56 protein-coding genes and 2 tRNA genes (2 of these 58 running past the window's edge) are annotated in these 56,819 nt (G+C 45.0%); 15 read left to right on the forward strand and 43 right to left on the reverse strand.

What is annotated here, in order from left to right:
- From pyrF to ACSYSL_RS03655, 11 genes are all read right to left on the reverse strand, one after another.
- Positions 1-520 carry the 5' portion of an orotidine-5'-phosphate decarboxylase gene (pyrF, locus tag ACSYSL_RS03605; RefSeq protein WP_491708374.1) on the reverse strand. Its footprint begins 206 nt before the window's first position, so only the first 520 of its 726 coding nucleotides appear in the window; its start codon is at positions 518-520; its stop codon lies beyond the left edge, outside the window.
- Positions 521-531: 11 nt separating this feature from the next.
- A complete protein-coding gene (locus ACSYSL_RS03610; RefSeq protein ID WP_491708375.1) occupies positions 532-1,467 on the reverse strand; it encodes a dihydroorotate oxidase in 936 nt (311 codons plus the stop codon).
- 4 nt (positions 1,468-1,471) lie between these two features.
- Positions 1,472-4,651, reverse strand: a complete 3,180-nt coding sequence (gene carB / locus ACSYSL_RS03615) for a carbamoyl-phosphate synthase large subunit (RefSeq protein WP_491708376.1) — start codon at positions 4,649-4,651, stop codon at positions 1,472-1,474.
- On the reverse strand, positions 4,644-5,729 hold the full coding sequence (locus ACSYSL_RS03620; RefSeq protein WP_491708377.1) for a carbamoyl phosphate synthase small subunit: 1,086 nt from the start codon (positions 5,727-5,729) through the stop codon (positions 4,644-4,646). Before ACSYSL_RS03620 ends, carB begins: the two co-directional genes overlap by 8 nt.
- 10 nt (positions 5,730-5,739) lie before the next feature.
- The gene (locus ACSYSL_RS03625) at positions 5,740-7,002 is read right to left on the reverse strand and encodes a dihydroorotase (protein ID WP_491708378.1); all 1,263 of its coding nucleotides are present in this window, start codon (positions 7,000-7,002) and stop codon (positions 5,740-5,742) included.
- Positions 7,003-7,935 carry an aspartate carbamoyltransferase catalytic subunit gene (locus ACSYSL_RS03630; RefSeq protein WP_491708379.1) on the reverse strand — a complete coding sequence of 311 codons (933 nt, stop codon included), beginning with the start codon at positions 7,933-7,935 and terminating at the stop codon, positions 7,003-7,005.
- Positions 7,936-8,247: 312 nt separating this feature from the next.
- A complete protein-coding gene (locus ACSYSL_RS03635) occupies positions 8,248-8,976 on the reverse strand; it encodes a DUF975 family protein (protein WP_491708380.1) in 729 nt (242 codons plus the stop codon).
- A gap of 101 nt (positions 8,977-9,077) precedes the next feature.
- Complete coding sequence (locus ACSYSL_RS03640) at positions 9,078-10,448, reverse strand: amino acid permease (RefSeq protein WP_187753480.1); 1,371 nt, start codon at positions 10,446-10,448, stop codon at positions 9,078-9,080.
- A gap of 424 nt (positions 10,449-10,872) precedes the next feature.
- Positions 10,873-10,946 (reverse strand) — tRNA-Lys (locus ACSYSL_RS03645).
- Positions 10,947-11,027: 81 nt separating this feature from the next.
- Entirely contained in the window at positions 11,028-11,579 is a 552-nt protein-coding gene (rpoE, locus tag ACSYSL_RS03650) for a DNA-directed RNA polymerase subunit delta (protein ID WP_491708381.1), read from the reverse strand.
- Positions 11,580-11,622: 43 nt separating this feature from the next.
- The gene (locus ACSYSL_RS03655; protein ID WP_491708382.1) at positions 11,623-12,045 is read right to left on the reverse strand and encodes a YwiB family protein; all 423 of its coding nucleotides are present in this window, start codon (positions 12,043-12,045) and stop codon (positions 11,623-11,625) included.
- Between the two features lie 66 nt (positions 12,046-12,111).
- On the opposite strand from ACSYSL_RS03655, the gene ACSYSL_RS03660 reads away from it, so the two are divergent.
- A complete protein-coding gene (locus ACSYSL_RS03660; RefSeq protein ID WP_029489776.1) occupies positions 12,112-13,464 on the forward strand; it encodes an HD domain-containing protein in 1,353 nt (450 codons plus the stop codon).
- 237 nt (positions 13,465-13,701) lie between these two features.
- On the opposite strand, the gene ACSYSL_RS03665 is transcribed toward ACSYSL_RS03660, so the two are convergent.
- Positions 13,702-14,418 (reverse strand): hypothetical protein, encoded by a 717-nt coding sequence (locus tag ACSYSL_RS03665; RefSeq protein ID WP_491708383.1) that lies wholly within the window; start codon positions 14,416-14,418, stop codon positions 13,702-13,704.
- Positions 14,419-14,526: 108 nt separating this feature from the next.
- Here ACSYSL_RS03665 and ACSYSL_RS03670 point away from each other — a divergent pair, with 108 nt between their 5' ends.
- Complete coding sequence (locus tag ACSYSL_RS03670; protein WP_491708384.1) at positions 14,527-15,072, forward strand: TetR/AcrR family transcriptional regulator; 546 nt, start codon at positions 14,527-14,529, stop codon at positions 15,070-15,072.
- 27 nt (positions 15,073-15,099) lie between these two features.
- On the opposite strand, the gene ACSYSL_RS03675 is transcribed toward ACSYSL_RS03670, so the two are convergent.
- The gene (locus ACSYSL_RS03675; protein WP_491708385.1) at positions 15,100-17,634 is read right to left on the reverse strand and encodes a M1 family metallopeptidase; all 2,535 of its coding nucleotides are present in this window, start codon (positions 17,632-17,634) and stop codon (positions 15,100-15,102) included.
- 191 nt (positions 17,635-17,825) lie between these two features.
- On the opposite strand from ACSYSL_RS03675, the gene ACSYSL_RS03680 reads away from it, so the two are divergent.
- Positions 17,826-19,901, forward strand: a complete 2,076-nt coding sequence (locus ACSYSL_RS03680; RefSeq protein WP_491708386.1) for a cation:proton antiporter — start codon at positions 17,826-17,828, stop codon at positions 19,899-19,901.
- A 50-nt stretch (positions 19,902-19,951) separates the two neighbouring features.
- Here the strand turns inward: ACSYSL_RS03680 and ACSYSL_RS03685 are convergent, their stop codons facing one another.
- From ACSYSL_RS03685 to ACSYSL_RS03705, 5 genes are all read right to left on the reverse strand, one after another.
- Complete coding sequence (locus tag ACSYSL_RS03685) at positions 19,952-20,560, reverse strand: DUF1054 family protein (protein WP_491708387.1); 609 nt, start codon at positions 20,558-20,560, stop codon at positions 19,952-19,954.
- A complete protein-coding gene (locus tag ACSYSL_RS03690) occupies positions 20,544-21,407 on the reverse strand; it encodes a YihY/virulence factor BrkB family protein (protein WP_491708388.1) in 864 nt (287 codons plus the stop codon). The genes ACSYSL_RS03685 and ACSYSL_RS03690 overlap by 17 nt, the downstream gene beginning before the upstream one ends.
- Before the next feature lie 67 nt (positions 21,408-21,474).
- The gene (locus tag ACSYSL_RS03695; protein WP_491708389.1) at positions 21,475-22,836 is read right to left on the reverse strand and encodes an FAD-dependent oxidoreductase; all 1,362 of its coding nucleotides are present in this window, start codon (positions 22,834-22,836) and stop codon (positions 21,475-21,477) included.
- Positions 22,837-22,940: 104 nt separating this feature from the next.
- Positions 22,941-23,657 (reverse strand): VIT1/CCC1 transporter family protein, encoded by a 717-nt coding sequence (locus ACSYSL_RS03700; RefSeq protein WP_056995031.1) that lies wholly within the window; start codon positions 23,655-23,657, stop codon positions 22,941-22,943.
- 11 nt (positions 23,658-23,668) lie between these two features.
- Complete coding sequence (locus tag ACSYSL_RS03705; RefSeq protein WP_010690753.1) at positions 23,669-24,343, reverse strand: VIT1/CCC1 transporter family protein; 675 nt, start codon at positions 24,341-24,343, stop codon at positions 23,669-23,671.
- A gap of 130 nt (positions 24,344-24,473) precedes the next feature.
- Between ACSYSL_RS03705 and ACSYSL_RS03710 the strand changes: the two genes are divergently transcribed.
- Positions 24,474-24,881 carry a Fur family transcriptional regulator gene (locus ACSYSL_RS03710; protein ID WP_010690749.1) on the forward strand — a complete coding sequence of 136 codons (408 nt, stop codon included), beginning with the start codon at positions 24,474-24,476 and terminating at the stop codon, positions 24,879-24,881.
- A gap of 50 nt (positions 24,882-24,931) precedes the next feature.
- Here the strand turns inward: ACSYSL_RS03710 and ACSYSL_RS03715 are convergent, their stop codons facing one another.
- Positions 24,932-26,974, reverse strand: a complete 2,043-nt coding sequence (locus ACSYSL_RS03715) for a peptidoglycan D,D-transpeptidase FtsI family protein (RefSeq protein ID WP_491708390.1) — start codon at positions 26,972-26,974, stop codon at positions 24,932-24,934.
- Between the two features lie 140 nt (positions 26,975-27,114).
- On the opposite strand from ACSYSL_RS03715, the gene ACSYSL_RS03720 reads away from it, so the two are divergent.
- Positions 27,115-29,736 carry a YfhO family protein gene (locus tag ACSYSL_RS03720; RefSeq protein WP_491708391.1) on the forward strand — a complete coding sequence of 874 codons (2,622 nt, stop codon included), beginning with the start codon at positions 27,115-27,117 and terminating at the stop codon, positions 29,734-29,736.
- Positions 29,737-29,790: 54 nt separating this feature from the next.
- On the forward strand, positions 29,791-30,279 hold the full coding sequence (greA, locus tag ACSYSL_RS03725; RefSeq protein WP_010690745.1) for a transcription elongation factor GreA: 489 nt from the start codon (positions 29,791-29,793) through the stop codon (positions 30,277-30,279).
- Between the two features lie 52 nt (positions 30,280-30,331).
- Here greA and ACSYSL_RS03730 read toward each other — a convergent pair whose 3' ends face one another.
- The 13 genes from ACSYSL_RS03730 to ACSYSL_RS03790 form a co-directional block, all read right to left on the reverse strand.
- The gene (locus ACSYSL_RS03730; RefSeq protein WP_491708392.1) at positions 30,332-31,276 is read right to left on the reverse strand and encodes a GRP family sugar transporter; all 945 of its coding nucleotides are present in this window, start codon (positions 31,274-31,276) and stop codon (positions 30,332-30,334) included.
- Between the two features lie 127 nt (positions 31,277-31,403).
- Positions 31,404-32,348 carry a GRP family sugar transporter gene (locus tag ACSYSL_RS03735; protein ID WP_491708393.1) on the reverse strand — a complete coding sequence of 315 codons (945 nt, stop codon included), beginning with the start codon at positions 32,346-32,348 and terminating at the stop codon, positions 31,404-31,406.
- A gap of 166 nt (positions 32,349-32,514) precedes the next feature.
- A complete protein-coding gene (locus ACSYSL_RS03740; protein ID WP_491708394.1) occupies positions 32,515-33,720 on the reverse strand; it encodes an endolytic transglycosylase MltG in 1,206 nt (401 codons plus the stop codon).
- A gap of 95 nt (positions 33,721-33,815) precedes the next feature.
- Entirely contained in the window at positions 33,816-35,048 is a 1,233-nt protein-coding gene (locus tag ACSYSL_RS03745) for an acetate/propionate family kinase (RefSeq protein WP_010690742.1), read from the reverse strand.
- 23 nt (positions 35,049-35,071) lie between these two features.
- On the reverse strand, positions 35,072-36,100 hold the full coding sequence (locus ACSYSL_RS03750; protein ID WP_010690741.1) for a class I SAM-dependent methyltransferase: 1,029 nt from the start codon (positions 36,098-36,100) through the stop codon (positions 35,072-35,074).
- 42 nt (positions 36,101-36,142) lie between these two features.
- Positions 36,143-36,433, reverse strand: coding sequence for a hypothetical protein (locus tag ACSYSL_RS03755; protein ID WP_010690740.1), 291 nt, complete (start codon positions 36,431-36,433; stop codon positions 36,143-36,145).
- The gene (locus ACSYSL_RS03760; RefSeq protein ID WP_491708395.1) at positions 36,430-36,861 is read right to left on the reverse strand and encodes a hypothetical protein; all 432 of its coding nucleotides are present in this window, start codon (positions 36,859-36,861) and stop codon (positions 36,430-36,432) included. Before ACSYSL_RS03760 ends, ACSYSL_RS03755 begins: the two co-directional genes overlap by 4 nt.
- Positions 36,833-37,027 (reverse strand): hypothetical protein, encoded by a 195-nt coding sequence (locus ACSYSL_RS03765; protein ID WP_010690738.1) that lies wholly within the window; start codon positions 37,025-37,027, stop codon positions 36,833-36,835. Before ACSYSL_RS03765 ends, ACSYSL_RS03760 begins: the two co-directional genes overlap by 29 nt.
- A gap of 34 nt (positions 37,028-37,061) precedes the next feature.
- Entirely contained in the window at positions 37,062-37,415 is a 354-nt protein-coding gene (locus ACSYSL_RS03770) for a hypothetical protein (RefSeq protein ID WP_158534692.1), read from the reverse strand.
- A 34-nt stretch (positions 37,416-37,449) separates the two neighbouring features.
- The gene (locus ACSYSL_RS03775) at positions 37,450-37,770 is read right to left on the reverse strand and encodes a prepilin-type N-terminal cleavage/methylation domain-containing protein (RefSeq protein WP_029489774.1); all 321 of its coding nucleotides are present in this window, start codon (positions 37,768-37,770) and stop codon (positions 37,450-37,452) included.
- Between the two features lie 32 nt (positions 37,771-37,802).
- Positions 37,803-38,894: a type II secretion system F family protein gene (locus ACSYSL_RS03780; protein ID WP_491708396.1), complete on the reverse strand. Its 1,092-nt coding sequence runs from the start codon at positions 38,892-38,894 to the stop codon at positions 37,803-37,805.
- Entirely contained in the window at positions 38,872-39,762 is an 891-nt protein-coding gene (locus ACSYSL_RS03785) for an ATPase, T2SS/T4P/T4SS family (protein WP_491708397.1), read from the reverse strand. Before ACSYSL_RS03785 ends, ACSYSL_RS03780 begins: the two co-directional genes overlap by 23 nt.
- A gap of 114 nt (positions 39,763-39,876) precedes the next feature.
- Positions 39,877-40,734 (reverse strand): bifunctional 5,10-methylenetetrahydrofolate dehydrogenase/5,10-methenyltetrahydrofolate cyclohydrolase, encoded by an 858-nt coding sequence (locus tag ACSYSL_RS03790; RefSeq protein ID WP_491708398.1) that lies wholly within the window; start codon positions 40,732-40,734, stop codon positions 39,877-39,879.
- A 93-nt stretch (positions 40,735-40,827) separates the two neighbouring features.
- Here ACSYSL_RS03790 and ACSYSL_RS03795 point away from each other — a divergent pair, with 93 nt between their 5' ends.
- The 3 genes from ACSYSL_RS03795 to ACSYSL_RS03805 all read left to right on the forward strand — a co-directional run bounded on the left by ACSYSL_RS03795 (position 40,828) and on the right by ACSYSL_RS03805 (position 42,643).
- On the forward strand, positions 40,828-41,304 hold the full coding sequence (locus ACSYSL_RS03795; RefSeq protein WP_010690732.1) for a deoxycytidylate deaminase: 477 nt from the start codon (positions 40,828-40,830) through the stop codon (positions 41,302-41,304).
- 132 nt (positions 41,305-41,436) lie between these two features.
- Complete coding sequence (locus ACSYSL_RS03800) at positions 41,437-42,399, forward strand: thymidylate synthase (protein WP_010690731.1); 963 nt, start codon at positions 41,437-41,439, stop codon at positions 42,397-42,399.
- A 115-nt stretch (positions 42,400-42,514) separates the two neighbouring features.
- Complete coding sequence (locus ACSYSL_RS03805) at positions 42,515-42,643, forward strand: hypothetical protein (RefSeq protein WP_491708399.1); 129 nt, start codon at positions 42,515-42,517, stop codon at positions 42,641-42,643.
- Positions 42,644-42,711: 68 nt separating this feature from the next.
- Here the strand turns inward: ACSYSL_RS03805 and ACSYSL_RS03810 are convergent, their stop codons facing one another.
- Positions 42,712-42,903: a hypothetical protein gene (locus ACSYSL_RS03810; protein WP_010690729.1), complete on the reverse strand. Its 192-nt coding sequence runs from the start codon at positions 42,901-42,903 to the stop codon at positions 42,712-42,714.
- 115 nt (positions 42,904-43,018) lie between these two features.
- Between ACSYSL_RS03810 and ACSYSL_RS03815 the strand changes: the two genes are divergently transcribed.
- From ACSYSL_RS03815 to ACSYSL_RS03825, 3 genes are all read left to right on the forward strand, one after another.
- Positions 43,019-43,609: a hypothetical protein gene (locus ACSYSL_RS03815; RefSeq protein WP_491708400.1), complete on the forward strand. Its 591-nt coding sequence runs from the start codon at positions 43,019-43,021 to the stop codon at positions 43,607-43,609.
- Between the two features lie 10 nt (positions 43,610-43,619).
- Complete coding sequence (locus ACSYSL_RS03820; RefSeq protein WP_010690726.1) at positions 43,620-43,871, forward strand: hypothetical protein; 252 nt, start codon at positions 43,620-43,622, stop codon at positions 43,869-43,871.
- Positions 43,872-44,040: 169 nt separating this feature from the next.
- Complete coding sequence (locus tag ACSYSL_RS03825; protein WP_491708401.1) at positions 44,041-44,460, forward strand: hypothetical protein; 420 nt, start codon at positions 44,041-44,043, stop codon at positions 44,458-44,460.
- Positions 44,461-44,503: 43 nt separating this feature from the next.
- Here ACSYSL_RS03825 and ACSYSL_RS03830 read toward each other — a convergent pair whose 3' ends face one another.
- From ACSYSL_RS03830 to ACSYSL_RS03840, 3 genes are all read right to left on the reverse strand, one after another.
- Positions 44,504-45,742 (reverse strand): DNA/RNA non-specific endonuclease, encoded by a 1,239-nt coding sequence (locus ACSYSL_RS03830; RefSeq protein WP_491708402.1) that lies wholly within the window; start codon positions 45,740-45,742, stop codon positions 44,504-44,506.
- Between the two features lie 102 nt (positions 45,743-45,844).
- Positions 45,845-46,390, reverse strand: a complete 546-nt coding sequence (locus ACSYSL_RS03835; RefSeq protein ID WP_491708403.1) for a cadmium resistance transporter — start codon at positions 46,388-46,390, stop codon at positions 45,845-45,847.
- A gap of 109 nt (positions 46,391-46,499) precedes the next feature.
- Positions 46,500-46,571: transfer RNA gene (locus ACSYSL_RS03840), tRNA-Glu, on the reverse strand.
- 200 nt (positions 46,572-46,771) lie between these two features.
- Between ACSYSL_RS03840 and ACSYSL_RS03845 the strand changes: the two genes are divergently transcribed.
- On the forward strand, positions 46,772-47,668 hold the full coding sequence (locus ACSYSL_RS03845; protein WP_491708404.1) for an ABC transporter ATP-binding protein: 897 nt from the start codon (positions 46,772-46,774) through the stop codon (positions 47,666-47,668).
- Positions 47,661-48,899: an ABC transporter permease gene (locus ACSYSL_RS03850; protein WP_491708405.1), complete on the forward strand. Its 1,239-nt coding sequence runs from the start codon at positions 47,661-47,663 to the stop codon at positions 48,897-48,899. The genes ACSYSL_RS03845 and ACSYSL_RS03850 overlap by 8 nt, the downstream gene beginning before the upstream one ends.
- A 70-nt stretch (positions 48,900-48,969) precedes the next feature.
- Here the strand turns inward: ACSYSL_RS03850 and ACSYSL_RS03855 are convergent, their stop codons facing one another.
- Positions 48,970-50,685 carry an ABC transporter permease/substrate binding protein gene (locus tag ACSYSL_RS03855; protein ID WP_491708406.1) on the reverse strand — a complete coding sequence of 572 codons (1,716 nt, stop codon included), beginning with the start codon at positions 50,683-50,685 and terminating at the stop codon, positions 48,970-48,972.
- Positions 50,678-51,874: a quaternary amine ABC transporter ATP-binding protein gene (locus ACSYSL_RS03860; protein WP_010690719.1), complete on the reverse strand. Its 1,197-nt coding sequence runs from the start codon at positions 51,872-51,874 to the stop codon at positions 50,678-50,680. Before ACSYSL_RS03860 ends, ACSYSL_RS03855 begins: the two co-directional genes overlap by 8 nt.
- Before the next feature lie 166 nt (positions 51,875-52,040).
- Here ACSYSL_RS03860 and ACSYSL_RS03865 point away from each other — a divergent pair, with 166 nt between their 5' ends.
- Complete coding sequence (locus tag ACSYSL_RS03865; protein WP_491708407.1) at positions 52,041-52,676, forward strand: GntR family transcriptional regulator; 636 nt, start codon at positions 52,041-52,043, stop codon at positions 52,674-52,676.
- 25 nt (positions 52,677-52,701) lie between these two features.
- On the opposite strand, the gene ACSYSL_RS03870 is transcribed toward ACSYSL_RS03865, so the two are convergent.
- From ACSYSL_RS03870 to ychF, 5 genes are all read right to left on the reverse strand, one after another.
- Entirely contained in the window at positions 52,702-54,027 is a 1,326-nt protein-coding gene (locus ACSYSL_RS03870) for a D-alanyl-D-alanine carboxypeptidase family protein (protein ID WP_491708408.1), read from the reverse strand.
- Between the two features lie 3 nt (positions 54,028-54,030).
- A complete protein-coding gene (locus tag ACSYSL_RS03875; protein WP_491708409.1) occupies positions 54,031-54,891 on the reverse strand; it encodes a sensor histidine kinase in 861 nt (286 codons plus the stop codon).
- Between the two features lie 220 nt (positions 54,892-55,111).
- Positions 55,112-55,801 (reverse strand): response regulator transcription factor, encoded by a 690-nt coding sequence (locus tag ACSYSL_RS03880; protein ID WP_010690715.1) that lies wholly within the window; start codon positions 55,799-55,801, stop codon positions 55,112-55,114.
- Position 55,802: 1 nt separating this feature from the next.
- The gene (locus ACSYSL_RS03885; RefSeq protein ID WP_338342695.1) at positions 55,803-56,516 is read right to left on the reverse strand and encodes a DUF1129 domain-containing protein; all 714 of its coding nucleotides are present in this window, start codon (positions 56,514-56,516) and stop codon (positions 55,803-55,805) included.
- A 21-nt stretch (positions 56,517-56,537) separates the two neighbouring features.
- Positions 56,538-56,819, reverse strand: the 3' portion of a protein-coding gene (gene ychF, locus ACSYSL_RS03890; RefSeq protein WP_491708410.1) for a redox-regulated ATPase YchF. 819 nt of this gene lie beyond the right edge of the window; 282 of the gene's 1,101 nt are visible here — the last part of the coding sequence; the start codon falls outside the window, past its right edge; its stop codon occupies positions 56,538-56,540.

A 56,819-nucleotide genomic window follows, 5' to 3' on the forward strand; every position in this document is an offset into this window, starting at 1 on the left:
CCTGCTGGTGAAGGGCCTTTAATTCCAAAGCCGAACAAACAACGCCATCGCAACCAGCAGACTTTGCTAGCTGTGCCAATCGAACGACCTGTTCTTCTAATGGCAGACGGCAGTTTTGCTGATTGGCCAAGACATCTTCGGAGATGGACGTTAACTCCGTCACTGCCAACAGTTTTGGCAGTGGCAAGCCACTCTCGTTTGCCCCCCGCTCCAAACCACGGCGGGCTGCTTCCAGCATGGCTCGTCCTCCGAGTGCATGAACCGTGACGTAGTCAACGCCTAAGCGAGCCAATTGCAACATGGCCTGTTCAACCGTATGGGGGATGTCAAAGAGCTTCAAGTCTAAGAAAATGGCAAAACCACGTTCTTGCAAGGCCTGTAATACCGCAGCGCCCTCTTTGTAATAGAGCTCCATGCCGACTTTGGCCGCCTTACCGCGTCCCGGGGCTAGCGAGTCCGCAAGATCCAACGCCGCTCGTCGGTCGGACACATCAAAAGCAACCATCAACGACTGATTCATCTTCTCTCCTCTCACAGTTCACGCAACTGACCACGAAAGTCAGCGAGACGCTCATAACCCTTTTCGGTCATCAATGCTTCCAATTCTTGAGTCAACCGATCGTAGACGCCGAGTCCCTCTTTGATGACCTGTGTTCCAACGGAAACCATGTCGGCCCCGCAAAGAATGTGAGCAAAGACATCGGCCCCCGTGGTCACCCCACCAGTTCCAATAATGGCAATGTTATCGTTCAAACGTTGGCGGAGCGCCCGAACGTTTGCGAGGGCAGTTGGTAAAATCATGGCTCCACCAAGGCCACCAAAGCCACCCTTAGCCTTGGTCACGACCTGTTCCTTGCTCACGTCGACAACAAGGCCGTTTCCAACAGAATTCACCGTGTTGACGTGTGTGATGGGAAAGTCGTTTAAGACCGCCGCGATTTGGTCAAAGTGAACAAGGTCAAAGTATGGCGGCAGTTTCACTCCAATGGGCTTCGTGAAAAATTCAAAGACCCGTTCTAAGACTTTTCTCGTCGCGACAAAATCATAAGCCGTCTGTGGCTTACCTGGTACGTTAGGACAAGAAAGGTTCAATTCCGTGATTCCTTGGTATTTTGAATCCTGAATATCACTCAACACTTCAATCACGTCGTCCGCCGAAAGACCAGCGACCGATAGAATGGTTGGCTTTGCTTTTTCCTGTTGCACGTAATCTAAGTAGAAAGGATAGCCCAAGTTCGGCAAGCCCATCGAATTGATAGATCCGTATGGCAAGTCATGGTAACGTGGATTCTCATTACCCTTTCGCGGAAACAGTGTGGCGGATTTGGTCACAATGCCAGCAAGGTTCGAAGTGTTGGCCAAATCAGCCAATTCGGCACTCGTTTGGCAGTGAATTCCCGAGGCATTCAACAAAGGACCGTCAAAAGTCACGTTGGCAAGTTGCGTCGTCAAGTTCTTCTTTGTCATCGTTTCATTCTCCTAATGCTTGGCTATCGAGGTCAGCGCTTGAAATGGTCATGGCCTGGCAGTAGGCCATGAAGGTGTCGAGGGCGGTCAGAATGGCAAGGCCGTCGTTCATGGCGAGTTCCCGAACCCGCGCTTTGGCTGCGTTCTTTTGTTCAAGTAGTTCGTTCGTATCAACCACCAAATCCACTTTTCCAGAAGCAAAACAGTCAATCAACGCTTGTTCGTCTGCGATGCGTTCAACCGGCAGCTTTTCTTTAGCTAAAAAGTCAGTCATTGAGCCGGACGCTTGAAAGTGATTGCCCCTTTCAGCAAGTTGCCGTAGGGCGGGTAAGGCCTCCCGCCTTTCTTTTTCGGACAAGTCCAGATACAGACGTGCCCCTGAGGTTAAGTCCGGTAACTTTGCCGAGAGAAAGGCTTTTTTCAGGGCTTCTAAGTAGCTGTCCCCCGATCCAATGGCTTCCCCTGTCGATTTCATCTCAGGACCAAGCGTTTGGTTAATTTGTGGTAACTTCTCGAAAGAAAAGACTGGTGCTTTGACATGAACTAACTTGGATTCTTCAGCCAGTCCGGAAGTGTAGCCTAAACTCTTCAACGAATGACCAAGAGAAACCAGGGTAGCCAACTGTGCCATCGGCACCTTCGTGACCTTGGAGAGGAAGGGAACCGTTCGTGATGCCCGGGGGTTCACTTCAATGACGTAAGGTTCCTGGTTGTGAATCACAAACTGAACGTTCATCAACCCAACCACCTTCAAGCGCCGAGCCAATTTGGTTGCCGCTAGAATCATCTTCCCCTGAATCTCTGAGGATAGATGCTGGGGTGGATACACAGCCATTGAATCACCGGAATGGATCCCCGCTCGTTCAATGTGTTCCATGATGCCCGGAATTAACACGTCTTGCCCATCGGAAATCAAGTCAAGCTCTGCCTCCTCACCCGTCAAATAGGAATCAAGTAAGACCGGATGCGTGCGGGAGACTTTTACAGCTTCTTTCATGTAGCGCTTTAGTTCAGCATCGTTTTCAAGCACTTCCATTCCCCGACCACCAATCACGTAAGAAGGACGAATGAGCAACGGGTAGCCGATTTGTTCGGCAGCCTGCTCCGCTTCTTCGACCGTTGTAGCAGACGCCCCTTCTGCCTGGATTAAGCCCAGTTCGTCCATTACCTGATTAAATAAGTCACGGTCCTCGGCTTGGTCAATCATGCTAAGATCCGTTCCTAAAATTTTCACGCCAGCCTTGGCCAGCCCTTCAGCCAGGTTAATGGCCGTTTGTCCACCAAACTGAACCAGTACTCCGAGCGGCTTTTCAAGGTCAACAACGTTCAACACGTCTTCAATTGTCAATGGTTCAAAATAGAGCTTATCGGAAATGGCAAAGTCGGTCGAAACCGTTTCAGGATTTGAATTTTGGATGATGGCTTCAAAGCCGGCTGCCTGCAGAGCCTTCACGGCGTGGACGGTGGCGTAATCAAATTCCACTCCTTGACCAATTCGGATTGGTCCAGAACCAAGTACCAGCACCGATGGTCGATCAGTTTTCACTGATTCATTCTCCTCCTCATAGGTGGCATAGTAATAAGGCGTTTTCGATTCAAACTCACCAGCCGCCGTATCAACCATCTTATAGACTGGCCGAATCCCAGCCGCTAAACGCCGTTCACGTATGGCTGTTTCGCTGGTGTTAGCGAGCTTTGCCAAAGTCGCATCCGAAAAGCCATAGACTTTCGCCTCTTCCAACAAACGATTGTCTGCTGGCTGTTGCTGAAAAGCCCGTTCAACTTCAACAATGTGTGCCAACTTATCCAGGTAAAAGAAGTCAATCTTCGTGATGTCGTGCAGACTTTCAAGGGACTGCCCCCGCCGAATCAATTCGGTCAAAACGAAGAGGCGGTCTTCCTGAGCAGGCATCAAAACTGCCAGCAGCTCCTCCGTCGAACGATTCTGGTAGGCTTCCCCTAACAAATCTTTCTGGTCGACTTCTAAAGAACGAACGGCCTTTTGCAACGATTCTTCAAGAGTCCGGCCAATCGCCATGACTTCACCGGTGGCTTTCATCTGAGTCCCAAGGGTCCGGTCAGCGGCTGGAAACTTATCAAACGGAAAGCGCGGTATCTTCGTGACAACGTAATCCAAAGCCGGCTCGAAAACGGCCCAAGTGGTCTTCGTAATCGGATTTTTAATTTCATCCAAAGTCAACCCGGTGGCAATCTTAGCGGCCATTTTGGCAATCGGATAACCCGTGGCCTTGGAAGCTAAGGCAGATGAACGAGAAACGCGGGGATTGACTTCAATGATGTAGTAGCGGAATGATCCTGGATCTAGCGCCATTTGAATGTTCACGCCCCCCTCGATTTTCAAGGCGCGAATAATCTTCAAGGCGGCGTCCCGCATCATTTGGTACTCACGATCTGCCAGGGTTTGCGTTGGCGACACAACAATTGAATCACCGGTATGGATACCGACTGGGTCCACGTTTTCCATGCTAGCCACAATCAAAGCGTTGTCCGATCGGTCACGCATGACTTCAAATTCAATTTCCTTAAAGCCAGCAATGGACTGCTCAATCAACACTTGATTAACTGGTGACAAATCCAGACCATGGGTCGCAATGACCTTCAGTTCCGTTTCGTTGTGAACAAATCCACCCCCAGAACCTCCCAGCGTGTAAGCGGGGCGGACAACCAGCGGAAAACCAATTCTTTGACCAATCGTCATGGCTTCCTCAAGGTTTTCTGCAATGGCAGATTGCGGAACAGGTTCCTTTAATTCATCCATTAAGTCCTTAAACAGTTGGCGATCTTCGGCCTGTTCAATGGCCTTCAACTTAGTTCCCAGCAACTCAATGTGCATTTCTTCTAGTAGTTTCGAATCAGCCAGTTCCTTAGCAAGGTTTAAACCAGTTTGCCCCCCTAGCGTTGGCAGAATGGCATCAGGCTCTTCTTTTCGAATAATCTTCTTCAAAAAGTCTTTTGTCAGGGGTTCCATGTATACCCGATCAGCCACTTCTTCGTCCGTCATGATGGTAGCCGGATTTGAATTAACTAAAACAACTTCGTATCCCTCTTCCTTTAGGGCGAGACAGGCTTGGGAGCCGGAGTAATCAAATTCCGCCGCCTGCCCAATTACGATGGGCCCCGACCCAATTACTAGAATCTTATGCAAGTCGTTACGCTTAGGCATGCCCCACTCCCTCTTTCATCATGGTAATAAAATTGTCAAAAATATACTCGCTATCGTGTGGTCCAGGACAAGCATCCGGGTGGAACTGCACCGAAAAGGCCCGCTTGTTTTTCAAACGAACCCCCTCAACAGAACGGGCATTAATTTCCTCATGGGTAATCTCCAAATCAGTGTTGATTAAGGAGTCGGCTGCAACCGCATAGCCGTGGTTTTGGGAGGTGAAGTGCTTGGCCTGTTGGTCAATGTCCCAAACTGCATGGTTGAAACCGCGGTAGCCGAATTTCATTTTATAAGTGGTCGCCCCGTTTGCCAGTGCAAAGAGCTGGTGTCCCAAACAAATTCCAAGCAGCGGGTAGGCGTCTTGTAGTTTTCGAATTAACGGGTAGGCAAAGGCGTATTCCGTTGGGTTGCCCGGACCGTTTGAGAGCAGCACCCCGTCCGGATTCGAAGCGGCAACGGTTTCAAAGTCGGTATCAGCGTCAAAAAGGGTCACAGCAATCCCGCGTCTTTCTAAGGCTTTCAAAATCGAATTCTTCATGCCAAAGTCAATCAGTGCAACGTGCAACTGCGCGTCTTTCTTATCAAGTTGCGCCACTGCCCGTTGCTGTTCCGCACGACGAGTACGGAGAATATCTTCGTAATTTTGGGCAAACAATTCATCGATGCGCTGTTGGTTCAAGTCATCAACCAACACCGCCTTCATCGAACCCTGTTCGCGGATTTCTTTGGCCAACTTGCGCGTATCAATTCCCTGAATACCAACGACCCCGTTTTGTTCAGCATAGTCAGCCAGTGACATGACCGAACGAAAATTTGACGGGCGGCGGGCCAGTTCCTTGACGATGATGGCATCAACCGCCGGGTCGTCCGCTTCATTATCATCCAAATTGATGCCATAATTACCGATTAAGGGGTAGGTAAAAACCATGCTTTGGCCATAGTAGGATGGATCCGTCATGGTTTCTTGATAACCGGTCATGCCCGTTGAGAAAACCACTTCCGTCAACAGTTCCTTTTCTGCACCAAACCCCTGGCCCTGGTAGATTGAGCCGTTTTCCAAAACTAAATAGCGTGCCATCCGATTCTCCTTATTTCTCAGAAAAAACTTCTTCCCCGTTCACAAAAGTTCGCTTCACTCGCCCGTGGACTCGTTCACCCGCAAAGGGTGTGTTGCGCCCCTTCGAATGGAAGTCCGCAGGGTTAATTCGGAAAGCTTCTTTTTCATCAAAAATCACCAAGTCCGCTGGGTCGCCCACTTGCAACCGTCCAGCATTACTTAGCCCAAACGCTTCGATTGGCTTTTCATTCAACCAAGACACCGCCGTTTGCAAATCAACCAAGCCACTCGCCACGAAGTGTTCGTATACTAACGCAAAAGTCGTTTCTAACCCAACAATCCCGAAGGCGCAATCTGCCATGGACCCTGCCTTGTCCTCTTTCGTATGGGGCGCATGGTCCGAAGCAATCATATCGATGGTGCCGTCCAGCAAGCCAGCGATCAATGCGTAACGGTCTTCCTTTGTCCGAAGTGGTGGGTTCATCTTGAAGTTGCTATCGTCACCCTTAATCATGGATTCATCCAAGAAAAGGTGGTGCGGCGAAACTTCCGCTGTAATCGGAAGGCCGGCCAATTTAGCCTGTCGAATCAATTCAACCGAGTACCTACTTGAAACATGAGCAACGTGGTAACGAGCACCCGTTGCTCGGACCAGTTCGATGTCGCGAGCCAACTGCGTACTTTCAGATAGCGCCGTTAATCCCGGTAGATTTAACCATTTGCCAGCCTTCGGATCAACAACCCCACCGTTTGCTAATCCGTTATCCTCCAAATGGACAGTTAACACCCCACCGACTTTGCGGACATCCTCCATGGCCGAAAGCATCGTTTTGGCCTCCTGAATCCCATGCCCATCGTTTGAAAAGGCGGCGGCACCAATTGCCTTTAAGGCGGCCATTTTGGTTAAGCGGTTGGAAGTTAATTCTTCAGTAATGGCGGCGATTTGTCCGACTTTGACAAGGCCCTTCTCACTGTTTAAAGCCAACTGCTTCTTCAACTGCTCTTCTTGATCTACGACCGGCAAAACGTTGGGCATGGCCAAAACAGTGGTAAAACCACCGGCCGCCGCGGCCGAAGACCCAGTAGCAATCGTCTCCTTCTCCGTCAATCCCGGCTCACGAAAGTGAACATGAACATCGACAAGACCAGGGATGACCGTTAACCCTTCAGCATCAATAATTTCGGCCCCTGGACGAGCAGCGACAGCTGAACCAATTCCTGTAATCCGACCGTTCTCGATAACGATGGCTGACAATTCGCCATTTATACGGGCATTTTTGATAATTTTGTCCATTTATTTTTTCTCCAACAAATCGCGTTCTTCCAAAATTCGGGTTAGCATCGCCATGCGGGCATAAACCCCGTTGGCCATCTGATCAAAAATTCGAGATTGCTTACTCTCAACCAATTCATCATCCAATTCAATCCCGCGGTTAACCGGCGCCGGGTGCATGATGATGGCCGTTTTCTTCAACCGTTCAGCACGGGCCTTGGTTAACCCGTACTGCTGGTGGTAGTCATTAGCTGTGAAAGTCGCACGACCAGCCTGCCCGATTCGTTCCAATTGGACCCGTAGGCACATGCAAACATCCACATCCGCTAGTAAATCGTCTAATTTTTCGAAAGAACCGAATGGTACTAGCTCTTCCGACCACCATTCTTCTGGTCCCGCAAAGCGAACGGACATCCCCAACTTACGAAAAATTTTGGCGTCAGACTTAGCCACCCGAGAATGGCTGAGGTCCCCGACAATGGCCACTTTCAGCCCATCAAAGTGCCCAAATTCTTTTTTAATCGTCATTAGATCCAACAACGTTTGGGAGGGATGAACACCAGCCCCGTCACCAGCGTTCACAAGCGAAAGGTGGAGATTGCGATCCGCCACCAATTCTCGATACCAACCAGTTGCTGGGTGTCGAACAACTGCGATGTCCATGCCGATGGCTTGTATCGTCTTGATGGTGTCTTCTAGGCTTTCCCCCTTCTGTACTGAGGATCCAGCGACCCTGATATCGAAGCGACTCAAACCGAGCCGGTGCTCAGCCATCTGAAAGGAAGTAACCGTCCGGGTCGAGTTCTCAAAAAAAAGATTCGCGATGCGAACATCCCGCTTTAAAGTCGGACCGTTCTTCCCCTTCTGATACATCAGAGCTAAATCAAGTAAATCATTTAGTTCCCGTATCGATAGCGTATCTAAATCCACTAAGTTTTCCATTTCAGTTAACATAGCCCCCGTTTCATCCGACAAAAAAAGCCCTGATCGTTGATCAGAGCTTTGTCATTAGATATCATATTGAGTTATCCGGCTACTTTTACTTTTTATTCGCTAAAAAGGCTAGTCTTTGCCCATCATCTTGATGGACGCCACCAATTTCGGGCGTGGACAACCGCAATCGCATACCTTGGTGATTCTCTGATCAACATTAAAGGTGTGATTCGATTTTTTATAGCTTATCATTTGCCCGCCAAGAACACAAGCAACAAAATAAAAACCTTTCAAAGTTTAGTCAAACTCTGAAAGGTTTCTTTGATTGCTGTCTTATGCCACTTCGCCGTTCTTTTCGGCCAAGTCCTTTTTCAAATAGTCATAAAAGCCGGCGTATGTCAGGTACATGTAAGGAAGCAAAATCACCATTCCTAATCCAAGTACCAACTCAGCCAAAATCCCCCAACCAATGAAGGACAAAATCAGAACAAAGTATTCCCATTTGTGTCCATCCATCAATTGACGAGAACGCGTGATGGCATCACGGAAGCGAATATCTTCACCAGCAGCCTTGGCATCCTTGAAAACAAAGAAGGCTTGTGAATATGCCAATCCCTTAATAATTCCGGGAATAAAGAGGAGCAAGGTCCAAAGGAAAGTCCAGATAAACTGAAGAATGGCAACCCCAATCGTTCCCCAGAACAGTCCCTTTTGCTTGTAGGCATTGATTGATTGCAAGAATGGGTGTGCCTGCTTTTCACCAGAACGATAAAAGTCCAACAATGAATACATGGCAGCGGTTCCAGCAATAAAGGCCAAAAGGCTCATAATGGTTCCATTGCTTACATTCATGAGTGGTGGCACGACAAGGGTACCACTTGCATGGCCATCACTCCAATTAGTAGCATAGCTCGTGGCTACATTGGTAACTGAATAACTTTGATTGCCAATCCAACTAAAAATAACGGCGGGCAACGTAATCAAAATCAAATAAATCCAATTGCCTGCCATTCTTTCCTTGGCTTGCGCCTTAATTTGACGGCGTACTTCTTTTTTTGTCATCTTTCCCTCCGAAATTTTCATCAACATGTTCCAATGTAACATGTCGAACAAGACTTTGCCAAATAAAAAAACGCCCATTGGACGCTCTTTACAAATTCTTATTAATCTTTGCGGTGCTTGATGAAGTAAACCACCAAGACCAAGGCCAGCAATGAGAAACCAATCAAGAGTGGAATCTGCGTATCTGGGTTGATGGTCATGAAGACCAGGGTGATGATCAGCATGAACATGGCAAAGTAGTTTGAAATTGGCGACAAGGCCAACTTGAAGGGGTGTCCCTTCAGGTACTCAGGGTGTTCCTTCCGGAACTTAATCTGTGACCAGAGGATAACGAACCATGGCACCATTCCTGGCAAAGTCGAGGCCGAGTAGACCATCACAAAAATCTTTGATGAATCATGCCAGATCAATGGCAGTATGGCGTTTAAGACAATGCCGAGCAGAATTCCGGCCGACATGGCCAAAACCGCTACTTCAGGGACACGACGCTTTGACAGCTTCAAAAACTTGGGCGAAATTTCCTTGTTCATGGCCAGCGTGTAAAGCATCCGGGATGAAGAGAAAAGACCGGAGTTCAGGGCTGAGATAGCCGCCGTCATCATGACGAAGTTAATGATTCCAGCCGCAGCTGTAATTCCAACACGAGCAAAGGTTTCAACGAATGGTGATCCCACTTGGTCCAACTGGTTCCATGGATAAATCGTGATAATCACAAAGATCGACCCAACGTAGAAAATCAGGATACGGGCAACAATCGACTTGATTGATTTCACAATGGCAACCTGTGGATCCTTAGCTTCACCAGCCGTGATTCCAATCAATTCAATGGCTTGGTAAGAAGTCATGACAATTGACAAAGCAAACATGAAGCCCTTAATGCCACCAGCAAAGAAAGAACCGTGTGACCAAAGATTTGAAAAGCCAAGGGGATGCCCGTGGTTCCCAACTCCGAACAAGATGACCAAGAAACCCAGGATAATCATAAAGATAATCGTTAAGACTTTAATCAAGGAGAACCATGACTCCATGGAACCATAAGCCTTCACCGTCACCAGGTTAGCGGCAGTTAATGTGGCAAGGACAATCACGCCGGTTACCCAGGAAGGAATGCCTGGCCACCAATATTCGAGATAAACACCAACGGCGATGGTTTCAGAGATTCCAACCATCAACCATTGAATCACGTTCGCCCAAACCGTTAGATAGCCAGCGGCCGGATGAATGTAATGCTTGGCGTAATTGGCAAAGGAACCAACTTCTGGATCAATGTAGAGCATTTCACCCAAAGCACGCATAACGATATACAAGACCAATCCTGAAATTAGGTAGGCCAAAATAACGGATGGTCCAGTCCAGGCAATGGTCGATGAAGCCCCCATGAAAAGGCCGACACCGATGGTGCCACCCAGTGCAATCATTTCCATTTGGAAAGAAGAAAGGGATCGATTCAATTCTTTATTATTTTCTGCCATAAAAGACACTCCTGTTGATTTTGTGTTAACAAAAAAGGCGTCCCTAGCCAAAAAGCCAGGGACGCTATCGCGTGGTACCACCCAAATTTGCTACGTTAACACACGTAACCTTAATCTAACCGAGGTAACGGTTGGTCAGACCGGGCATACTTTCACGCGCTACTCGTATGTCATTTATAAGAGGTAGTCTTCACTTAGCTTGACCGCCATTCTCACCAAACATGACGTCGCTGAATGTCTTAGCTAACTTACTCGTCCTCTTAATGTTGTGTCTATCATAAATGAAGGTTAAATGAAATGCAAGACTTTTTTACCGATAAATGATAAATAAATGAAGAGGGCTGTTTTGAAAACAAAAAGCGTCCGACATTTCTGTCGAACGCTTTTTTGGAAATCACCCAAGGTCTCCTGATAAGAATATCAGTGCTTCCGCTCGGATTCGAACCGAGGACCTTGGGATTAAAAATCCCCTACTCTAACCAACTGAGTTACGGAAGCAATCAGTGCTTAGCACAGTAATATAGTTTACAGAACAGCTCTCAAAAATGCAAGAGTTTATCGCAATTTTTTATTAAAAAATTACTTCTCTTCATCTCCATCCGAAAGGTCATCCAAATCATCCGTACCAGCCAACTCAGTCAAATGCTCGTCGATGGATTCATCCTTTGAATCTTCATCATCAGCATCGTCGTCATCGTCTGTCTTTTCATCTTCAGGGACGTCATCAAAGTCGTCGTCTTCCGGATCATCGTCGTTGTAATCGATAACGTCATCATCATTGGCGTTGTCGGCAAAGACGTTGACCTTCTTGGCTGCCTTCTTTTTCTTCTTAGGCTTTTCTTCTTCGTCATCGATTTCGTGAATTGACTCATCGATGGCATCAACTGGATACCAAGCACGCAATGCCCATTCGTTGTTTCCAAGGGAAATAAATGAACCGTCCGTGTTCAAATCCGTGTAGAACTGGGACAAACGAGAACGGAAGCTCTCCTCATCAACACCCAGGAAGTTTTCAATGGCTTGAACTAAATCAGCAAAGGCCATGGCCTGCTTTTGTTCGGATAGGACCGCCGTGGCGATTTCCACCAGGGCCATTTCTTCTTTTAGTTGACCGTTTTCAATTTGTGACATGGCTTATATCCTTTCGCACTTCTAACTAGTTAACTATACTGAATTATTGAGCAAATTGCAAGGAGACCTGGTACTGACCCACCACTTCGCCGTTGGCTGACAAACTATAGGCGAGTTCAACCTGTCCCATTCCAGAAACTGCATCGATGTCGATGCGCAAAGTCTTGGTATTGGTGCCAAGTAGCATCATACCGGCAGCCGTTTGGTAGGGTTGATGATCGACCAGTCCTTTTTCAAAAACCAACCGTGTTTTCAGCACGTTTGTTCTGGTAATGACCAAACGGTCGGGCTCAATTTTAACGAGCACTTGTGTCACTGGTTGTTCAGGCAGTTCTTCGTCATAGGTCAAGTACCAAGAGGCACCCTTTTGAACCAGTTGACCTGTCGCCTGAACTTGGTAGGATTCATCCCCGCCATCCTGAAAAATCTTTGAATCAAACGTTACGTTCACTGCTTTTCCGGCCATTATTCCCCTCAATTTTCGCAAGTTTTCATTATTTCTATTATAATAGGTATATTGACGAAGGGAAAGGTGAAACTTTTGGAAAAATTGCCGCAAGAAAAAGTCCTCCGGGACCCCATTCACGACTTCATCCACATTCAAGATCAACTCATTTTGGACTTGATTAACACCAAGGAATTCCAACGACTCCGTCGGGTTCAACAACTTGGCGTTGCCAACACGATTTTTCACGGTGCTACCCACGACCGTTTCGGCCATTGCGCGGGGGCTTATGAACTGGCCCGACGTGTAACGGATCACTTTGCCCAATACTATGCTAGCAAGGACGCAGATGACGGCCTCTGGAATCCTGAAGAGCGTCTCGTCACCTTGGCAGCCGCGTTGCTACATGATGTCGGCCACGGTGCTTTTTCGCACACCTTCGAACACCTCTTTCATACTGATCACGAATCGATGACCCAACAAATCATCACAGGCGATACCGAGATCCATCAGGTTTTGTTACAGGAAGGACCCGACTTTCCTAACAAAGTCGCTTCGGTGATTGCCAAGACATACCCCAATCCTCAAGTGGTCCAACTAATTTCCTCACAATTAGATGTTGACCGAATGGATTATCTGCTACGCGATGCCTATTACACCGGAGCTAGTTATGGGGAATACGACCTTTCCCGTATTTTACGGATGCTTCGCCCTTACAAGGGCGGTATTGCTGTCGATATTGGTGGGATGCACGCCGTCGAATCCTACCTCGTTGCACGATACCAAATGTACTTGCAGGTCTACTTCCACCCCGTGGCACGTGGTATGGAAATCCTACTCGAGCACATTCTCGGCCGTGTCAAAGAATTATTAGCTGAAGGCGAAGAACCCAATTCACTGGTTGGCCCATTGCTAGCCCCCGTTTTCCAACCAGATCACGACCTGACGGTGAGTGAATACCTTCGTCTCGACGATAACCTCTTCTTAACGGCGATTAATGGCTGGCAGGATGCGGATGATACCATTCTGGCCGATTTGTCTCAACGTTTCTTGAACCGCAAGCCCCTCAAATCCATTCAAATTACGGAGCAGTCGGCACCACATCTTGACCGTTTGGAAAAGATTGTTAATGAAGCTGGCTTCGATCCACGTTATTACACTGCTCGTAATGATGCTTATGACCTTCCGTATGATGATTACAAACCAGCCGCTAAGAAGCCCAGAACGCAGATTGAATTGGTCTTAGCCGATGGCAGCCATCGCGAACTTTCCGAATTATCGACTCTAGTTGGCGCCATCAAGGGGCGCGCTTCGTTAGACCAACGCTTCTTTTTCCCACGTGAGATGCTCGATAATGGCCCTGACGACCTCTTCACTGAACTACACAACGACTTTAAATCGTTCATCAGAAACGACACCTTTATTCCGGGTGAAGATTAAAAAACAGGCTTAACAGCCTGTTTTTTTATTAATGACTTTGTCAGGTAAACAAAAAGGACTACTCGCCAATCAAACAAGCAGTCCTTTTTATAATATTGATTATTTATTCTTCGAATTCTTTGGCCATCTTCTTAACCGCCAATGGCAAGATAAGCTTTTGCCACCAGTTGGGTTTCTTGTCCTTAGCAATGTGCAGACCGTTGTTAAATTCGACCATCAAATGCCACTTATGCCCCTCTAGAATTTCATCGGGCGCGCTTGCGGGTAAAAAACACCGAGCTTTACGTGCAAGCCATTTTGCTTGCCCTTGAATTGGTGCATTCCGATGATCTTCGTGTCCTTCATGTTGTGGGCCAAGAGAGTCTTTCCAATCATGACCATGTCCGTATCGGCATCTGGCTTAATTGGCCGGGCAACCCCCTTTCCTGGCACCAAATGCAAGTATGACGGGTCCTTGTACATTCCAAAGGTTTCCACGATGGTCTGCGTGCCACCCTTACCGGCTTCGAAATAGTAGTGTTCTGGGTGAATCTTGGATGGCAAGTAGAGATCGTTTTCCTTGGCCAAGGACATGTTAAAGAGCATGAATTGAATCAACGAAATGTTTTCGGTCTCGACTTCAACAATTGCCTGCTTCATTGGTTTCGAATCGTCAGCCCTATCGGCAATATCTTCCCACATGTGGTCGGCCCGCAAGAGTTCATCCTTGTAGTAAGCCAACATGCCCTGCTTGCCAACGGCTTCCTTACTCTGTGCCAAGAGTTCCTTCGCTTCTTCAAGGGGCATTTCCAAGGCGTCTTCAACCTTGTATTCCTGTCCGTTCATTTGAAGCGGAATCTGCTTTTCGCCAAATTCCTTGAAGACTTTGTGATAACGGCTCAATTCGACGTCGTGAATTTGTTCTTCCGTGATGACTTGACCATCGATTTTGAATTGAATCTTATAGTCTGACATTTGCACCCCTCCAACTGTCTCATTTGTGTCTTTTGATTACTTCAAGTATACTAAGTTCAATGAAAAAAGATAGTCTTTTTGCCTAAGTGGCACAAAAGGAAAAGCGACGTGACAGAAAAAACAATCAAGCGGACCGAACAGGTTAACCAAACCATGGCCATGCTGACTGAAGCCCTCACCAAGCTAATGGTTAAAAAGCCCTTGGATCAAATCACCATCGCCGAATTAACCGAAGAAGCCGGTCTAGCGAGGCGGACTTTTTACCGGCATGTTAAAACAATTGACGACTTACTCACCATCAAAGTCGAACAAATCATTACCAAACTCTACCAAGAAGTTGAGTGGCATAGCCAGACTTTTGAAGACGTCTTAAATAAGGTCTATCCGGCCCTTTTGAAAGACAAGACCTTCCTGCTGGCCCTAGCCAAGAACAACCGAGAATACCTGCTTCAAAAAGTAATTCTAGACGAACGAGAACAGAGTATCATCCAACTGCCAAAAGAGCCGGTCTACGACCTAACGGCCTATTTTGGAGCCGGTGGCATTAGTTCGGTCATCATTTACTGGATTCACCAGGGCTTTAGACAAAGTCCAGAGGAAGTCGCCAAGGCTAACCGACAATTAATTCAGCACATCAAACGTATTACACAATAAAAAAACACCCTTCCGGGTGTTTTTTGTTTACTTAACCAAACCATCTAAGGCTTTGGCAACCGATGCTTCCTGTTCTTCAACTAACTTAACACGGTTTTCAATCACTTGAGTATCAACCACGATTTCACGCGACAATCCTGGCTGGTTCTTCTTATCTTCAAAGAAAGCCTTAAAGGCGTCAAACTTTTCACGTGTCTTGAAAATACGGGAAATAACAGTGATGTAGGATGAGAACTCCATGTCGCCACCTAGACGTTCTTCCAACCAACCCCAGTTATCCTTCAACCAAGTCCAAGCCTGATCCTGTCCGACGGGATTGGCGAGAACACCGGCGAACCAGTTCCGGAGGTCCTGAGGCTTAATCACGGCTGGGTCCTTGAAAGAGGCAACAAGCGTCTTCAATTGCAGCGCATCAGGCGTCGACGTCAGCGCAGCTGACAAATCACGCTTCAAAGAGGCGTTGGCAGTTTCTTGATAGGCTGCAAGCAAAGCGGCAAAAGTCTCCTGGCTGTTATAGTTGACCAACTCGTTCTTTAGGACCTGAGTACGGCCATCAGCCGGTAGTTTTTGAGCTGATCCCGCCTTTTGGAAGACAGCATGCGCCTCCTCCATCAAATGTTGGTTCTTGCCGTAAAGGGCAGCAGCAACAATGATTGGACGTGACAATTCATCTGAGACCGTGTCGCTAGTCTTCTTAGCCAAACCGAGGGCAGCAAAACGTTCCGTCGACAACCCACGAGTGAAGAGCTGCAAATAAGCTTCCAGCTTTGAATCAGGTTCGGCAAAGACTTTGATAGCCGTGATTGCCTGGTAAACAAAGTCCTGGACAAGGGCTGAGTCAGAGTTAGCCAACAATGGCAATACTGGCAAAATATCGGCATAGTTAACTTCGTTGGCCTGTGCCAACAAAAGAGCGTTTTGCAAGAACTGTGCTTGATCGATTGCAGGCAAGTCTGTCAAATCGGCAATCTGTTCTGCCAAAAGTTCGTCATCATAAGAAACAATGTAGTGGCCAGCATTACCGACGTTCAATCGGAATGGTCCCTTCGAAGCAGCCTTAATCGTCTCCCAGTCCCCCAAGTCAGCACTTTCTTCGGTCAACAATGCTGGCAAGCCAGGGGCTGAAGCGGCCAATGGCACTTGCCACAAACGTTGGTCATCCTTTGGCTTTTCACCAAGGACAAATGGCGTTTGGCGAACCTTAACACGTCCATCTTCCACTGAAACAGACAAAATAGGGTAACCAGGTTGGTCCAACCAGGTCTTCATGATGGCCCCAATGTCTTGACCTGAAGCAGCGCCTAGCGCGGACCACAAATCATCCCCTGTGGCGTTACCATAAGCCTTCTTATCAAAGTAAGCTTTCAAGCCGTTCCTCAAAGCATCGTCCCCAATTAAGGAACGCAACATCACAAGCAAGTGAGCGCCCTTGGCGTATACGATAGCTGGGTCAAAGAGGGCATCGATTTCTTCTGGGTGATGGACCGCTACGTGAACGGGTTGAACACCAGGAATGGCATCACGACGGAAGGCCGCCTGCACATCATTGGCATTGAAGCTTTCCCAAATGTGCCAGTCGGGCTCAATCGCATCAATGGCTACGAACTCCATCATGTTAGCAAACGACTCGTTCAACCAGAGTTCATCCCACCACTTCATCGTCACCAAATCACCAAACCATTGGTGAGCCAATTCGTGAGCGATTACCGTTGCAACGACCTGCTTCATCGCTAATTCCGTGTTATCCGGATCAACCAATAAGTAGGCTTCACGGTAGGTTACCATTCCCCAGTTTTCCATGGCTCCGGCTGAAAAGTCGGGAAGGGCAACTTGCAAGGATTGGGCCAAAGGATAAGGTGTTTGATAAAAGTCCTCATAGAATTCAATGGAACGCTTGGCAATGTCCAAAGCAAAATCCAAATCCTTTGCAGGATGGGCCTTGGTTGCGTAAACACCGACTTTGATACCGGACTTCGTCTTTGTTTCGATTGACTGAAAGTCACCAAAGGCAAAGGCCACCAGATAGGTCGACATCTTCACCGTCTTTTCGAAGTAGTGAACGCCATCTTCAATTCGTTCCTCTGGCATGTTCGCGATGGCTACTTCACCTGGCTGCTCATCAAACTTCAATGCCAATGAGAACGTTGCCTTGGCTTCTGGTTCATCAATTCCTGGGAAAGCTTGACGAGCAAAGTAAGTTTCAAACTGCGTTGAAACAACCTGCTTATCTTCACCATCGACCTGGTAATAAGAAGGATAAATTCCATTCATGTTATCCGTTAGCGGTGCGTCGTAGACCACTTCAATGGTCTGTTCCCCAGCTTCCGGAACAGCAAAACGAATCTGATCATCGTCATCAACGACCGTAAAGTCAACGGCCTGACCATTAACCTTGACAGAGGCCACTTTTAAATCGTGCTGGTGCAACGCAATGGCCTGCTTCTTAGCCGTTCCCTTAATAACGGTCTTTCCTTTAATGACCTTTTCTGCTCGAGACACTTCAATATACAAATCATAGTGTTCGGGTTGGAAAAGATCATAGAGACGTTCAATACTTGCCATCAATACACCTACCTTTTATTAAAGAATTATGAATAAATCTCACGTTGAATTCATTATACCAAAGTGACAAAAAAAGAACAGTCACATTGAACAAAAAGACCGAGAAGGTTTGTTTTTTGACATCCTTCAAAAATCCCCTCTATAATAGTAGTTAACGAGCTTTTTTATTACATTGATGTAAAGGAAAAACGATGTCCCAACTATACCTAATCGCACTATTGTTAATTGCCGTCATTGCCGCCAACATTATTAAGCCCTTCATCCCCCGTGTGCCGGAAGCACTGGTTTTAATTGCGGTCGGTGGCCTTTTCACCTTTATCCCCGTTTTCCAGAATTTCACTTTAAATCCCGAATTCTTCCTCTTCTTAATCATTGCTCCTCTGATGTTTCAAGAAGGACAGGGCATTTCATTTACGACAATGAAAAAAAACTTCAACGCCATTATTCAGTTATCTGTTATTTTGGCTCTCTTTGTCGTAGCCATTGTCGCCCTCATCACGGATAAAATTCAATCAGAATGGCCACTCACACTGGCTATCGCCCTAGCAGCCATTGTGGTACCAACCGATGCCGTTGCCGTGAACTCGATGACAACGGGCTTGAAAGTCCCCAAGGGACTTGACCATTCGCTGGAGCTCGAATCCCTCTTCAACGATGCCACTGGTATCGTCCTCTTAGACCTTGCCTTAACGGTATATCAACAAGGCTCCTTTAACCTCGTGGATGGCGTTACCCATTTCATTCTTGTAGCCCTTGGTGGCCTTGTCGTAGGTGCGTTGGCTTCCGGCCTCATCGTAGCACTCCGCCTCTATCTTTCCTTCCACGCTTCTTCTGCACAAGCAACAACGATTCCCTTAAACATTTTGACGCCTTTTGCCATTTATTTACTTGCCGAACACATGGGTGTTTCTGGCATTTTAGCCGTCGTCGCAGCAGGAATTGTCCACAACTATGAACAGTCCCGGTTACAGTTAATCGCCACCGAATCGCGCGTCGTTTCCGGAACCATTTGGCAGACGCTGACTACCCTCTTAAACGGAATTGTCTTTGTTATTTTGGGGCTTTCTCTCCCTAAAATTCTAAAACTAATCGGTGACTTTGGTTTTGAAAAATCCTTTGGCCTTTTCGGCCTTGCTCTGATCATTTATATCGCCATGTTTGTTGGCCGCTTCCTCTGGGTTTCCTACCAAAAGCAAGAACGCCTGACCGGATTCTTTGGCCGTCATGGAACGAAAGACCGGGCTAAACGAGCACAAATTTTCGGCGTTGCCGGTGTCCACGGGGCGGTAACCTTAGCTTTAGCTATGTCGCTACCAAAGACGGTGAACGGTCAACCACTTCCCTTTGCTAATGAGATTTTACTCGTGGCCACCCTTGTCATTTTAATTTCATTGATTATCGCCGCCCTTGTTCTGCCAAGAATCCTCGATGAAGAAGAACAGGTTTATACAGAAAGCGAACTCAACCATGCTCGAACCGCCATGATTGATTCAGCGATTATCAAAGTCGAGCAACGGGTCCGCGATCACGCAGTTAAGACCGCCATTGTTCAAACCTTACAAACGCAAAAACTAACGGTAGCCCAACCCAAAAAGAGCCACCATGAAGAGGAAACCTTACTCCTATTGAATCGGGTTTCTGACGACTTGCAGGAGCGCTTGGACGAAATGATTGGCGAAGGTTATGATCAAGACGTTATCGAACGTTATAGTCGCTTCCTTCAACGTGCCCTTCTGTCACCAGCCACATCACGTCATCCACTGGCTCGGACAAAACAAAAGCTACACCGGTGGCGTCATGAATTTTCTTGGCATTTTAAAACAAGAACTTTTACTAAAAAACAGCGAATTCGCTACCAAGAAAGACTAATGGTGAACAACCCGAAAGTTGCGGCCAAAGTTGCCCAGTGGAAAGATGGTCGCGAAGCCATGCTCCGGCTCAATGAAGACATGCAACACGCAGCCGACCGCTTCCTAACGGCTGCACTGGAAGAAGAATTAGCTGCCCACGAAAACACAGAGAACGTGGCCGACGTGCGCCGACTACTCGAACGTTTCTTCCGTATTGTGGCCCATGACTACCGTAAGGAACACGTCTCAGTGAACGCTTCAGAATACATCCAAGCCTTCGCAGATGAATACTCTTTCCTTTCGACTCAACTGGCCGCTGGCAAAGTCAAATCCGCCGTTGCCAACGAACTCTACACCGAAATTAATCAGGCCCAAACGTTGCTTTTAATGGAACAGGGAAGCGAAACCGAATCGTAATAAAAAAAGACCGACACAACATGTCGGTCTTTTTTAAATCTTTCGATAGCTTATTGCGCCAATTCTTCGTAAAGGGGCAATAGTTGCTTCAGAGTGTCGAGCAAAAACGATAATAGTTGATCGGATTGTTTGTTTAGGAAAGGCGAATCAATCGGAATTTGACGGCCAATCAAGACTTCGGCCGCCTTCACTTTGCCATACCGCGTCACCGTTTCGGCGTATTCATCCAAAGGATGCGCATTATTTTGCATATGATCATTAGACAAAACAAAGTCGTCCGGCAAAGTCCGCACTTCATTAGCAAGCCGGTCCAATTGCTTTGCAATCACTGGTCCGTCCGCCTTTGTCTTTTTCATGTTTTCTTCAATGGCTAAGTATAGATACAAGTGATCGTCCCACATGCCTAGCTCAAAGTGGGGTTCCATTTTATAGCCCCGCTTATTGGGCGCAAAGGCAACCCAAGTATTTTCGGGTGGATTAACCTTTCGCATTTTATGCTTGGCTACATGAGCCACCCAAGGGCGTCCATCGGCGTTTAAAATCGGTAACGCTGCCCTGGCAAAGTCATCAAACTTTGGATCGATAATCTGCCGAATTTTATCCATGCGCCCTTCCAAAGTCGGATCGTCAAAAACGGTAAAATCACTCTTCTGAAACATTTCTTTCCTTTCTCAAACCACGGAAACCTCGAAAGCCACTCAACCAGGTCATCACAACAAAACCAACCACTAAAATCGCTGCCACTAAATTCAACCAAAGCAAGAATACAATAATGGAAGTTAAGGACTGGTAGAAACTATATTTACCCAACTGGAAATTAGCTAACAAAGCAAAAACCTTGTTTAACCCATTAAGCAAAATCAAATCAAAGAAGGAGCCCACCAGCGATGCCAGAAAAGGAGGCCGCGCTGCCTTTGTTGGCAATTGGTAATTCATCCAAAGCAAGACTACCCACATCCCCACTAGCAGTAAGTAACGCGTCGGGGTCACCCATGCACCTAACCCTGGTATTTTATGAAGGTAAACAGCCAGGATGTTTCCCGCAAAGATTAAAGCGGTAAAGGCCACCACCATCAGCAAAAGCCAAATAAAGGACCAGAAACGGGCAAAAATCGGTAAGCCCACTTCTTCTTCGTTTGCAATCCGATTGAACGCTTCCCGTAGAACGGCAATGACACGAGATAGTGACCAGAAAATGAAAAGAATAGAAATTGACCAGTATGATTTTGTATCACTATGAGCAACCGTTGTCAGCACCGGTGCTAAAAAATCATGAACGGAAGTGGGTAAAAAATCTGCCATCATTGCCGTCATTTTATCGGCTGAAATATTCAGCGCTGAAATTAAAAGAACAAGGGCAATTAATAACGGAAAAAGCGTTAACAGCACATAGTAAGCAAAAGTCGGCCCGACCAAGCCAACCTGAGAACGCGAAAAGTAAGTAACCAGTTCGTTAATGTGGAGTCGTCGATCAAAAGACGTCCAGTATTTTTTAATTGATTTCATCATAGCTCCATTATATAAAAAAAGACGTCTAGACGACGTCCTTTTTTATCTTCAACAATGATTAAGGTTAAACTGATGGAATCTGACCAAGTGCCGTTTGGGCTGCCAAGTTCAAAACAGACCATTGACGGTCAAAACCTGGTTGGAAGAAGAAGTCAGCTTCGGCCAAATCTTCCAAAGTCATCTTTCCCTTAATTGCCAAGGCAACCGTGTTAGCGTGAGCCGTCACGTCTTGCTTTGACAAGAATTGACCACCCAAAATTTCGTGATTCTCTGGGTTAAAGGTCAACTTCACAAAAATTTCAGGGTTGCCATCCGTAACAAAGTTTGGACGAACCGTTGCTTTGTAGAAAGATGATGCAACGTTCAACTTCATCTTTGCAGCGTTGTTGGCGTTAACACCCGTTGTTGCCAACTTGTAGTCAAAGACAGAAAGTGCAGATGAACCATTCACTCCGGCAAAGGCACGGGCTGGCTTTTCAATCGCAATGTTTTCCACCACGTAACGTGCTTCACGACGAGCTGTTGAAGCCAAAGCAATTGGTGCAGCTTGGCGAGCAGGAGCAAAGAGTGGCTTAATCGCATCCCCAATGGCAAAGACGTTCTTGGCAGAAGTGCGTAGGTAAGCATCCGTCTTGATGAAACCACGGGCATCCAAGTCAACAGTTCCCTCTAGGTACTTTGTGTTTGGCTTTACACCAGCCGCAACAATAACCAAGTCAGCGTCAAAGACCTTGCCTTCATCATCCTTCACGGATGACACAGCACCATTTCCCTCAAAGGAAGCAACACCATGACCAAGGTGCAAGTTAACCCCGTGTGAGGTCAATTCGTCACCGATTGGACCGGCTAACTCTTCATCTAAGTAGTTACCAAGTGGACGGTTAATCATGTCAATAACCGTCACGTTCTTGCCAGCTTCCGCAAAGACTTGGGCTGCTTCGATTCCGATGTAACCAGTTCCAACAACCACCACGTTCTTAACCGTATCATCATGCAACTTTTCATCAATCTTTGTGGCCCAGTCACGTCCACGCATCAAGAATACATTGTCCAAGTCAGCACCAGGTACTGGCAAAGTCATTGGGTTAACACCTGAAGAAATGATTAACTTATCATAAGTATCGGTCAGCGTCTTGCCAGTCTTTTGGTCCAAGACAGTCACTTCTTGCTTATCCGTATCGATCTTTTGAACCAAGTGGTTAGCAAGAACTTTTCCACCATACTGCTCAATGTCAGCTGGCTTGAAATTACGAACATCATCACGTTGTGTGACTTTCCCTTCCAAGAAAAGTTCCATTCCACAAGACATGAAGGAAATAAAGTCCCCAGCCTCGTAAACCGTCACGTCCATGTCATCATAGCGTGTTAACAGTTCGTGCGCTGATTCATGACCACCGTGTGATGCACCAATAATAACTACTTTCATGTAAAGCCTCCAAAATTTATCAACTTTTACGACACGTTCATTATAGTGTAATTTCTCACAGAATAAAAGAGAAAATTACGTAAAATACAAAGTAAACCAATTATTTAGAATAGCAACCCAATGCAGTAGTGAATCGCAATGGTAACAAGTCCAACCCATATATTACGCCAGATGGCACGCTTAACCATTCCTTGAGAAAAGATTGCTGATAGCAAGCCAGTCAGAGCCGAGGCAACCACCGTCGCAACAATGGCCGCCAAATATTGGTAATGAGCGGGGAAAATCAGCAGTGCAACCAACGGGAATACACCACCTAAAGCAGCCGAGAAGGTTGAGGAAACAGCAGCAGCGATTGGTGACACATAGTGCCCCAAAGTCATATCATATTTTACTGACAAAACGGTTGCCAGTGGCTTTTCTGCTAACAGTTCGGCCGCAATCGCCTTAGCCGTATCAGGTTGAACACCACGATCCGTATAAAAGGCAGCAACATCTTCCATTTGTGCATCAAACGCCGTCTTTAAGCGAGCCTTTTCAAGCGCCACGGCGACTTTTTCGGAATCCGCTTGGGAAGAAACAGCAGCAAATTCACCGGAACCCATTGAAAGGGCGCAGGCCAACAAATCAGAAAGGCCAGCCAGAACAATCACCAAGCGGTTTGATGTGGCAGCGGCCACCGAAAAGACAACACCAACAACGGTCAAAATACCGTCGTTGGAACCAAGAATCCCTGCTCGAATCGTATTCAAGCGTTCTTCCATTGTTTGTCCCTGCTTCTTATCATTCTTCTTTTGTTGCCAATTTTTTAGTAACGTCGTCATTTTCTTCCCCCTCACTTAAAGAGTGTTCCAATTAAGAAGGTTACGACCATCGTCAAAATACCAGCAAGTAAGTTTCGAATGGCTCCCTTCGTCCGGTTCGCCCCGTTCACCACGGCGGCCATGTAACCCGTAAAGAGCAGAGCAATCAAGACAGCAAGGAACGTGGCCATAATACGAAAGTTGGGTGAAGCCAAGGCCATGAACGCCATCGGCAGGGCTGCTCCTGTAGGAAAAGTCACAAAGGAGACCAAGGCAGCGCCCCCTGCAGACACTTGTGAATTCAGTGAAAAGCCGTGTCGTTCACGAACTGTCGTTTCAAGCGGATCCTTCTCCATCATTTCTCGGGTAGCCTGAGTGGCTAATTCCTCTGAAATACCATCCGCTTGATACTTTTCCTTGACAAAGTTGAATTCTCCTTCGTAGTCCTTTTTCAAGGCCTGCTCTTGACTTTGTCGCGCCTTTTCTTGCGCATCATGCGCTGAGCGAACCGAAACGAATTCTCCCATCGCCATCGAGACCATACCAGCCAAAGTCCCGGCAAAACCTGACAACATAATCGCTGATAGACTTTGCCCGGCTCCGGCCACCCCGACGATAATCCCGGCAACGGACAAAATCCCGTCGTTGCCACCCATAACACCAGCCCGGACTAGGTTGTTGTGGGCCATTAGTGATTGTTTTTCCATAACACTTCCCCTTTTTGATAAGAATGGTTCTAAATTATTATACTAAGTGTCCTGTTTGATGTCAATATTTTGTTTTGTTTCATTCTAATGTTATAATTGACACGAAGTTAATATTAACTAGGAGGCTAACATGCTGAATCCATTAAAGAATGTTCTGCAAGAACACCAGCTTAAGGCCACAAGCCAACGCTTGACCCTGCTTGAATACATGATGACCCATGACACTCACCCAACAGCTGAAATGATTCACCAAGACCTGCCCAACATTTCGCTGGCGACGGTTTATAATACACTAGAAAAGTTTGTTGAAAAGAAGCTTGTCGTCATTATTGATGGCATTTCCGATGGTAAGCGTCACTACGATGCAGCTGACCATCCCCACTACCACGTGATTAACACGCGGACAAACGAAATCATCGATGCTGCCAACTATGATCCAGCGCCTTTGATTAAGGCTGCACAAGCAGCGACTGGTTTAAAGATTACCGAATATAAAATTGATCTCTACGGTGTCGATCCCGACAGCAAACCCGAATAACATCACAAAAAAGCCTTCCGAATAACCATTCGGAAGGCTTTTTTCTTTACTTATGAATTAGGGCTAGCCACTACCATCTGCCAGAAGGCTTCAATGATTTGCTTGGCAATGCGCCCATTCGTTCCATCCAAGTAGGAATCCATTCCAGGGATGGCCAAAGACATCGCAAACGGTGTGCCAGGAACATAAACAACCATCGACTCGGTAAAAGTCGTGTGTCCGTTCGTCGACGTTTCGGCCGTTCCAGTCTTCGCATATACCTTTGGTGTCATATTATGCAAAGCCGTTCCCGTGTTATGGGAAGACGAACCGTTCGCCACTTGGTACATACCATCCTTGATGACTTTCCACTCATCGCTTGAAAGCGATACCTGTGACTGAAGCTGTGGTTCAGCCGTCCATACCGTCTTCTGGTACTTGGCATCCTTATCAGTCTGCAAAACCGAACCAACCAGATGTGGTTGCACGAGGTAGCCACCGTTAGCAATTGCTGAAACATAACGAGCAAGTTGCAACGTTGTGTAGGAATCGTATTGCCCAAAGGACTCATACAGATACTTACCCATGTTGGCACCCGTCGTCAGCCCCTTGTATCCGGCTGTTTCGCCTTCAACGTCAATACCCGTCTTCGTGCCCAAACCGAACTGTCCAAGACCATTTCGCAAGGTCTGGAAGGCATCGGAGTTCAAATGCAAAGAGGAACCAGACGAGTAGGTTTGGCCACCAATTTTCATTCCCAACTGAACGAAGTACGAGTTCGATGACGTTTCCAAAGCCGTTCGAGCATCAATTGGTGTCGGTGTCCCATTCTTGTTCCAATAGGAAGTAATGGTTGGAGTACCGGCAATCTTAATCGCTTGATCGTTCATCGTATTCGAGGTAGGTGTAATCACGCCCTTTTGGAAACCGGTTGCCAGGACCGCCGGCTTAACAACCGACCCCATGACGATGGCTTGGTTAATGTTTCCAAGCTGGTTGGCCGTCTTCTTCCCAGTGGACGAATCACGACTAACCCCAGCCATGGCGTAGATTCCCCCGGTATAAGGGTTAATTACGGTCGAATAAGCCCCTTGCACGTTTCCGCCAGGCAAGTTGTCCTCCAAGATTTGTTGGACTTTTTTCTGGTACTCAGCATTAATTGTCAATTTGAGCGAGTCACCCGCTTGACCTTGATACTTAATCGAAGACGTCTTCACGTTCCCCATGGTCGTCACGGTTGTTTGTGACGGCGAACCCTTTAGAAGTGATTCATACTGCTTTTCAAGAGCAGACGTTCCCACTGGTTCGTTTTGTGAATAGCCTTCGGCCAGCAAACGGTGCAGTCGATCAGAAGGCAGCCCGGCAGATTCATCCGAAACCGTTCCTGTCAACGATTGAAAGTCGTTTCCTTCCGGATAGTTACGGGACCACGATTCACCAATTTTGACCCCAGGCATCGAAGCCATTCGTTCGGCAATCTTGGCCTGAGCATCGTCTGAAACATCCGAATCCTTAATATAGGTAGTTGAAAGAGCCGAAGCCCCGGACATTTTTTGGAAAATCATGGCGACGTTATCATCAACATTCTTGGCTAAGTTATGTTTCATCACGTACTGGGCCATGGCCGTATTCAATTGCGTGGTTGACCAAGAGGAAGCCGTTGTTGGATTCTCTTTTTTAACCGCTTCCTGAACTTTTTCAGCACCCTTGGTATCCGTCACTAAGTAGTAATCGGCCTTGGAACGGGCGTTCAAGCGGGTCGTATCAATGCTGATATACTTCGATAGCTTCTTAGCAATGGTGGCAATCTGCGTGGTAGTCGTTGTCGACCCACGGGTATACGTAACGGCCGTTGCCGACTGGTTACCCGTAATGACTTTACCAGTGGCGTCATAGATCAGCCCACGCGGTGCGTTTCCTTTTTCAACGGTTTGATCCGACTGGTTCACCTCTGAAAGATAACCGGCTCCCTGTTTCAAAGTCAAAAAAGCCAACTGAATGAGCAGTGCCGCAATAAGGGCAACTACCAAACCAAGTAGCAGTTTTAAACGCCCTGGTAGGTTGGCCCGGGCGTCGTTTTTATTAGTATCATCTAGGTAACGATTACGATTCATAATAAAGATTCATCTTTCCAAGAAAAATTCGCGCAAAAAAGCATTTTCAATCTCTTCTACTTTACCATATTGGGTGAATTTTCCGCTAAAATTCACCCATTTTTTGGTATTCTTAAGACATGATGATACGAAATAATTTGATGAAAAAATTTGGATATGGTCCGCTTGCCCTTTCTTTTTGGATTTCCTTTGCAAGTCTGCTGCTTTACTTTGTCTATCGGCACATGGCCCCCTTTGGTTCTTCGACCATTCTAACGGTCGATTTAGGACAACAATACCTGGACTATTTTGCTCAGTTTAAGACAACAATTTTACATGACCCATCGTCCTTTTTCTATTCCTTTTCATCCGGTTTAGGTGGCGACATGATTGGGGAATGGTCTTATTACTTGATGTCGCCATTCAACCTCTTTTTTCTGTTGGCCGATGCCCAGTCACTGCCAGCATGGATTTTACTGGTCACCATTCTCAAATTAGCAACGGCAGGTCTCACGATGGGCCTGTTTTTAAAAAACAGTTACCACTTAAAGGGTTATGCTATCACGCTTTTTGCCATTAATTACCCACTCTCTGCCTGGTTTGTTGCCAACGCCCTTAACCTACTGTGGTTGGATACGGCCATCCTATTACCTTTGCTGCTATGCACGCTACACCGACTTTTGAAAACGGGGAAAACGTGGCCCTTCATCATCGTCTTAATAGCGACAATTCTTTCAAACTACTACATCGCTTGGATGATTGCCCTTTTTCTAGTGCTCTACCTCCCAATTGCCTATCAGCAAGAAGACGTTGCTTTATCACCAATTAAATCACTCATCAAGATTTGTGTAGCTGGCGTTACTGCCATCGTGGCGACCGCTTGGCTTTGGCTACCAACACTCGATCAATTGACGCTTGGTAAAACGACCCACTCTGCCAACTGGACACTTGGTTTCGAAAACAATCCCGCCACGCTATTCTTTAAACTCATCCCAGGTTCCTTTGATTTTAGCCAAATGCAAACCGGTCAAGCCAATTTTCTGGTAGCCCCCGTCGTCTTGTTCTTCCTTTGGCCCTTTTTCACTAAAAAGAGCATTCGGCTAAGCGAAAAAGTGGCTTCGCTTTTCGCACTGATTGTTCTCCTGCTAGCCACCTGCTGGATTCCGCTCGTTCTTCTATTTCACGGCGGGCAGTACCCAGTTTGGTACCCAGCCCGCTTCTCCTTCTTGATTTCGTTTCTACTGATTGTGATGGCAGCACGAGGTTATGACAGTGATCAAGCGCTAACCAACTTAGCACGCGGCTTTTACCTTTTAGCCACGCTAACAATCACAGTGCTCGGTTCATTTTTCATGAATCAACTTTCCTATCTAAGTAAGCCCGAGCTTTTCACCTTCCTATTTGGCTACCTGCTTACGCTACTCACTCTGATTTTTGTCACAAAGAAACAAATCAAACAGTTTCTCCTACTCCTTATCACAGCGGTCTTCTTGATGGCCAACCTCGCCCTTACCCTGAATCACTTATCGTATCTAACAAACGCTGAGTATCAAAAGGGAGCAAAACAAGTAACCATGGTCAACCGTCACCTTGAAAAGGACCGCTCCTGGTATCGAGTTGCTGAAGGCATTGGTCGTACGTATAACGATGGCTTTCTAGGTTATTTCAAAGCCGGCTCGCACTTTTCTTCCCTCTTACCGGCTTCCTCTTCGGCTTTCTTCCGCAACATGGGCCAAATTGCTGGGGATTCGAAAATTTCTTATAGTAACGGAACAATCATTACTGATTCCTTACTTTCGTTTAAGTATTACCTCGACCAAAGTCAGGATGCCTCGGCGGACCGAACACAGTCACTCAAACGATCATTTCGTCCGGACTATCTTCAATCCACTAGCCAATCATCTGGAAATGGTTGGCGACTAGTTAAAAACGAGCGAGCCCTCCCCGTTGCCTATGCTGCTTCTAAGGAGGCGCTCTCCTTCAAAAACCAGAAACGCTATCCATTGCAGAATCAGGCCAACCTCCTCAAATCACTGGTTGGTCAATCGAACCAACAAATTTTGACTCAGCAACCTCTCGAGGTAAGTGGTTCTTACAACATCCAAAAACTAGGACAAATTACCGGCGGTTCGATTGTCCAAATTGATCACAAACAGCCGTCCACCCTCGTTTTGACTTTTACACCACAAACAGATGGCGCCTACTACCTAAACTTAGGTGGTGCCTTTGACCTTTCTGGAGTGACCATCATCGCCAATGGTCAGCGGGTCACCCAGCAAACCGGGTACGACCACAGCGTGGCTTTAAATGTTGCAAACAATGCCAAGGGTCAAAAGCAGTTGCTGACTTTCGTCTTTGACAAATCGGTTTCAAATCGTTATTTGGACGATCTTGCTCTTTATGCACTTGATCAGGATTTGGTCAATCAAGATCTTAATGAACTCCAACAACACCCCCTGAATGTTGAAAAAAGCAATAGCCGTTACTTGAGGGGAACAATCCAAACGACAAAGGCTCAGCCGCTCATCATGACAAGCATTCCATCAGCTCCGGGTTGGGTTGCCAAAGTCGATGGCCGTGTCGTCCCAACTAAAACGGTCGCTGGTGGCCTCATCGCAATCCCAACCACAGCTGGCAAACATCAGATAACGCTTTCCTACATGCCCCCTCTTTTCTTACTAGGTTTGTTTTTAAGCGCCACCTTTATCACCGTAGTGGCTGTTGTTGCCCTGTTTTCTGGCTACAAAGTACGTTTTTCACTTGCGCGCAACAGGCGCCCGTGATATAGTCAGTTTGCTGTATTTTTTATGCCAAAGGCATTGAAAGGATGAATAACCATGGCGGAAGAAAAAACATTTCCAATGACGGCCGAAGGTCGCGACAAACTAGAAGCTGAGGTGGAGGACTTAATCACCCGGCAACGTCCTGAAATTACAAAGCGTATTCAAATCGCCCGTTCTTACGGCGACTTATCCGAAAACTCTGAGTACCAATCAGCAAAGGACGAACAAGCCTTTGTTGAAGGCCGAATCGTGACTTTGCGTAAGATGATTGAAAACGCCGAGATCATTTCTGCTGATGATTCAGCCGCTGACGAAGTAGCGATGGGTAAGACCGTGACATTCCAAGAACTACCAGATGAAGAGCCTGAAACGTATACTATCGTTGGTTCTGTCGAAGCGGATCCTTTGTCAGGTAAGATTTCCAATGAATCACCAATGGCAAACGCATTGATTGGAAAGCACCAAGATGAAACTGTTAAAGTGCCATTACCAAACGGTGTTGATATCCAAGTCAAAATCTTAAAGGTTGAAAGCGCTGAATAAAATAAAAAGGGAAGTCCATTATAATATGGACTTCCCTTTTTGATTGCCATCTTTACGCAAACGAATGAATGTTTCCAATCAACATGGCACCAATCAATATTAAGACCGTTCCAATTATGATTGCCTTCATCTGCATCGAACTCTTCTTTTCATTCAGAAGATAGATACCCCCTAACGTTCCGACAACAACATTTAGTTGTGAAAGCGTTGTGGCAATCGTTTGACCCACGGCAGGATTGGCAGCGGAGATAAACATGAAAATGTTTCCTAATGCCCAAACTATCCCAGTTCCCATGTTTTTCCAAGTACTTTTCTCAACCATCGTCTTTCCCTCATGGAAAACGAAGAGAACAATCAGAATCGAACCAATAAATTGTCCGAATGCTTGCGGTCCAACAATGGCCGTCATGTAATTCAAACCATTTCCTGCTTGCTTCACTTCAGCCGGAACGTAGCCAATTTTAGCTAAAAAATTTGGCAAAACAAAATAAATCATAAAGCCAACGGTTGAGAGAGCCAGATACAAAATTGATTTGGAAGACACCTTTACAGAGGCAGCATTCTTTTGATCAGGTTTTGAAACAAAAATGGCACCGATGACCACTAGAACAATTGATATACTACCAACTAACCACATGGCAATGGTCGACCATTCACCCAAAATTGTTGCGGCAAGCAAAGCATTCATCACAATCTGTCCAGCAGTTGATAGGGCTAATCCCAATGACACCCCTAACTGCTTATAGAGCATCAGCTGAAAGGCTGTTCCTAGTGCCCAAACCAGTCCTGACAACATGCCGACAATCCAAATTTCTGGTCCGAAATAAAAACCGCTAGGCAAAACAAAGCCAAACATTAGTAATAAGCCGAATAGCAAGGCACCTGCTGACATTCCTAATGTTTGCTGAGCGGCTGATCCGCCCATCTTTGTTGCAACAATGCCAACCGAACCCCAGAAAAGAGCAGGTAGCAAAGCAAAAATAATTGCAAAATCCATGTTTGTGAACTCCTTCATTTATGACATCTTTTATTATACATAATGTGAACAAATACACAACGTTTTTTGGAAATAAAAAAGAGAAGCTCCTATCAGGAACTTCCCTTTCGAAAATTTATTTTATTTTTTAAGCAAACGCATGAATATTTCCAATAATCATGGCCCCAATGACCACAAGAATTGTTCCGATGACGATCGCCTTCATCTGGGTTGAAGACTTCTTTTCGTGCAAGAAGTAAATACCACCAAAAGTACCAACGATGATGTTCAGTTGTGACAAAGTCGTGGCAATCGTTTGACCAACGTGTGGGTTAGCAGCAGAGGCAAACATGAAGATGTTTCCAAGCGCCCAGACCAAACCAGTGATCAAGTTCTTCCATGATGGCTTATCAAACATCGTCTTTCCTTCACGGAAGACGAAGAGTACGATAATAATCGCACCAATCACTTGTCCAATAGCTTGAGGACCAACAATCGCCGTCATGTAGTTCAAGCCGTTTCCAGCAGAACGAACTTCTTCTGAAACATAACCAATCTTTGCCAAGAAGTTGGGGAAGATGAAGTACAACATGAAGCCAGCGGTTGACATGATTAGGTAGAAGATTGACTTAGAATCAATCTTTGCGGCCGTTGCATCTGCCTTATCAGGCTTTGAAATGAAGATTGCACCAGTGACAACCAAGATGATGGAAACAATTCCAACAATCCACATTGCCATCGACGTCCATTCACCCAAGAGCGTGGCCGCCAACAAAGCGTTCATGATAATCTGACCCGCTGTTGAAAGTGGCACACCGAGGGACACACCCATCTGCTTGAAAAGCATAAACTGGAAAGCCATGCCCATTGCCCAGACCAAACCGGACAAGAGACCAACAATCCAAACTTCAGTTCCCATGTAGAAACCGTTCGGGATAACGAAACCAAACATTGTGATTAATCCGAAAATCAAAGCACCAGCGGACATCCCGAAAGTTTGTTGAGCAGCTGAACCGCCCATTTTAGTTGATACAAGACCAACTGACCCCCAGAACAAGGCGGGGAGTAAAGCCATAATAATTGCAAAATCCATTTTAGTGGACTCCTTTCACTTGTTTACATGTATTATTATAACGTAATGTAAACGCTTACACAACTCTTTTCAAAAGAAATCTATATTAATTTGAATTATTTATTCCATAAATCTTTCCCATCAACGATTGGAAAAAAAAAGGGCCCGTATCATACGGGCCCTTTCTTTACTTATCATACTGAGCTAAGTTCCAATTTTCAATAATTCGAATAATCGCAGCCGGATAATTAGGATCGGTAGCATAGGAATCATCGTACAGAGCTTGCGCTGCATCTTTATAATTACTTGCTGAAATAACATCCTTAAACTGGCTGCTATTCCAAGTATTACCATTTACCAATGTTTTAGCATGGGCCTTCATTGAATCCTTGTAAGAAGCATATACTGCAAAACGGGCGTTTTTAGTGACCGTTTCGCCATTTTCAACTTCTTGTGTCTGAAGGACAACTGACTTACCAGAATCAGTATCATCACTTTTAACACCATAAAAGTTATTATACTTTGACGAGAGTTCGGAATCGTCCCAGTTCGATTCGTGAATTGCCTGTGCGATTGAAATTGATGGCAAAATGCCATATTGGCTCTTCAATTCCTGAGCGTAAGAAGCAATCTTATGGATAAAAGCTAAACGACGATCAAATTCGGTCTTTCCGCCATTTTCAGCTAACAAAACAGCCGTTGATACAGGAATTCCGTTTTTCTTCAACTCACTATAGTAGCTACCCATTTCCTTATTGGTTCGTCCAAGTAGGTCTCGAACAAGATCCTTGGCAGACTTCTCATCCTTCAACTTATAAATACCGGGCATCACCAGGTCATATAGCGTAATGTCAGACTTAGCGTTTAAGAAAAGTTTTGGATACTTCGACTTCATCTCTTTGATCAAGTCCTTATCCGTGTATGCCGCAATCAATGCAGAACGCGAAACGTTCGCTGCATCCGCCATCGTCCCAGCAGTCTGTTCTGCCGTTTTATTACCATCAATATAGGTATAGGAAGAGTCCAGTACTGGCTGTTCACCAGGACCCTGGGCCAATTCTTGATAGACATTATCAATACTTTGAACGGGTGAAAATAAATAAGTCCCAGATTTAATTGACTTTGCCCCATAACGCTTAGCATAGCGATTTAAATACTTGGCGTTATAAATCAGCCCCTTCTTTTGCAATTTTTTACCGACTTGGTTAATCGAGTCAGAGCTCGTTACCTTGACTTCGGTTAATGACATATCATTCGGGTTCTTTGCTGAATAACCACGATGATTGAGATAAAGAAAAGTCCCAGCACCTACTAACAAAATAGCCAAAATCAAGAGAATAGTATTTCGAATCGGATGCTTCTTTTTATTTGAACGTCGTTTTTTAAATTCCATTTCCATTATGAATAACTTTCTTTGCTAATCATGGAAAAGACACCACTGTTTCAAAACAGATGGTGTCTTTTATTCTTCATACTTATAAAAGTCACTTACTTCATCAATGACTGAACATCACGAGCAATCATTAACTCTTCATCAGTTGGCACAACCAAAGTCTTAATCTTGGCATCAGCGGCTGAAATATCAGCCTCTTCAGTGCAACCATCATTCTTTTGAGGATCAATCTTAATCCCAAGGTACCCCAATCGTGCAGTTACTTCTTCACGAACCCAATCAGCATTTTCACCGATTCCGGCAGTGAAGACAATGGCATCAGCGCCATCCATCTTAGCAACATACTGTCCAATGTATGACACAACACGATCAACAAAGATATCAATGGCCAATTCGGCCTTATCGTTCTCTTGACGAGCAGCACGAAGATCACGCATGTCAGAAGATAGTTCTGAAATTCCCTGAAGACCTGACTGCTTATTCAAAATCGTTAACATTTCATCGTTGGACAAGTTTTCTTTATCTTGAATAAAGGAAACCAAAGAAGGATCTACGTCTCCAGAACGAGTAGCCATCGTCACACCAGCCAGTGGTGTGAAGCCCATTGAAGTGTCAAAGGACTTGCCATGCTTAACCGCCGTAATAGAGGCTCCTGCCCCAAGGTGAAGCGTAATTAACTTCAGGTCTTCAATTGGTTGGCCTAACAATTCCGCAGCTTTACCCGCAACGTAACGGTGTGAAGTTCCATGCGCCCCGTACTTACGAGCACCATATTTTTCATAGTACTTGTAAGGAAGTGAGTACAGATAGTTAACCTTCGGCATTGTTTGGTGGAAGGAAGTATCGAAAACAGCCACTTCCGTTGCCTTTGGCAAAAGCTTTTGGAAAACACGGATACCCATGGCGTTGGCAGGATTATGAAGCGGTGCATAATCTGCCAATTCATCAATCTTTGCTAATACGTCCTCGTTAATCAAAACGGACTTATCGAAGTATTCACCACCAGCAACAACACGATGACCGACACCAACAATTTCATTGAAATCAGAAATAATATCCAAGTTTGATAATTCTTCCAACATCATGTTAATTGCAACGGAGTGATCTTTAATTGGCGTTACTTTTTGGAACTTCGCCTTTTGTCCCTTAACCGAAACGTTTTCGTTTGAATCAGCCTTTTCATTTGCTGCAAACTTAATCGTGAAAATGGCATCTTCCATTCCGATACGTTCAACTAATCCTTGGGCAATCACTTCTTCGGCAGGCATCTCCAGTAATTGGAACTTTAATGAAGATGAACCAGCGTTAACGGCCATAATCTTTGCCATGAAATATTCCACCTATCCTTTGTTTAATCTCGCACTTTTTCTTTATTCAGTTTACCCCAGTCACCTAAATCTTGCAAAAATTCTTCGAGCGCTTTGCTTTCCTTTACTGAAGGGTACTGTCCTAGCATAACTTCAGTTTTAGGGGTTGCACTTGAATGGCGAATAACCAAGATGGCTTTTTGTTGTTCTTTCTTTTGGAAGAAGCTTTGTGGCAATGTAAGGAAAGCCTTTAGCTGCGCCTTATTAGACAACAGTTTTAAAATACTTTCGTGGTGGGCACCTGACAAAATATCCGCCGGCACGACGAGGTAGGCCCAACCGTCTTCCTTTAGTAAGTTCAGTGCTTGTTCAATCATTAGGAAGTGAGCATAAGATTTACCATCTTTGAATGCCGTAACAAAACCTGCTGGCGCTTCATTCGGATAGTACCCAATGGGTAAATCACCAATCACAACGTCAGCGGGCAATAATTCGCCTGCCGGTAAGTTCACAACATCACCCAGGAAAAAATCAGCCTGATTATCGCTTAACAAATCAGCTGTTACAGACGCCAGAGCCAACTGTGAATCAACAACGTCAATTCCAGTTGTTTTTACTTCAACATCGGTTGATCCAAGAACTTCTTGAACTGTCCAAAGAAGGTTGGCTGAACCAACGGTCATATCAGTAATGGTTGCCACTTGACCATTGGCTTTTTTAACATTGGCTGTCTTAGCTACCAAGTCACCTAACAAATAGCCAATCCCGTCTGGAGTTAACTGCTCATTAGCTGGAATCTTATCTTCCTTATCAGCTTTTAAAATCAACAATTGAAGAATGTGTCGCTTTTCCTGAAAAGAAAAGGACGACCAGTCAATGGTAAATAACTTCTCCATTGCTAACTGACTATCTGCTGAAAGGACTTCTTTATCTTTAGCAGTTAATTCCTGTTCATTCAGTGTCGCCAACACTTGTACAAGCGCTTGTCGCTGGCTGACACCTTCGCTTTGTTTTACCTTTTGGACAATCGAATCGATTGTTTGAAATTGTTCTGGAATATTTACTTTTGTCATGCCCCCATTTTAGCCCCTTTTCTTAGGGGTGACAAGCATGCCTTAGAAAAGCTTTCGTTTAAACTCTTTTGAATGCCAGCGTATATGAATTTCTTGCTTTTTCTCTGCTATCGAGTAATGCGCTTCCTCGTATTGACCCGTCAAAGAGTGATTTTCATAATAGGCAATGGAAGCTCTCAGTTGCACCGTATCAATCAACAAACTTTGGTTAACGAGTTTAGTCGTCTGAATCCGCTGACCAAATACCCGATGCTGTACGACGAAAATCAAGGAAAGTCCCGAAATGATAATTAGCGTTGGCAGTAAAAGATAGGCTGCCCTTTTTCTTTTCATTCTTTTTTCACCTCCTTTGGCAAAACCAAAAAAGCACGGAGCTTTTCACCCTGTTCTGTCTTCGCCTCCACAATTTGATAACTTTCTTGGCTTCTAAACGACAAGTTCTGCAAACCTGTTAGTAAAACCATTTCACCACGGTTTCTCCCTTGTAAAATTAACCGATGACGTTTCAGTAGGAGACGTTTTAAATGCCCTTCGTTTGATAATTCCAGCCGACTCTCATCAGAAGAAATCAATTGGTAACCCTGTTCTTGTAATTGTTGACACGCGCTTTGTAGCTGAAAAAGAGCATCTATTTGTCCAACATCCTTTCTCGAGTGCGTCAGCATCGTTAAACCAAAAATAACCATAACTGAAACAATCAGTGCTAAAAATGATTCAAGCATTGTAAAGGCGTTATTTAATCGATTCTGTTTGTTGCTCATCCTTTGTTTTCTCACGATTTTTATATGATTGCCAATCCTGCAAGGCTAATTCTTTTCGATTCAATTGCTTTCGAAATTGTTGTCGGGCTCTGGTCATGCCCGTTTGATAATTCACGACTGCATCTAATTCCAAACAAACCATTGCCGTTATTAAACCGAGTGCCATTAACCCATCTACTAGAGCAAAACCCGCCCTTTTTCTATTCTTGAAAATGATAATGACCACCCCCAAACTGAATGATAAAACGTAGTGCTTTTCCTGAATGATAAAAAACAATTGATTGAGGAGATACAAAACCCGAAGCCTGTATTTTAATCGTTCGTTCTTCTTTTAAATGGTAATCCTGTGGGTAGGTTAATTGACTGTCTAATGTAAAAAGCATATGCTTCTCAAATCGGAGCTCTTTTGAAGTTCCTTCAGTTTGAGCCTGAGCTCGACTATGTTCAAAACTACTGCCTAAACTCCTTTCAAAATCATAAACAGATAACTTGGGCTTAGCTGGCCTAAAAAAGACGGCCATCCCAACAATCAGACTGGCAACTGCTAAAACCATTACGGACTCAATTAATGTGAAAGCGTGCAGATAGTTATCCCTTTGCTTCATGGCCGCTAACCACAATTTTCAACTTCTTTACCTTATCCTCCTGCTGCTTGGTTAAATAGTCTTCTTTTCGCAAATCGGCTAACGTCACTGACTTTTGTTCCGGATGATCGTTTAAATATAAATCAATTTGCGTCTGTACCGTTCCAACCATTGCTTTTCGATGCGTTGCTTCTGCTCGCTCCCGTTGCCGATTTAAATTAGGCAGGATTAACAGCATCAACAGGGCAATGATAAAAAGAACTACAGTCGCCTCAATCAGCGTAAAGCTGCTTTGCTGTTTCCCAATGCCTCCGACATTTTTCAATAAGCAATTATTTATTTTTAACTTTAATTGTTTCACGGTTGGTAACCTCCCAAATTCTGATATAACGGTAATAACATTGCTAAGTAAAGTAAAACAATCGTAAGCCCGATAATGGCAAAAAGTAGGGGCTGTATGAGTGAAAAGGAACGGTGAACTCGTCGATGAAAGGATTGATATTCTCTTTTAGCATAAAAAGCCAAATAGGCTGACAAAATACCTGGTTCAAAACCCCTGGTCAAGTAAGCAGAAATTCCAGGACGCAAATAGATTTGCTTACTTAACCATGTGGTTAAGTCCTCGGCATTCGCCAAGGAAAACTGGGCGTTTTTTGCTAATTCTTGACCAAGCGAACGTTTCCCAGCTGATTCAGTTGCAAAATACTCAATAATTTCCGGCAAAGTCATCCCCGCTTTGAGGAAAATAGCCAGTTGCTCAGCCATCATTGCTGTCATTAAATCTTTCGTGAATCCCGCTACTCCAGGTAAACGAGCTAACGTTAATAGGCGCCTAAGGGGTGGCAATTTAAGCAAATAAATATAAAACATGAAACCCAAAATACCAGTCAATACAACCGACGCCAGTAAAGCATGCAGCGCTGTTAAGGGAAAGTTCCCACCAGCGCCTTGTCCTGCATTACCAGTTAGTTCTGAAAATATGGGATACAGGGTGTGCTCGAGACCATAAACCATTCCAAACAATAGCAACACAAGAAAAACAGGATAAGTCATAATTTGTTTTAATTGGCGCTGATAACCAAGTAATTGCTGCAGCTTATCAACTAAAACGGCTAGCGTTTCTTCAAAATGCCCATGCTGTTGTGCTAAGGCTAAGTAGCTGATTAAAGTTGGACTTAACACCCCGCTTAGGCTCCGGGTGAGGTCGTGTCCCTCGGCTAATCGATTTTGAACAGTCTCAAGTAAACTGCGCCATTTCAAATGGCCACTCTGAATGACTGCCAAAGACAACGGTAACGAATAACCTGCATGAACCAGTTCGGACAATTCTGACAAAAAAGTCGTCTGTTCCTGCTGCTTTAATGCTTTTCTTCCCCGCTTTTTTAACATCACACTTCCCTTTCCCGTCCCGAAAAATCTCAAACAACTATTCACTGTTTCGCCAATCAACGACAGTCAGATTAGCTTCTAATCCACCACTTTTTTTCGTGCATAAACGCATATAGACTGATTTGACTAAGGCTTCCAGTACAAGTTCTCGGTCCAAACCAAGATCGACCAATCGTTCGAGAACTAATTCAGCTGAATTAGCATGAATTGTTGCCAACACTAGGTGCCCAGACAAGGCAGCTTGGAGGGCGGCCTGTGCCGTTTCCAAATCACGAATCTCACCAATGACCAGAATATCCGGTCGATGCCGTAGCGCCACCTTAATCAGGTCTTGATAATGGACACCAGCCGTATTATTGACCTGTAGCTGTAAGAAGGCTGGCTGTTCGATTTCAACGGGGTCTTCAACTGTCAGCACAACGAGCTGGTCTGACCACTTTCTTAACAGTTCATGCAACGTGGTGGTTTTACCAGATCCAGTGGGCCCAACCAATAGGTATAGGCCACTGCTCGGCTGGTCGGCCAGTAATTCTTTCCATTGTTGTTCGTTGCGGTAAGCAAGTGGCCCTACTTGCTTACTAATGAGTCGTAATACTAAACTTTCCCGTCCTAAAAAATCACCCACGGACGACAGCCGAACGAAACCATCCTCAAAGTCAAATCGCCCCAATTGTGGTCGTCTCATCTCAGCTAAATCCAGTTGTGCCCAATATTTCATCAGCGAAAGCATGCTTTTTGCATCATCAATCGACACCTCCATTATTTGCTGAAGGCGTCCCAATTGTTGACCAGATAACTGGTACTTGCCCACTTTCGGAAGAAAATACAAATCACTGAATTGTTGCTGGAATGCGCTAGAAAGGATTTGCTGGAGAAACTCTCGGATACTATGTTGTTTACGTTCAGGCCATCTTGCAGTTTGGTTCATCGTCTTGCCCCCTTCACTCTCATAGCACGTAAAGTCAACAAGATAAACAACGGAATTTTTTCGAAAATAAAAAAGCCAAGTCCTCACAGACTTGACTTTGAAACCACTCGTTTATTATTGAACAGGATTTTCCTTGGCCCGAATCGCGGCTTCATAAGTTGACATCAACAAAGTCGCAATTGTCATGGGTCCAACGCCACCAGGAACCGGTGTTAGCCATGCTGCCCGGTCAGCAACAGCTGGATCAACATCTCCACAAGCCTTGCCATTCACAACGTTCATGCCAACATCAACGACCACGGCTCCTTCCTTAATCTGATTGGCACGAATAAAGGCGGGTATTCCAACCCCAATAACCACTATATCCGCCTCTGCCAACAAACGGTTCAACACTTCTGCAGGCGTATAACGATGAGCAATCGTCACCGTTGCGTCAGCATTCAAGAGGAGCGCAGCCATTGGCCGACCAAACAATTGTGACCGACCAATCACAACGGCCGTTTTCCCGCTTACTGAAAGATGGTAGTGATCAAGTAGGGTCATGACACCCTTGGGTGTAGCCGCAACTGGATAATCACCCGCCTCGTTTGCAAAGAGACGACCTTGATTGGTTACACCGAGCCCATCGACATCCTTTTCTGGTGCAACCGTGGCAAAAATGGTCGCATCATCCACTTGTTCTGGTAATGGTGCTTGAATTAAAATCCCGGTTACTTGTGGATTTTCATTTAATTCGTGCACAATGTTTTGCACTTCTTCGGTAGTGGCGTGGGCAGGAACCGCAATGTCTTGTGTTGCGATGCCAACCTTTGCAGCGGCGCGTTGCTTCATACCGACGTAGAGCCTCGAGCCATCGTCTGCTGGGTCATAAACCACTGCCAAAGTCGCCTTCACGCCATCTTCTTGAACTTTTTTCGCTAGATTTTCTCGCAATTTTTGCGCAACTAAGCGTCCATCTAATGTTTGGGCCATCTTTTTCTCCTTTGCCTCGCCGAAAAAAGCGAACTGTTGTAAAATAACCTTAATTATTATTTTAGCAAAAGCAATCCTCTAAAAGGAGTTAAAATGGCCGATCAACGAATCTCATGGGACCAGTACTTCATTGCACAGTCCGCCATCCTTTCTACTCGTTCAACCTGTACGAGGCGCCACGTTGGTGCCATCTTAGTCAAAGACCACCGCATTATTGCCTCTGGTTATAACGGGGCGGTTTCTGGCACACCGCATTGTACAGAAGTTGGTGATTACATCGTCGATGGTCACTGTATTCGCGCCGTCCATGCTGAACAAAACGCCCTCATGCAGGCTGCTTCAATGGGGATTCCGGTGGAAGGATCAACACTTTATGTGACAGACGCTCCCTGCGTTTTTTGCACCAAATTGCTCCTACAAGCCGGAATTAAAAAGATTAATTTCATGCGGGATTACCGAAACGATGACTTCGCCCAAAAACTGCTAGAAGAAAAGCAGGTCCCGTTAATTCAGGTACCCTTCGAACAGGAAACAGCCAATCAAATCAACTTATCGCAGTTCATTCAGTAAGCACGGTAGCACAGCCAAATGGTCAGTCAACAAGGCTGACCTTTTTTCATACTCTCACCTGTAAAATAACTGACAGACATTGTTTTTTTGCTATACTAGATAACAGAATTTATAAGAAATCGGGGAACCAAGATGAGCAAAAACGAAGAGCAATACCTTAACCTAGCCAAGAAGATTTTGGAAGAAGGTCATGAAAAAGGGGATCGAACAGGTACTGGTACTTATTCGATTTTTGGAACACAAATGCGTTTTAACCTTTCCGAAGGCTTTCCAATTTTGACAACCAAAAAAGTCTTTTTCAAGCTCATTAAATCCGAACTCCTCTGGTTTCTTCGCGGTGACAACAACATCCGTTTTCTTCTGCAACACAACAACCACATTTGGGATGAATGGGCCTTCCAACAATGGGTAGAGTCAGCTGAATACGATGGTCCTGATATGACGAATTTCGGTTTACGCGCCGAAAAAGACCCCGAATTCAAGGCAGAATATTTGAAACAAAAAGATTATTTTGTTCAACAAATTTTAGAAGACGATGCCTTTATGGAAAAGTTTGGCTACATTGGCGAAGTATACGGCAAGCTATGGCGTTCATGGGCATCTGTACTACCAGGTGGTCAGGAAACCGATCAAATTAGTCGTCTGATTGAACAGATTAAAACAAATCCCAATTCACGTCGGTTGATTTTGACCGCTTGGAATCCAGAAACCACGCCTGAAGCACCACTCCCTTCCTGCCACGTTCTATCACAATTCTACGTAGCAGACGGAAAATTATCTGCTCAACTTTACCAGCGCTCGGGCGACTTTTTCCTTGGTGTTCCTTTCAACATTGCTTCTTACTCCCTTCTCATTCACATGATTGCCGCACAAACTGGTTTGGAAGTTGGTGACTTTGTGCATACCATTGGGGATACCCACATTTACAAAAACCACGTTGATCAGGTAGAAGAACAGCTCAGCCGACCAATGCACCCATTACCTAAAATTTGGCTAAATCCCGATGTGCATTCTATCTTTGATTACACGATGGATGACATTAAATTGGTGGACTACGAATCGGAACCCGCCATTAAGGCACCGGTAGCCGTTTAAGCAGTCTTCTTCGAGTCAATCACCAACATCGATTTGGATAAGTTTGCAATTCCAATTGATTCGTTTTATATTCAGATTAGATTTTTAGCATGATACGTATTTAAGGGAGATTCGTATGTCAAAAGAAAAAAGAGACCAAGAAAATGCACAACCGACCTACGCCTTATACAAAAAACCTTGGTTTATTGTGATTTGTCTCGTGGCTGTGTTCAGCATGATTGGCTATATCGCAATTTTAGCCTAAGAAAATAACCAAACAAAACTCAAAAAAGACTACCCCAATGGGTAGTCTTTTTTTAATGGCAAAACCAATCACTCAGTCTCTTCCAACCAATTCATGTGGGCTGTATAATCCGGGAAACTTCGCTTAAATTCTTCCTTCATCGCACCATGACGACGAGTTTTCATTGATTCATTCATTCGGCTATTCTTAATTTCACGTTCGTTGACGAGACTCGAATCATGGGCACGAATCTCCATTTTTGTGGGCTTTTCTTCTTGCATATACAAAGTCCTTTCAAGCGTATCTTGCAATAATTTTGTAACTTAGGCAATAATATAACACATATATGGATTATTTGTGTTATATTATTAGCAATTACAGTACGATTGGAGCACTATGGTTAGTTATTTAGTCTATCAGCCTTGGACTATGCCCCAAGAAGAGAAAATTAATCCCTATTGCAAAAACCCTCAGGGAATCCTCTTCGATATTGCACACAATGGCCGATTAAATTTACATAAAGATGACTTTATCATCTTTATCACGAAGCGAACGAAAAAAGAACCACACAGCTGGTTCTGTCACTTAATTTTCAAAGTCAAAGAAGTCCTACCGTGGGTTTTTGTCGATTATTCGGATGGCAAAAAAGCACGACGATATCGATTTAATCGGCTTGACGCTGCTGATAAAGAGGAACGAGGCTGTTTGACCACTGCCATTTCAACCATTGACAATCAAACATTCCAGCCACAGCAACTATCGACAAATGGACATTACATCCCCCTAGAAGTAACTGGAACATTGAAGCTTTTTCCAGCAATCAAAGAATGGTTGGCTAACCGTTTAGAACAGCATCACTCTTTCAAAATAACGGATCACCAACACGTGGAACAGTTAGTCCACATGATTCAAATGCGTGCTAAAAACTACGGACGTGTTCGTTACCATCAAGAATTAATGACAGCCGAGTCCTTGTTAAACGATTAAGAGGTGCAACTTGAACAAAGAAGAATTTGAAAAGCGTTTCCAAGAAATCATCGTCCACTGCAAAACGCAGCAAACGAGCCGTTCCCACGTTCAGGATTTCAAAGATGACCTTAGTCGCCTCGAGGGGCGCGTTGGCGAAGCCATGGCAACGACCGCCTTTTTAGAAAACTATCTTGAGCACCTTTTGCACGACTTGTTTGAAGAATTCGTAGTAAAAGAAAAGCAGAATGTTGCTCACGAAAAAGTCGTAGAACGGGACTAACCGATTGTCCTATCAACACAAAAGTCCCGAAAGTCATACTGGCTTTCGGGACTTTTTTCAATATTATGATTCAGCTTTTAAATCATTTTGACTCAACCATTTATGGTTGGTTGCCATCATGCTCCGTCTATCGTAATCTTATAAAAGAGAAAGTAGAAGAGAGTGTAATATGACCAAACAAAAAAAGACAACCACCCTATTTTTTGCCATCTTATTGATTCTTGCTGGTGCAATTTGTACATACAATAAGAATCAACAAGAAAAAGAAAGCAGTTTAAACAGACTAACCAGCAAAACGACTTTTTACATTGGGCAGCAAAAAAGGCAACCAGCCATGGTCGAAGGTGAATTCCCGATTGATGATTATCATCCAGACGGTGGGCAATTCTGGAAAACCATGTTAACAATTAATGGCAAAAAACAAGCCGTTGTAGCCTACTACGAACGAATGGGCATCTTTACCATTTACACCACCGAACCAACGGAAAAGAGCCAAGGATTTATCTATTCCGGCTTGGATTACAAAGATTACTTAGGAAAAAAAGACTTGGATGACTTGAAAAGTAAGTCCACCCCCGATTCACAATAACAATAAAAAAGTACCCATTGTTAATTCAACGGGTACTTTTTACTTATTGACGTAAGGAAAGGCGCTTTCCTTGAGCCTGGGCTTCCGCCTCCGTCATGGTCACAATGTTGGCACGATTCGTCTTCGGTGGAAGATTCGTCAAGTCATACCAATAGACATTCGATTTTCCACCGCCTGTTACATAAACTGTGCGCGTGGAAGCAGTGTTGTTGGTGTTTTGGTTAACCTGTGCGGCCTGTTGTGCTGCTTGACTAGCAGCTGCTTGCTGTGCCTCATCCTGCTTCTTTTCCTCAGCCTGTTGTTGCTCAACGCGTTTCTTTTCTTCTACTTGCTGCTTTTCAGCAGCAGCCTTTTCGGCTTTTTGAACGCTAGCTTTTTTCACAGTGTTCGTTGCGCGACCCGTTGCATAATCGATATCGGCATTGGGCGAAACATTATCTAGCACAACATGAGTCAGACCATTTTGGTCAATCATTTCTTTATCAGAGTCGAACTTAATTTGTAGGACTTTACCATCTGAATCAAGCCCAACGTAAGTTAATTCAACCTGACGGGGAATCAGTTCATCCCCTTGGTAAATTGGTTTGACCATATAATCTAGCCAGTAGTGGGGATGGTTGGACAGCCAAGAATCGAGACGCTTTTCGTAATAAAGCATTGAATCCTTATTCTTGGAATTCGTTCCCTTGTAGTCACCAGCATTCATCCAGGCAGTTTCAGGAACCAGATTTTTAGCTTCATCATTCAGGCCAGAGAACTGGTAACCAATCAAATGCCCGCGGTTCATCAGCCATGCTTGCTTGGATCCATTTCCATAGTAGAACTTAAAGTTATGCCAACCCGCAGGATTATACTTCAAACGGGCCGCACGCTTCTTTTTAGGTTCATCACTATTTTGTAACTGAATGTGCGAATAAGTGGCCCGCTTATGGGTATCCAAGTCACCCATAGCAAGCTGCTTCTTTCCTGTAAAGGCCAATATACCTTCAGGTTCTTGAACAACCTGTCGGTCAACATCCTTAGCGCTTTTTTCTTTTTTCTGAGAAGAGGACGATTGACTGCTTTTATTAGTCGAACTCTTCTTAGAGGTTTGTTTTGTGTTCGCAGAATCCGTTTCATCCGGAGCGATAATCGAAGCTGTTACGAAAGATAGCACTGCCAATGCCAAAAGCCATTTGGCCCTTTTTTGCATCTTTAATCCACTCTTTCGATTTTTTCGCCATTCAATAAGCCACCAAATAAAAAGAATCAAGAAGGCCCAAATTAGTGTGTCTTCAACCATTTTCCTATACCTTTTCTCTCAACATGTATACAATTATTACCTTAAATATTCTACATGATTTAAAAGAAAAGATACACAAAGTTGTAAAATGTACTTTAAAGCTCAACCAAAGAAAAGCCACAGACCAACAACCAAATAAATACAAGGAACCACAATTTTTTCTTGGCGATGAATCAGTCTGATCACCACTTGGTGCCGACCAATTATTTTTCCAATTAACCACCAAATTGGAATCAAAAAAGCAAACGTCACAACAAATAACAGCTGGTTGGCTAGGTTAATCGTAAGCAAAATAGGAATATAAATCCCAAGGTTTTCACCCCCACCGGCAATCGTTAAAGCCGTCACTTGAAATACAGTTATCTGCGTTTTGTCTCTTGCTACCTTCTGGGGTATTTCAATGGCTTTTTTAAGGCCAATCAGAATGGGGACTAATCCAAGATAATGAAACGATAATTGTCCGATACTGCCAAAACAAAAGGCCAATAAAAAACTCAAAATCATAATGATCGCCATGCCCACATACTGGCCAATTAAGATATTCAGCTGCTCTTTTTTACGATTAGTCTGTGCAAATAAAAAAGTCAGAATAAAAAGATCGTCAACGTTGCTACTGACAAAGGCAATCATACTAATCAGAATAACCATGCTTTCCTCTTTCAGAAAGGTAATGTGCTTCTCAACTGTGAAAACGACTTTATCACTTTTTCAAACAAAAAAGCCGATACACTGCGTGTTTGCAATGTATCGGCAGAAATAGCCCCAGAGGGAGTCGAACCCTCGATTCCGCGCTGAGAACGCGACGTCTTGACCACTTGACCATGGGGCCATAAATTTAGCACTTAATCAGTTTACTAGATTTCAGCAGAGCGGTCAAGATTTATGGTCCTTTATTTTTAGTGATTGCTCCTTAAGAAAGTCTAAGAATCCCAATGGCCAAAGAACGTAATAACTGTTTTCTGTATAATAGAAAGGTAAGTGATCATGTATAGAAAGACACATGGTCAAATGAACAAGAAGGAGTAATTTATGATTACCTTATCTCACCTTAATAAAACATTTGGTGACAAACAGGCAGTCTCCGATTTGTCCGTCACAATCAAACCAGGCGAAGTCCTTGGATTGATTGGGCAAAACGGTGCAGGAAAGACCACGACTTTCCGAATGATTTTAGACTTTATCGCTGCGGATTCAGGAACGGTCACTTGGGATGGCCAACCCATTTCGGATAGTCGACGACGCCAAATCGGCTTTCTTCCTGAAGAGCGTGGCTTGTATCAAAAGGAATCTATCGAGGAACAGGTTCTCTACTTAGCCGAGCTACACGGCATGCCAAAAGAAGAAGCCAAACGTGAACTCGCCGTCTGGATGGACAAATTGCAAGTGGTCGGCAAAGCTGGCGACCTGGTTCAAACCCTTTCCAAGGGAAATGCCCAAAAAGTGCAGATGATTTTAGCGTTGATTTTCAAACCCAAGTTTATCATTTTGGACGAACCATTCTCCGGATTAGACCCTGTCAACGCCTCCCTCTTCATGGATACCATCAAGGAGCTCAAGAAACAGGGCGCGATGATTATCTTTTCTTCCCACAACATGGACAACGTAACAGAAATTTCAGACCATCTCGTTATGTTGAAGGAAGGCCGGACGGTTTTGCAAGGAAACGTTCAAGAAATTCGTGAATCCTTCGGCCGGACCCGGCTCTATGTTGAAGCACCGCAATTCACAGCAACTGACTTTGCGGCAATGGCCGGTGTGGCCCGGGTGGAAAAAGCCGGAGCTGGTTACCGACTTTACCTAAAAAACGAGGAAGCCGGTCGGGCCATCTTCACGACCGTCACGAAGGATGGTTACATCCCCGCCTTTTCACAGCAACCACCAACACTGGCCGAAATTTTCAAAACGGAGGTGATGGCCCATGAATAAACAGATTTCACTCGTTGCCAAACATACCTATCTAACGCGACTAAAGAAAAAGTCTTTCTGGTGGCTACTCGTTGCCCCCATTGCCCCCGTTTTGGTTGGAGCGATTGTTGGCTTTGCAGTCTCTGCCTTCTCGTCAGATAAAAGCGCGGAAGTCGCCGTCATTGCACCAGCTCAAATGCGCCAGGCCATTAAGGGTGACCAAAAAGATTTGAATCTTAAGGTTAACAGTCAAACGGATGAAATAAAGGCCAAGCAGTCGCTTTCAAAAGAAGACATCGATGCCGTTTTGATTATTAAAGATGATCAAGGCACCTTGCTCACTCAACCCAAATCAAACGAAGTCGATACCAGTAAGCTGAAGACCTTCCTTAGCCAAATGGCCCTTTCCGAAAAGGCAGCCAAGTACCAGCTAACCGCTAGCCAAGTGGCCGATCTTCAAAGCCCCTTCAAGCTTACGTCAAAGGTTCAAGACAAGAACCAGAGTAAGGACTCCGAAGCGGCTGACACAGTCAAACAGATGTTAACCATGGCCGTGGGTATTTTGGTTTTCATCATTGTCTCAATCTACGCCTCAATCATCGGGAACGAAATTGCCAATGAAAAGTCTTCACGCATCATGGAAACTCTGCTCGCTGCTTCATCAGCCAAGGCACAGTACTACGGGAAAATAATTGGGGTTGCAGGCCTACTGCTAACCCAAATTGCCATTTATGCCGTGGCGGGAACCGCAACCGTTCTCTTTTCAGCCAATGCCAGTTGGGCGAAATCAATTGCCCCATACCTGTCGGCACTAACCCCAGGCTTTCTCTTTTTCACCATTGCTTTTATCGTCATTGCGACGGCAGCGTACTTGGTCATTGCGGCCATCGCTGCTTCTCTGGTGAATGACCAAAGCCAAATCTCACAGGCAATGACACCGGTCACAATGTTAGCCTTGATTCCTTATATCGTGGCCCTTTCCAGCTCATCATCAACTGGAAATAATACCTTTGTCCAAATCCTGTCTTACACCCCCCTCATGGGCCAGTCCATTATGCCGAGTCAGTTAGCTAACCACTATGCTACTTGGTGGCAAGCTAGCCTATCACTTGGTTTAACGTTTATCGCCCTCATTCTCTTGTTACACTTTGGTTTGGCACTATACAAAAAGAACGTGCTGTCATACTCAGATGACAATATCAGTAAGCAACTACTGCGCGCCATTCTGCCCAAAAAATTCAAGAAAAAGTAATGCTTCGACTTTTAGAGCAAAAGAAAAAGACCAATCCTAATGGATTGGTCTTTTATCATGCAATCATTGATTACTTAAACCAAGCGTTAACCTGGCTCTTGTGTGCCTTGATCCAGTCATCGGCAGCCTGCTTAGGCGACTTACCGTTTTGAATCTCAAGCATAACGGACTGCATATCGTCTTGACTCCAGTGGAAGTTCTTCATTACTTTGTAGACATCTGGGTTCGTTGACTTCAAGTTCTTACGAACAACGGTCTTAATGGATTCTTCTCCACCCATTGTCTTCTTAGGATCTTCCAAGAACTTCAAATGGTACTTGTTAAACATCCAGTGAGGTGTCCAGCCAGTAACCACGATTGGCTGCTTATCTTTGTAGGCCTTATCGAGGGCAGCTGTCATGGCTCCGGATGATGAAGCCGTTAACTTCCAACCAGAAAGGTTTGGATAGCTGTCAATCGTCTTCTGAGCGGCTGTCATGACACCGGCTCCAGCTTCAATTCCGACGATTTGCTTATCAGCTTGATTCGTCAAATCAGAAATTGAATTAACGTCCATGTAGTCTGGCACCACTAGTCCCAGACGAACACCAGAAAGGTTCGTTCCAAGCACGTCAACCTGGTTCTTGTACTTTTGCAGCATTGCCTTGTGTGTGGTTGGCAACCAAGCAGATACCGTACCATCAATTTGCTTGTTAGCAATTGATTGCCAGTTAACCGCATTGTCCAAAGGCGTCGTTGTCACATCGTAACCGTGCTGACGCATGGCTTCAGCCAGGACGTTCGTGGAAGCAACTTCGGAATCCCATTCCACGTAGCCAAGGTTGACCTTCTTGCCAGCCTGTTGCGCAGCGGTAAATGAACCGGCAATTCCAGAAATAGCAAAAATGGCAACCATTACCCAGGCAGCAATCTTACGCCACTTTGGCAGTTTTGGTGTCGTGACTGGGTTCGTGTTCATCTTTTGAACAAAACGGTCAATGATAATCGCCAAGATAACCAAGGCAATTCCGTTAACGAAACCAGCCCCAACGTCAGCGTGTTGAACGGCTGACAGAACACCACGTCCAAGGCCCGGTGCCCCAATCATGGAAGCCGTTACCACCATAGACAAAGCCAACATAATTGTTTGCTTTGAACCAGCAATAATTGATGGCTTAGCAGATGGCAATTCCAATTTGAATAACTTTTGCCAAGTCGTTGATCCGAATGAATCAGCGGCTTCAATCAATGATTCAGGTACCTGCTTCAAACCAAGGTAAGTGAAGTTCACAACTGGTGGCAAGGCAAAAATCACGGAGGCAAACGTTCCTGGGACCATTCCGATACCAAAGAAGGCAACGGCAGGAATCAAGTACACAAAGGCTGGCATTGTCTGCATAAAGTCAAGAATTGGCTTAATAACAGCGTAGGCCTTCTGCGACTTTGACGTCCAAATTCCCAAAGGAATTCCAATCACCAACGAAACGATGGACGAAGTCAAAACCAAGGTAATCGTTTGCATCAAATCCGACCACAATCCCTGGTTAGCAATTAAGGCTAAGCCAAGGACAATCAATGTTGGTAGACCGTACTTCTTTGGTGTCGTTAACCAAGCAATCAAGGCTAAGGCGACAATAAAAATTGGCTGAGGAATCGCGGACAAAAAGTTTGTCATGGTATCCATGAATCCCTGTCCAGCCGTTTGGATGGCATCGAAGAAACCTGACCAGTTCTTCGTCATCCAGTTCACACCATCGGAGACCCATTGGGCCAACGGCAACTTATCAATGGATAATAGATTAGTCATTGTCTTGTCCGTCTCCTTCCGTTTGTGCTAATGCTTCGATAACCGCACCACGAATGATGATTCCGCGTAGCTTGTGGTCATCATCAACAACCGCTACAGGAGTGTGGGCGTCGTAAATAATCGTCATAATATCGGCAACCAGAGTATCCGGCTTAACCGTTGGCATGTCAGACATGACGTCGCGTAGGCTTAGCTTCTCTCGACGAGCTTTAACGGCGGCGTCAGACGTAATATAGCCCGCAAACTTACGCTGTCCATCAACGGCTACCAAACCAGAAACTTCCTCTTCCTGCATGCGGTGCAAAGCCACGTTTGGTCCATCAGAATCAATGTTGACAGTCAATCCTGGGAACATGATTGATTCAGCATTCAAAACCTTTGAACGGTCGACATCTTCAACGAAACTTTCAACGTAATCGTTAGCAGGATTCGTCAAAATCTCTTCACCGGTTCCGATTTGTTGCAACTGACCATCCTTCATGATGGCGATACGATCGCCTAAACGAAGCGCTTCGTTCAAATCGTGGGTAATGAAGATAATCGTCTTCTTCACGTTTTGCTGCAAGTCCAATAGTTCATCCTGCATTTCATGACGAACCAACGGATCCAATGCTGAGAAGGCCTCATCCATTAGCAGAATGTCTGGATCGTTCGTCAAAGCACGGGACAGTCCGACACGCTGTTGCATCCCACCAGAAAGTTGTGAGGGATACTGATCCTTGAACGACAGCAACTTTGAATTGGCGAGCGCCTTTTCGGCACGCTCGCGACGTTCAGCAGCTGGTACACCTTGAATTTCCAAACCATATTCCGTGTTTTCAAGAATGGTCCGGTGTGGGAACAAAGCGAAATTTTGGAAGACCATGGACATTTTCTTGCGACGAATGTCCAAGAGTTGCTTCTTGTTATAGTGGGTAATGTCTTTCCCGTCTAAGATGATTTGACCAGACGTTGGTTCAATCAAACGGTTTAACAAACGAATCAACGTAGACTTTCCAGAACCAGACAGTCCCATAATGACGAAGATTTCCCCTTCGTTCACATCCATGTTGATATCGTATACACCGACCGTTGCACCCGTCTTTTCGAATATCTCATTCTTAGACTTATTTTCCTTAACCATCTTCAAAGCAGCTTTTTGCTTCTTACCGAAGATTTTGGTTAAGTGCTTAATCTGCACTTTTGGCATAAATCCTCCTATAGTTGACTATCTTATTAATTTAAAATAAACTAACAAGTGACCACCTGTATTTGATGACAGATGGGCAATAGTGACCACCTACTATCATACCTGGATTGTCACTTTTGTCAAATGAAGATTAACATTCAAAACACTTTGTTAAAGGATTTCACAAATGCCTAAAATCAAAGAACCCCGCTACCACAAGATTGCACAGGACATCGCCGAAGCAATCGTGACAAAAAAATTCGAAGTTGGCCAAAAGCTTCACGCACGATCAACCTTGGCTGCTACTTTCGGTGTTTCGGCTGAAACTGCGCGAAAAGCCATTTCTGTTCTGGCCGATTTAGACATCGTTCGACCAGTTCACGGCTCTGGTGTTGAAGTACTTTCAAGAGAAAAGGCCCGTGACTTTCTCGCCCAGGCAAAAGAGTCGCGTAATTTACAAGAAACCCACAGCCAAATTAAAGCATTGATTGCCAAACAGAAAGAAGATCTTACCAATCTCGATGAATCTTTCTCTCTTCTTTTAGATCAAACGCAACGTGTTCGACAGCAAAATCCTATGTCGCCCTTTGAGTATGTTCCGAGTAATCAATCTGAAAAACTGAATCAGTCCATCGGATCATTGAACATTTGGCAAAACACTGGCGCAACCATTATTGCCATTCTGCACAACGATGATTTAATCCTGTCACCCGGTCCATACGCCAATATCCTACCTGGGGATACCATTTATTTCGTGGGTTCTGATAAATCTGTCGAAGCTATGCAGCAATTCTTCGATGGAAAACAGAATAATATCAAGTAAAAAAAAGACCCCAACGGGTCTTTTTTTACTGATTTTCAATTGACTGACCAGCTAGTTCCAATGGAATGGCTTTATCATCGTCAGAAGTTCCAGGAAGGTATTCTCCCTTAAAATCAACAGCAATATGAGCAAGTACCTTGGTGTCAGAAGCCGCAGGCTTTTTTGTCAAAACAGGCGCTTCCATCAATGACAAACCGGCTTTCGATTGGTTCCAATAGGTCGTTGTTTGAGCAACCTGTACCTTGGCTTTCACCTTAGCATCCTTAATTGCCAAAGTCGAAGCCCCTTTTAACACTGAACCGGCCTCATAGTCGTGAGCAACCGTCCCATCAAGCACTTGATTAACCATATCGACGGTTTTTTGAAAGCGCTCCGTCTTGTCAGTATAGTCCGCAGCGCCATTAATCACCGTTAAGAAGAGGTGCCCTTTTTTATCTTTCACAATGCCTGTATAAGCCGCACCCGATTCGGGTGTTGAACCCGTTTTCAACCCCAAGAGTTGCAATTCATTGGGATTGTCTAGACCGGCTACCATTGAAGCAAAGGAGGCCCCAAAGTCAGAGGCTTCAGTCACCTTAGTGGTTTTATTCTTGGTGTACACCAGGTTAGGTGATTCCGTTATTTGCAAGAGCGAAGGATCCATTTGCACAATTTTACGAGCAATTTGTGCAACCTGAATGGCAGAAGCATGGTTGTAGGCAGAATCGGAAGACGAAGACACGTCGTTTTCAAACGCTTCCCCATTCTTTTGTCCGGCACCGTTGTACCAAGCTGAACCAGTTAAGTTCAATTCTTTGGCCCATTTTTCAAGCGTTTCCTGATCTTTACTGGAGTCGCCTGACAAATAGGTGACAAGGGCAAAGGCAGCATCGTTCGCCGACTTTTCAAACATGGCTGTGTAAAGGTCCTTAACCGGCACCTTGTCACCAGTCTTGATGTTTAGATGCGAATAAAGTGATGTGTTCTGGCTCGACAAATCGGCATTAGCTGGAATCGTCACCTGACTTTCCCAGGTAATCTTCTTTTGTTCAATCGCCTTCAAGACACCATAAGCAACAAGCATCTTGGATTGTGAAGCAATGGCTACTTGCTTATTGGCGTTTTTTTCGCCAATAATTTGACCAGTATTTAAATCAACAACCAGAGCAGACTTGGCATCGACCGATAAAGAAATTGGTGCTGTTTTCTTTGTTGTCGTTTGAACAACAGTTTTATGGACATGTGGCCAAAAAAGCGTCGTTAACAAACCAACAATTGCTAACAACAAAACGAACAAAACCAGCCATTTTGATTGTATGCGGTGAAGACCTTTTTTCTCTCGTGGTACCTTCACTGTTTTCTTCTTACCCATCTACTACTCTTCTTTTTCTTGTTTTTTCGGCAAAGTGATGATGAAAGAGGTGAGCTCCTCTGACGATTCTGCCCGGACGCTACCATGGTGTTTATCGATCACCCCTTTGACAATTGACAGACCAAGCCCAGTCCCACCCGTACCAGTATTGCGAGAAGACTCGACTCGATAAAAGCGATTGAATAATTGCGTCAATGCCTCTTGCGGGATAGCAGGTCCATCGTTAACAACACGAATCTCCACTTGATTATTTGCCTTTTCTTGCCCAGTTAACTTAATAAAAGAAGCATCCTGACCGTACTTTAAGGCGTTTTCAACTAAATTAATTAATACCCGAGCTAGTTTTTCTGAATCGCCAGCCATGACGATAAAATCCGGTGCCAATTGTGTGGTTAACCGAATGCCTCTTTTTTCCGCTTCAACCGCATAATTTGCCAGCACCTGCTCGAATAAATCGCCGAGTGAAAAGTCCGTTACGTTCAGCGTGATCTGCGAGGACTGCAACTTAGCAAATTCAAAAAGATCCTCCACCAGCATTTTCATCTGATTCGCTTTATGATAAGCCGTTTCCAAATATTTTTGCTGGTCTCCTTCTCTCATGACTGTGGTTGGCGTCACAACCAATCCTAAATAGCCAATAATGGCCGTTAAAGGCGTTCTTAAATCATGCGAGATGTTTGTCATCATCTCTTCCTTTGAAGCCGCCATTTGACGTTGCTCTAACCGCTCATGGTTATAACGCTCAATGACAAAGTCAAAAAGTTCGTTTAATTGCTTTTCGGGCGAACCATGCAATTTCTCAGGACAGTCCAACTGCAACTTCGTGGTCACTTTGCTCTTTAGACTCTCTGATAGCAACATCATTCGACTTTTCTGTCGTGTCTGTCCAATTATGGAAATGAAAGCGATGAAGCTAAAGAAAAGAACAAAAAGGCAAAAAGAAGGCCAACTAGTCCAATTTGACCAGCTAGGCCTTTCTTTTAATAAATCAAAGAAGATCAGCCAAGCTGCTGCAAATATAAAAGCAAAGGCTAATGTAATTTTCACAAAAGCTTGGCATATAATTGTCACTTTTTTGGCCATGTTAATTCACTTCGATTTTATAACCAACTCCCCAGACAGTTTGAATGACCTGGTCGCCGCCAGTTGCTTCTTCAAGCTTATCGCGGAGATGGGAAACGTGGACCATAACGGTTTTAGCCGAAACAACGGACTCTTGCTGCCAAACACGTTCAAAAATATCGTCAGCAGAAAAGACGCGGTTCGGGTGTGAAGCCAGCAGGTATAAAATACCGAATTCCAGCGCCGTTAAATTGACAAGTTCCCCAGATGCCGTCTTAACATCGTGTGAATCTTTATTGATCACAAGCGAAGCAACGGATAAGACATCCGGCTTTTGCTCTTGAACGGCGTTTTGCGAACGTCGAATCAATGAGCGAATCCGAGCCATCACTTCTAGTGGATTGAAGGGCTTCGTCACGTAATCATCAGCACCGGAGATCAATCCCTGAATTTTATCCATGTCAGAGGACTTGGCCGATAACATCAAGATGGGCATGTGGGTGTCTTTTCGGACTTCTTTTAAGACATCGAAACCAGTCATGTTTGGCATCATGATGTCTAAGACCATTAAGGCGATGTCAGGATTCGTATTGAACTTAGACAACGCTTCTTTCCCATCCTTGGCAATCAGCGGTTCGTAACCTTCATTTTTCAAATAAATTTCAAGCAGTTCTGCGATTTCTTGATCATCATCAACAACTAAAATTTTCATATTAGCCCCGCTTTTCTTCATTCTGCTTCAATCGTTCTTGTTGCGCAAGCTTGGAAATGGCTAAGATACCACCATGCTTGAGACCAGCATAACGACGATTAACGAAGTACAGTGCCCAAGCAATAAAGAAGACCAAACCATTCCCCCATACAGGTAAAACAGGGTTCAAGAAGGAAGGTACGACATATAGGAAGAGGGTGAAACCACCGATCCAAAGGATGGACACGATAATCATCAGTAACCAGGTCGGCAACTTCTTTTTTTGATTATCTTCTTGAGGATTAGGAATTAACCGCTGCATGGCAAAGGTGTAAACCGCCCCTCCCCAAATGGATAGAAGCAAAGTGGACACAATGCCAATTCCTTCAGAACCCGCTTTTGATCCCGAAAAGCCCATCGTAACGGTAAAGAATCCAGTCAAGAACATAATCAAGACCAGTGCCGTATCAGTTGCCAGGAAGGCAAAAGAATAGTCATGAAATCCCTTCGCCAACCGAATGGGATTCAAGAATTTCTCCAAAGCTTCTGAGGGCGTACCAAAAAGCTGAGCAGCCGTGTGCCCCAGTTTTTGCCCCTCTGAAAGTTTCTCCTCAACCTCACCTAGGATTTCTTCTTTTTCCGTTTCATTCAACTTGTCCGTTTCAGCCAAGCCCTTATTTAACCGGAAAAGAAAGTCCTGGTTCTTCTTTGTTAATTTATGTTGGACTTCTGTCATCGTCTCACCTTTTCTTGCTCATTAAACGTTAAAGAGGAATTCCATGATGTCACCATCTTGAACCACGTATTCTTTCCCTTCAGAACGTAGTCGACCGGCTTCCTTGACGGCTTTTTCAGAACCATACTTATCCAAATCATCAAAGGAGAAGGTTTCGGCACGAATAAATCCGCGTTCAAAGTCCGAGTGGATGACACCGGCAGCCTGAGGGGCCTTTGCACCAGCCTTAAAAGTCCAAGCACGGGTCTCTTTTTCACCAGCAGTGAAGAAAGTTCGCAAATCCAACAAATGATAAGCAGAGCG

It is taken from the genome of Fructobacillus sp. ESL1129 (assembly GCF_058507945.1).

What these genes read in the sequence shown, in the direction of transcription:
- ACSYSL_RS03740 (WP_491708394.1), bottom strand. Translation starts at nt 33,720, where the DNA reads ATGGAATTTAAAAAACGACGTTCAAATAAAAAGAAGCATCCGATTCGA.
- ACSYSL_RS03745 (WP_010690742.1), bottom strand. Translation starts at nt 35,048, where the DNA reads ATGGCAAAGATTATGGCCGTTAACGCTGGTTCATCTTCATTAAAGTTC.
- ACSYSL_RS03800 (WP_010690731.1), top strand. Translation starts at nt 41,437, where the DNA reads ATGAGCAAAAACGAAGAGCAATACCTTAACCTAGCCAAGAAGATTTTG.
- ACSYSL_RS03810 (WP_010690729.1), bottom strand. Translation starts at nt 42,903, where the DNA reads ATGCAAGAAGAAAAGCCCACAAAAATGGAGATTCGTGCCCATGATTCG.
- ACSYSL_RS03750 (WP_010690741.1), bottom strand. Translation starts at nt 36,100, where the DNA reads ATGACAAAAGTAAATATTCCAGAACAATTTCAAACAATCGATTCGATT.
- ACSYSL_RS03855 (WP_491708406.1), bottom strand. Translation starts at nt 50,685, where the DNA reads ATGACTAATCTATTATCCATTGATAAGTTGCCGTTGGCCCAATGGGTC.
- ACSYSL_RS03785 (WP_491708397.1), bottom strand. Translation starts at nt 39,762, where the DNA reads ATGAACCAAACTGCAAGATGGCCTGAACGTAAACAACATAGTATCCGA.
- ACSYSL_RS03790 (WP_491708398.1), bottom strand. Translation starts at nt 40,734, where the DNA reads ATGGCCCAAACATTAGATGGACGCTTAGTTGCGCAAAAATTGCGAGAA.
- ACSYSL_RS03730 (WP_491708392.1), bottom strand. Translation starts at nt 31,276, where the DNA reads ATGGATTTTGCAATTATTTTTGCTTTGCTACCTGCTCTTTTCTGGGGT.
- rpoE (WP_491708381.1), bottom strand. Translation starts at nt 11,579, where the DNA reads ATGTCACAAATTGAAAACGGTCAACTAAAAGAAGAAATGGCCCTGGTG.
- ACSYSL_RS03815 (WP_491708400.1), top strand. Translation starts at nt 43,019, where the DNA reads ATGGTTAGTTATTTAGTCTATCAGCCTTGGACTATGCCCCAAGAAGAG.
- ACSYSL_RS03875 (WP_491708409.1), bottom strand. Translation starts at nt 54,891, where the DNA reads ATGATGTTGCTATCAGAGAGTCTAAAGAGCAAAGTGACCACGAAGTTG.
- ACSYSL_RS03695 (WP_491708389.1), bottom strand. Translation starts at nt 22,836, where the DNA reads ATGAAAGTAGTTATTATTGGTGCATCACACGGTGGTCATGAATCAGCG.
- ACSYSL_RS03665 (WP_491708383.1), bottom strand. Translation starts at nt 14,418, where the DNA reads ATGTCAGACTATAAGATTCAATTCAAAATCGATGGTCAAGTCATCACG.
- ACSYSL_RS03795 (WP_010690732.1), top strand. Translation starts at nt 40,828, where the DNA reads ATGGCCGATCAACGAATCTCATGGGACCAGTACTTCATTGCACAGTCC.
- ACSYSL_RS03640 (WP_187753480.1), bottom strand. Translation starts at nt 10,448, where the DNA reads ATGGCAGAAAATAATAAAGAATTGAATCGATCCCTTTCTTCTTTCCAA.
- ACSYSL_RS03625 (WP_491708378.1), bottom strand. Translation starts at nt 7,002, where the DNA reads ATGGACAAAATTATCAAAAATGCCCGTATAAATGGCGAATTGTCAGCC.
- ACSYSL_RS03865 (WP_491708407.1), top strand. Translation starts at nt 52,041, where the DNA reads ATGCCTAAAATCAAAGAACCCCGCTACCACAAGATTGCACAGGACATC.
- ACSYSL_RS03765 (WP_010690738.1), bottom strand. Translation starts at nt 37,027, where the DNA reads ATGGCACTCGGTTTAATAACGGCAATGGTTTGTTTGGAATTAGATGCA.
- ACSYSL_RS03715 (WP_491708390.1), bottom strand. Translation starts at nt 26,974, where the DNA reads ATGAATCGTAATCGTTACCTAGATGATACTAATAAAAACGACGCCCGG.
- ACSYSL_RS03835 (WP_491708403.1), bottom strand. Translation starts at nt 46,390, where the DNA reads ATGGTTATTCTGATTAGTATGATTGCCTTTGTCAGTAGCAACGTTGAC.
- ACSYSL_RS03685 (WP_491708387.1), bottom strand. Translation starts at nt 20,560, where the DNA reads ATGTTTCAGAAGAGTGATTTTACCGTTTTTGACGATCCGACTTTGGAA.
- ACSYSL_RS03690 (WP_491708388.1), bottom strand. Translation starts at nt 21,407, where the DNA reads ATGAAATCAATTAAAAAATACTGGACGTCTTTTGATCGACGACTCCAC.
- ACSYSL_RS03760 (WP_491708395.1), bottom strand. Translation starts at nt 36,861, where the DNA reads ATGAGCAACAAACAGAATCGATTAAATAACGCCTTTACAATGCTTGAA.
- ACSYSL_RS03845 (WP_491708404.1), top strand. Translation starts at nt 46,772, where the DNA reads ATGATTACCTTATCTCACCTTAATAAAACATTTGGTGACAAACAGGCA.
- ACSYSL_RS03655 (WP_491708382.1), bottom strand. Translation starts at nt 12,045, where the DNA reads ATGGCCGGAAAAGCAGTGAACGTAACGTTTGATTCAAAGATTTTTCAG.
- ACSYSL_RS03805 (WP_491708399.1), top strand. Translation starts at nt 42,515, where the DNA reads ATGTCAAAAGAAAAAAGAGACCAAGAAAATGCACAACCGACCTACGCC.
- ACSYSL_RS03825 (WP_491708401.1), top strand. Translation starts at nt 44,041, where the DNA reads ATGACCAAACAAAAAAAGACAACCACCCTATTTTTTGCCATCTTATTG.
- ACSYSL_RS03630 (WP_491708379.1), bottom strand. Translation starts at nt 7,935, where the DNA reads ATGTTAACTGAAATGGAAAACTTAGTGGATTTAGATACGCTATCGATA.
- ACSYSL_RS03675 (WP_491708385.1), bottom strand. Translation starts at nt 17,634, where the DNA reads ATGGCAAGTATTGAACGTCTCTATGATCTTTTCCAACCCGAACACTAT.
- ACSYSL_RS03885 (WP_338342695.1), bottom strand. Translation starts at nt 56,516, where the DNA reads ATGACAGAAGTCCAACATAAATTAACAAAGAAGAACCAGGACTTTCTT.
- ACSYSL_RS03735 (WP_491708393.1), bottom strand. Translation starts at nt 32,348, where the DNA reads ATGGATTTTGCAATTATTATGGCTTTACTCCCCGCCTTGTTCTGGGGG.
- ACSYSL_RS03770 (WP_158534692.1), bottom strand. Translation starts at nt 37,415, where the DNA reads ATGGTTTTAGCAGTTGCCAGTCTGATTGTTGGGATGGCCGTCTTTTTT.
- ACSYSL_RS03880 (WP_010690715.1), bottom strand. Translation starts at nt 55,801, where the DNA reads ATGAAAATTTTAGTTGTTGATGATGATCAAGAAATCGCAGAACTGCTT.
- ACSYSL_RS03705 (WP_010690753.1), bottom strand. Translation starts at nt 24,343, where the DNA reads ATGGAAAAACAATCACTAATGGCCCACAACAACCTAGTCCGGGCTGGT.
- ACSYSL_RS03720 (WP_491708391.1), top strand. Translation starts at nt 27,115, where the DNA reads ATGAAAAAATTTGGATATGGTCCGCTTGCCCTTTCTTTTTGGATTTCC.
- ACSYSL_RS03680 (WP_491708386.1), top strand. Translation starts at nt 17,826, where the DNA reads ATGTCCCAACTATACCTAATCGCACTATTGTTAATTGCCGTCATTGCC.
- greA (WP_010690745.1), top strand. Translation starts at nt 29,791, where the DNA reads ATGGCGGAAGAAAAAACATTTCCAATGACGGCCGAAGGTCGCGACAAA.
- ACSYSL_RS03700 (WP_056995031.1), bottom strand. Translation starts at nt 23,657, where the DNA reads ATGACGACGTTACTAAAAAATTGGCAACAAAAGAAGAATGATAAGAAG.
- ACSYSL_RS03635 (WP_491708380.1), bottom strand. Translation starts at nt 8,976, where the DNA reads ATGACAAAAAAAGAAGTACGCCGTCAAATTAAGGCGCAAGCCAAGGAA.
- ACSYSL_RS03830 (WP_491708402.1), bottom strand. Translation starts at nt 45,742, where the DNA reads ATGGTTGAAGACACACTAATTTGGGCCTTCTTGATTCTTTTTATTTGG.
- ACSYSL_RS03850 (WP_491708405.1), top strand. Translation starts at nt 47,661, where the DNA reads ATGAATAAACAGATTTCACTCGTTGCCAAACATACCTATCTAACGCGA.
- ACSYSL_RS03860 (WP_010690719.1), bottom strand. Translation starts at nt 51,874, where the DNA reads ATGCCAAAAGTGCAGATTAAGCACTTAACCAAAATCTTCGGTAAGAAG.
- ACSYSL_RS03620 (WP_491708377.1), bottom strand. Translation starts at nt 5,729, where the DNA reads ATGGCACGCTATTTAGTTTTGGAAAACGGCTCAATCTACCAGGGCCAG.
- carB (WP_491708376.1), bottom strand. Translation starts at nt 4,651, where the DNA reads ATGCCTAAGCGTAACGACTTGCATAAGATTCTAGTAATTGGGTCGGGG.
- ACSYSL_RS03870 (WP_491708408.1), bottom strand. Translation starts at nt 54,027, where the DNA reads ATGGGTAAGAAGAAAACAGTGAAGGTACCACGAGAGAAAAAAGGTCTT.
- ACSYSL_RS03710 (WP_010690749.1), top strand. Translation starts at nt 24,474, where the DNA reads ATGCTGAATCCATTAAAGAATGTTCTGCAAGAACACCAGCTTAAGGCC.
- ACSYSL_RS03755 (WP_010690740.1), bottom strand. Translation starts at nt 36,433, where the DNA reads ATGAAAAGAAAAAGGGCAGCCTATCTTTTACTGCCAACGCTAATTATC.
- ACSYSL_RS03610 (WP_491708375.1), bottom strand. Translation starts at nt 1,467, where the DNA reads ATGACAAAGAAGAACTTGACGACGCAACTTGCCAACGTGACTTTTGAC.